Origin of the sequence: Rhizobium redzepovicii (genome assembly GCF_019793435.1) — a bacterium.
Taxonomy (GTDB): Bacteria; Pseudomonadota; Alphaproteobacteria; order Rhizobiales; family Rhizobiaceae; genus Rhizobium; species Rhizobium redzepovicii.
In genome coordinates, this window is sequence record NZ_JAILYH010000027.1 from 1 (window position 1) to 56,314 (window position 56,314).

The 56,314-nt window shown below is 58.6% G+C and carries 55 protein-coding genes and 3 pseudogenes (1 of these 58 cut by a window edge); 36 read left to right on the forward strand and 22 right to left on the reverse strand.

Going from position 1 to position 56,314, the window contains the following annotated elements:
• Positions 1-126: 126 nt before the first annotated feature.
• The 5 genes and pseudogenes from K6N12_RS30690 to K6N12_RS30710 form a co-directional block, all read right to left on the reverse strand.
• Positions 127-513 (reverse strand): annotated as a pseudogene (locus K6N12_RS30690) (pyridoxamine 5'-phosphate oxidase family protein); the annotation flags it as partial.
• A 51-nt stretch (positions 514-564) separates the two neighbouring features.
• A complete protein-coding gene (locus K6N12_RS30695; protein WP_131702434.1) occupies positions 565-1,242 on the reverse strand; it encodes an isochorismatase family protein in 678 nt (225 codons plus the stop codon).
• Between the two features lie 26 nt (positions 1,243-1,268).
• Positions 1,269-2,141: an alpha/beta fold hydrolase gene (locus K6N12_RS30700; RefSeq protein WP_222149084.1), complete on the reverse strand. Its 873-nt coding sequence runs from the start codon at positions 2,139-2,141 to the stop codon at positions 1,269-1,271.
• The gene (locus K6N12_RS30705) at positions 2,138-2,878 is read right to left on the reverse strand and encodes an alpha/beta hydrolase (protein WP_222149085.1); all 741 of its coding nucleotides are present in this window, start codon (positions 2,876-2,878) and stop codon (positions 2,138-2,140) included. Before K6N12_RS30705 ends, K6N12_RS30700 begins: the two co-directional genes overlap by 4 nt.
• A 64-nt stretch (positions 2,879-2,942) precedes the next feature.
• Positions 2,943-3,914, reverse strand: a complete 972-nt coding sequence (locus K6N12_RS30710) for an alpha/beta fold hydrolase (RefSeq protein ID WP_222149086.1) — start codon at positions 3,912-3,914, stop codon at positions 2,943-2,945.
• A 481-nt stretch (positions 3,915-4,395) separates the two neighbouring features.
• On the opposite strand from K6N12_RS30710, the gene K6N12_RS30715 reads away from it, so the two are divergent.
• Positions 4,396-5,469, forward strand: coding sequence for a PAS domain S-box protein (locus K6N12_RS30715; RefSeq protein ID WP_222149087.1), 1,074 nt, complete (start codon positions 4,396-4,398; stop codon positions 5,467-5,469).
• Here K6N12_RS30715 and K6N12_RS30720 read toward each other — a convergent pair.
• The gene (locus K6N12_RS30720; RefSeq protein WP_239621323.1) at positions 5,466-5,849 is read right to left on the reverse strand and encodes a PPC domain-containing DNA-binding protein; all 384 of its coding nucleotides are present in this window, start codon (positions 5,847-5,849) and stop codon (positions 5,466-5,468) included. The genes K6N12_RS30715 and K6N12_RS30720 overlap by 4 nt on opposite strands.
• A gap of 105 nt (positions 5,850-5,954) precedes the next feature.
• Entirely contained in the window at positions 5,955-6,275 is a 321-nt protein-coding gene (locus tag K6N12_RS30725; RefSeq protein WP_222149088.1) for a plasmid stabilization protein, read from the reverse strand.
• A 146-nt stretch (positions 6,276-6,421) separates the two neighbouring features.
• Here K6N12_RS30725 and K6N12_RS30730 point away from each other — a divergent pair, with 146 nt between their 5' ends.
• The 5 genes and pseudogenes from K6N12_RS30730 (at position 6,422) to K6N12_RS30750 (ending at position 8,776) form a co-directional block, all read left to right on the forward strand.
• Complete coding sequence (locus K6N12_RS30730) at positions 6,422-7,315, forward strand: SDR family oxidoreductase (RefSeq protein ID WP_128404303.1); 894 nt, start codon at positions 6,422-6,424, stop codon at positions 7,313-7,315.
• A 20-nt stretch (positions 7,316-7,335) separates the two neighbouring features.
• Positions 7,336-7,466 (forward strand): annotated as a pseudogene (locus K6N12_RS30735) (ATP dependent DNA ligase); the annotation flags it as partial.
• A gap of 171 nt (positions 7,467-7,637) precedes the next feature.
• The gene (locus K6N12_RS30740) at positions 7,638-8,114 is read left to right on the forward strand and encodes an Hsp20 family protein (RefSeq protein WP_128404304.1); all 477 of its coding nucleotides are present in this window, start codon (positions 7,638-7,640) and stop codon (positions 8,112-8,114) included.
• Positions 8,115-8,188: 74 nt separating this feature from the next.
• The gene (locus K6N12_RS30745) at positions 8,189-8,488 is read left to right on the forward strand and encodes a DUF982 domain-containing protein (protein WP_028734430.1); all 300 of its coding nucleotides are present in this window, start codon (positions 8,189-8,191) and stop codon (positions 8,486-8,488) included.
• A gap of 9 nt (positions 8,489-8,497) precedes the next feature.
• Positions 8,498-8,776 (forward strand): hypothetical protein, encoded by a 279-nt coding sequence (locus K6N12_RS30750; protein ID WP_222149089.1) that lies wholly within the window; start codon positions 8,498-8,500, stop codon positions 8,774-8,776.
• Between the two features lie 149 nt (positions 8,777-8,925).
• On the opposite strand, the gene dinB is transcribed toward K6N12_RS30750, so the two are convergent.
• Both dinB and K6N12_RS30760 read right to left on the reverse strand, forming a co-directional pair.
• Positions 8,926-10,026, reverse strand: coding sequence for a DNA polymerase IV (gene dinB, locus K6N12_RS30755; RefSeq protein WP_222149090.1), 1,101 nt, complete (start codon positions 10,024-10,026; stop codon positions 8,926-8,928).
• Positions 10,027-10,271: 245 nt separating this feature from the next.
• Positions 10,272-11,045: an SOS response-associated peptidase family protein gene (locus K6N12_RS30760; protein ID WP_222149128.1), complete on the reverse strand. Its 774-nt coding sequence runs from the start codon at positions 11,043-11,045 to the stop codon at positions 10,272-10,274.
• 298 nt (positions 11,046-11,343) lie between these two features.
• Here K6N12_RS30760 and K6N12_RS30765 point away from each other — a divergent pair, with 298 nt between their 5' ends.
• The 3 genes from K6N12_RS30765 to K6N12_RS30775 are packed head-to-tail and all read left to right on the forward strand — an operon-like array spanning position 11,344 to position 16,833.
• The gene (locus K6N12_RS30765) at positions 11,344-12,102 is read left to right on the forward strand and encodes an ImuA family protein (protein WP_222149129.1); all 759 of its coding nucleotides are present in this window, start codon (positions 11,344-11,346) and stop codon (positions 12,100-12,102) included.
• Positions 12,017-13,534 (forward strand): Y-family DNA polymerase, encoded by a 1,518-nt coding sequence (locus K6N12_RS30770; RefSeq protein ID WP_222149091.1) that lies wholly within the window; start codon positions 12,017-12,019, stop codon positions 13,532-13,534. The genes K6N12_RS30765 and K6N12_RS30770 overlap by 86 nt, the downstream gene beginning before the upstream one ends.
• Positions 13,531-16,833: an error-prone DNA polymerase gene (locus K6N12_RS30775; RefSeq protein ID WP_222149092.1), complete on the forward strand. Its 3,303-nt coding sequence runs from the start codon at positions 13,531-13,533 to the stop codon at positions 16,831-16,833. The genes K6N12_RS30770 and K6N12_RS30775 overlap by 4 nt, the downstream gene beginning before the upstream one ends.
• Before the next feature lie 431 nt (positions 16,834-17,264).
• Here K6N12_RS30775 and K6N12_RS30780 read toward each other — a convergent pair whose 3' ends face one another.
• The gene (locus tag K6N12_RS30780) at positions 17,265-18,611 is read right to left on the reverse strand and encodes an NAD(P)/FAD-dependent oxidoreductase (protein ID WP_222149130.1); all 1,347 of its coding nucleotides are present in this window, start codon (positions 18,609-18,611) and stop codon (positions 17,265-17,267) included.
• A 101-nt stretch (positions 18,612-18,712) separates the two neighbouring features.
• On the opposite strand from K6N12_RS30780, the gene K6N12_RS30785 reads away from it, so the two are divergent.
• Positions 18,713-19,360, forward strand: coding sequence for an acyl-CoA dehydrogenase C-terminal domain-containing protein (locus K6N12_RS30785; protein ID WP_222149093.1), 648 nt, complete (start codon positions 18,713-18,715; stop codon positions 19,358-19,360).
• Positions 19,361-19,588: 228 nt separating this feature from the next.
• Here the strand turns inward: K6N12_RS30785 and K6N12_RS30790 are convergent.
• From K6N12_RS30790 to K6N12_RS30800, 3 genes and pseudogenes are all read right to left on the reverse strand, one after another.
• Positions 19,589-20,285, reverse strand: a pseudogene (locus tag K6N12_RS30790) (IS6 family transposase); the annotation flags it as partial.
• 13 nt (positions 20,286-20,298) lie between these two features.
• A complete protein-coding gene (locus tag K6N12_RS30795; RefSeq protein ID WP_222149094.1) occupies positions 20,299-20,952 on the reverse strand; it encodes an SDR family oxidoreductase in 654 nt (217 codons plus the stop codon).
• Between the two features lie 55 nt (positions 20,953-21,007).
• Positions 21,008-22,165: an NADH:flavin oxidoreductase/NADH oxidase gene (locus tag K6N12_RS30800; protein WP_222149095.1), complete on the reverse strand. Its 1,158-nt coding sequence runs from the start codon at positions 22,163-22,165 to the stop codon at positions 21,008-21,010.
• 186 nt (positions 22,166-22,351) lie between these two features.
• Here K6N12_RS30800 and K6N12_RS30805 point away from each other — a divergent pair, with 186 nt between their 5' ends.
• The 5 genes from K6N12_RS30805 (at position 22,352) to K6N12_RS30825 (ending at position 27,422) form a co-directional block, all read left to right on the forward strand.
• On the forward strand, positions 22,352-23,245 hold the full coding sequence (locus K6N12_RS30805; protein ID WP_222149096.1) for an MBL fold metallo-hydrolase: 894 nt from the start codon (positions 22,352-22,354) through the stop codon (positions 23,243-23,245).
• Positions 23,246-23,262: 17 nt separating this feature from the next.
• Positions 23,263-24,387 (forward strand): zinc-dependent alcohol dehydrogenase family protein, encoded by a 1,125-nt coding sequence (locus tag K6N12_RS30810; protein WP_222149097.1) that lies wholly within the window; start codon positions 23,263-23,265, stop codon positions 24,385-24,387.
• Positions 24,388-24,396: 9 nt separating this feature from the next.
• Positions 24,397-25,200 carry an N-acyl homoserine lactonase family protein gene (locus K6N12_RS30815; RefSeq protein WP_246645705.1) on the forward strand — a complete coding sequence of 268 codons (804 nt, stop codon included), beginning with the start codon at positions 24,397-24,399 and terminating at the stop codon, positions 25,198-25,200.
• Between the two features lie 136 nt (positions 25,201-25,336).
• Positions 25,337-26,026, forward strand: a complete 690-nt coding sequence (locus K6N12_RS30820; RefSeq protein ID WP_221973845.1) for a GntR family transcriptional regulator — start codon at positions 25,337-25,339, stop codon at positions 26,024-26,026.
• A 166-nt stretch (positions 26,027-26,192) separates the two neighbouring features.
• Complete coding sequence (locus K6N12_RS30825; RefSeq protein WP_222149098.1) at positions 26,193-27,422, forward strand: alpha/beta fold hydrolase; 1,230 nt, start codon at positions 26,193-26,195, stop codon at positions 27,420-27,422.
• Between the two features lie 30 nt (positions 27,423-27,452).
• Here K6N12_RS30825 and K6N12_RS30830 read toward each other — a convergent pair whose 3' ends face one another.
• On the reverse strand, positions 27,453-28,220 hold the full coding sequence (locus K6N12_RS30830; RefSeq protein WP_222149099.1) for an SDR family oxidoreductase: 768 nt from the start codon (positions 28,218-28,220) through the stop codon (positions 27,453-27,455).
• Between the two features lie 134 nt (positions 28,221-28,354).
• On the opposite strand from K6N12_RS30830, the gene K6N12_RS30835 reads away from it, so the two are divergent.
• The 14 genes from K6N12_RS30835 to K6N12_RS30900 all read left to right on the forward strand — a co-directional run bounded on the left by K6N12_RS30835 (position 28,355) and on the right by K6N12_RS30900 (position 42,407).
• Positions 28,355-28,864 carry a flavin reductase family protein gene (locus K6N12_RS30835; RefSeq protein ID WP_222149100.1) on the forward strand — a complete coding sequence of 170 codons (510 nt, stop codon included), beginning with the start codon at positions 28,355-28,357 and terminating at the stop codon, positions 28,862-28,864.
• A gap of 69 nt (positions 28,865-28,933) precedes the next feature.
• Positions 28,934-29,353, forward strand: coding sequence for a carboxymuconolactone decarboxylase family protein (locus K6N12_RS30840; RefSeq protein WP_221973848.1), 420 nt, complete (start codon positions 28,934-28,936; stop codon positions 29,351-29,353).
• Between the two features lie 67 nt (positions 29,354-29,420).
• Positions 29,421-30,545, forward strand: coding sequence for an LLM class flavin-dependent oxidoreductase (locus K6N12_RS30845; protein ID WP_221973849.1), 1,125 nt, complete (start codon positions 29,421-29,423; stop codon positions 30,543-30,545).
• A 122-nt stretch (positions 30,546-30,667) separates the two neighbouring features.
• Positions 30,668-31,837: an ABC transporter substrate-binding protein gene (locus K6N12_RS30850; RefSeq protein ID WP_222149101.1), complete on the forward strand. Its 1,170-nt coding sequence runs from the start codon at positions 30,668-30,670 to the stop codon at positions 31,835-31,837.
• A gap of 10 nt (positions 31,838-31,847) precedes the next feature.
• Positions 31,848-33,164, forward strand: a complete 1,317-nt coding sequence (locus K6N12_RS30855) for an LL-diaminopimelate aminotransferase (RefSeq protein WP_343228892.1) — start codon at positions 31,848-31,850, stop codon at positions 33,162-33,164.
• 37 nt (positions 33,165-33,201) lie between these two features.
• The gene (locus tag K6N12_RS30860; RefSeq protein WP_246645711.1) at positions 33,202-33,534 is read left to right on the forward strand and encodes a GFA family protein; all 333 of its coding nucleotides are present in this window, start codon (positions 33,202-33,204) and stop codon (positions 33,532-33,534) included.
• 76 nt (positions 33,535-33,610) lie between these two features.
• Complete coding sequence (locus K6N12_RS30865; RefSeq protein ID WP_222149102.1) at positions 33,611-34,300, forward strand: GntR family transcriptional regulator; 690 nt, start codon at positions 33,611-33,613, stop codon at positions 34,298-34,300.
• A 17-nt stretch (positions 34,301-34,317) separates the two neighbouring features.
• Positions 34,318-35,220, forward strand: a complete 903-nt coding sequence (locus K6N12_RS30870; RefSeq protein WP_246645707.1) for an NAD(P)-dependent oxidoreductase — start codon at positions 34,318-34,320, stop codon at positions 35,218-35,220.
• 176 nt (positions 35,221-35,396) lie between these two features.
• The gene (locus K6N12_RS30875; RefSeq protein ID WP_222149104.1) at positions 35,397-36,956 is read left to right on the forward strand and encodes a sugar ABC transporter ATP-binding protein; all 1,560 of its coding nucleotides are present in this window, start codon (positions 35,397-35,399) and stop codon (positions 36,954-36,956) included.
• Entirely contained in the window at positions 36,956-37,927 is a 972-nt protein-coding gene (locus K6N12_RS30880) for an ABC transporter permease (protein WP_222149105.1), read from the forward strand. Before K6N12_RS30875 ends, K6N12_RS30880 begins: the two co-directional genes overlap by 1 nt.
• Before the next feature lie 16 nt (positions 37,928-37,943).
• Positions 37,944-38,963 (forward strand): ABC transporter permease, encoded by a 1,020-nt coding sequence (locus K6N12_RS30885; RefSeq protein ID WP_222149106.1) that lies wholly within the window; start codon positions 37,944-37,946, stop codon positions 38,961-38,963.
• A gap of 40 nt (positions 38,964-39,003) precedes the next feature.
• Positions 39,004-40,488, forward strand: a complete 1,485-nt coding sequence (locus K6N12_RS30890) for an NAD-dependent succinate-semialdehyde dehydrogenase (protein ID WP_222149107.1) — start codon at positions 39,004-39,006, stop codon at positions 40,486-40,488.
• Between the two features lie 103 nt (positions 40,489-40,591).
• Complete coding sequence (locus tag K6N12_RS30895) at positions 40,592-41,110, forward strand: NAD(P)H-dependent oxidoreductase (protein ID WP_222149108.1); 519 nt, start codon at positions 40,592-40,594, stop codon at positions 41,108-41,110.
• Between the two features lie 19 nt (positions 41,111-41,129).
• A complete protein-coding gene (locus K6N12_RS30900; protein WP_222149109.1) occupies positions 41,130-42,407 on the forward strand; it encodes a bifunctional 3,4-dihydroxy-2-butanone-4-phosphate synthase/GTP cyclohydrolase II in 1,278 nt (425 codons plus the stop codon).
• Positions 42,408-42,731: 324 nt separating this feature from the next.
• Here K6N12_RS30900 and K6N12_RS30905 read toward each other — a convergent pair whose 3' ends face one another.
• The 3 genes from K6N12_RS30905 to K6N12_RS30915 form a co-directional block, all read right to left on the reverse strand.
• Positions 42,732-43,712 carry a substrate-binding domain-containing protein gene (locus K6N12_RS30905; protein WP_222149110.1) on the reverse strand — a complete coding sequence of 327 codons (981 nt, stop codon included), beginning with the start codon at positions 43,710-43,712 and terminating at the stop codon, positions 42,732-42,734.
• A gap of 31 nt (positions 43,713-43,743) precedes the next feature.
• Positions 43,744-44,727 (reverse strand): ABC transporter permease, encoded by a 984-nt coding sequence (locus K6N12_RS30910; RefSeq protein ID WP_222149111.1) that lies wholly within the window; start codon positions 44,725-44,727, stop codon positions 43,744-43,746.
• A 97-nt stretch (positions 44,728-44,824) separates the two neighbouring features.
• Positions 44,825-46,351 carry a sugar ABC transporter ATP-binding protein gene (locus tag K6N12_RS30915; RefSeq protein WP_239621478.1) on the reverse strand — a complete coding sequence of 509 codons (1,527 nt, stop codon included), beginning with the start codon at positions 46,349-46,351 and terminating at the stop codon, positions 44,825-44,827.
• 322 nt (positions 46,352-46,673) lie between these two features.
• Between K6N12_RS30915 and K6N12_RS30920 the strand changes: the two genes are divergently transcribed.
• Together K6N12_RS30920 and K6N12_RS30925 are read left to right on the forward strand one after the other, a co-directional pair.
• Entirely contained in the window at positions 46,674-47,465 is a 792-nt protein-coding gene (locus K6N12_RS30920; protein WP_222149112.1) for an SDR family NAD(P)-dependent oxidoreductase, read from the forward strand.
• A gap of 148 nt (positions 47,466-47,613) precedes the next feature.
• Positions 47,614-48,069 carry a RidA family protein gene (locus K6N12_RS30925; protein WP_222149113.1) on the forward strand — a complete coding sequence of 152 codons (456 nt, stop codon included), beginning with the start codon at positions 47,614-47,616 and terminating at the stop codon, positions 48,067-48,069.
• Between the two features lie 313 nt (positions 48,070-48,382).
• Here K6N12_RS30925 and K6N12_RS30930 read toward each other — a convergent pair whose 3' ends face one another.
• Both K6N12_RS30930 and K6N12_RS30935 read right to left on the reverse strand, forming a co-directional pair.
• On the reverse strand, positions 48,383-49,012 hold the full coding sequence (locus K6N12_RS30930; RefSeq protein WP_222149114.1) for a flavin reductase family protein: 630 nt from the start codon (positions 49,010-49,012) through the stop codon (positions 48,383-48,385).
• Between the two features lie 4 nt (positions 49,013-49,016).
• Positions 49,017-49,460, reverse strand: a complete 444-nt coding sequence (locus K6N12_RS30935) for an SRPBCC family protein (RefSeq protein WP_221973866.1) — start codon at positions 49,458-49,460, stop codon at positions 49,017-49,019.
• Positions 49,461-49,771: 311 nt separating this feature from the next.
• Here K6N12_RS30935 and K6N12_RS30940 point away from each other — a divergent pair, with 311 nt between their 5' ends.
• A complete protein-coding gene (locus K6N12_RS30940) occupies positions 49,772-50,158 on the forward strand; it encodes a nuclear transport factor 2 family protein (protein WP_222149115.1) in 387 nt (128 codons plus the stop codon).
• A gap of 779 nt (positions 50,159-50,937) precedes the next feature.
• On the opposite strand, the gene K6N12_RS30945 is transcribed toward K6N12_RS30940, so the two are convergent.
• Entirely contained in the window at positions 50,938-51,894 is a 957-nt protein-coding gene (locus tag K6N12_RS30945; protein ID WP_222149116.1) for a LysR family transcriptional regulator, read from the reverse strand.
• A gap of 101 nt (positions 51,895-51,995) precedes the next feature.
• Here K6N12_RS30945 and K6N12_RS30950 point away from each other — a divergent pair, with 101 nt between their 5' ends.
• The 4 genes from K6N12_RS30950 (at position 51,996) to K6N12_RS30965 (ending at position 54,906) form a co-directional block, all read left to right on the forward strand.
• Positions 51,996-53,099, forward strand: a complete 1,104-nt coding sequence (locus K6N12_RS30950; protein ID WP_222149117.1) for an alkene reductase — start codon at positions 51,996-51,998, stop codon at positions 53,097-53,099.
• Between the two features lie 69 nt (positions 53,100-53,168).
• Positions 53,169-53,666 carry a nuclear transport factor 2 family protein gene (locus K6N12_RS30955; protein WP_222149118.1) on the forward strand — a complete coding sequence of 166 codons (498 nt, stop codon included), beginning with the start codon at positions 53,169-53,171 and terminating at the stop codon, positions 53,664-53,666.
• A gap of 64 nt (positions 53,667-53,730) precedes the next feature.
• Entirely contained in the window at positions 53,731-53,874 is a 144-nt protein-coding gene (locus K6N12_RS30960; protein WP_222149119.1) for a hypothetical protein, read from the forward strand.
• Between the two features lie 12 nt (positions 53,875-53,886).
• Entirely contained in the window at positions 53,887-54,906 is a 1,020-nt protein-coding gene (locus tag K6N12_RS30965; RefSeq protein ID WP_222149120.1) for an alpha/beta hydrolase, read from the forward strand.
• 170 nt (positions 54,907-55,076) lie between these two features.
• Here the strand turns inward: K6N12_RS30965 and K6N12_RS30970 are convergent, their stop codons facing one another.
• Together K6N12_RS30970 and K6N12_RS30975 are read right to left on the reverse strand one after the other, a co-directional pair.
• Entirely contained in the window at positions 55,077-55,964 is an 888-nt protein-coding gene (locus tag K6N12_RS30970; RefSeq protein ID WP_239621476.1) for a branched-chain amino acid ABC transporter permease, read from the reverse strand.
• Positions 55,965-55,972: 8 nt separating this feature from the next.
• Positions 55,973-56,314, reverse strand: partial view of an ABC transporter ATP-binding protein gene (locus K6N12_RS30975; RefSeq protein WP_222149121.1) — the 3' portion only. 381 nt of this gene lie beyond the right edge of the window; 342 of the gene's 723 nt are visible here — the last part of the coding sequence; its start codon lies off the right edge, out of view — the gene reads right to left on this strand; the stop codon is at positions 55,973-55,975.

A 56,314-nucleotide genomic window follows, 5' to 3' on the forward strand; every position in this document is an offset into this window, starting at 1 on the left:
AACCCGCGCCCGCAGGCCCCTGCGCTAAATGAAAAGCTCCGGGCCTACGCGCGCTGACCCTATGCAACCAGAGGCAGGGGTCACTTTTGGGAGCCGATAAGGGGTCCCGTTACCAAGCCGATTGACAAGCTTCTCGGCGCGGGCATAGATCTTCAGACGTGTGCGTGCGGGATAGTCCATCAGAAACAGGCAGGTCCGGTCGTTCTCAGCCAGATTGCCGGTGCTGATATACGGGCGATTGCCGCGGTAATCGACGAAGGCAAGCGTGCGATCATCGAGCACTTTGAGAAAGCCTGAAGGTCCGCCGCGATGCTGGACATAGGGCCAGCCTGTCTCCGAAACCGAGGCCATGTAGAAACTGTCGCGCTGTGCGATAAACGCGGTTTCTCTTACTGAGAACCTGTCGAATTCGCGGTGCCCCTTGAAGTCCGACCACAGACGATCCGCTCCCATTTCCGCTTGCGCCCTGCGAACTGATGGAGTGATCGCGATATCCATAAAGCCATAGGTCACATCGTGTCTCCTCATTGTATTGTCGGTTCGCAGGGCATCGGGAATGCGAGGCTATATTGCCTCTCGCGCGGCCTGCTGCGCGCGGGCATAGCTTTCGGCCACAGCAGCATAATTGGGAGCGACAAGACCATAGAGCTTGCCGAGTTCGGTAGCCTCGGGCCGTGCCCAGGTCCGGTGAAGCTCGGACAGCAACGCGTTGGTCGAGGTGGGCTTGACGCCGCCCTGAACGAAACGGGCGAGCGAAATACGCGATGCCATTTCACTTGGATCTCCCGATGCATCGAGAACAGCATAGACGTCGTAGCCAGCGGCGCGGGCGTCGAGCGCCGGAAACATCACGCAGACACTCGTCCAGACGCCTGCCATGATGAGGGTATTGCGGCCGGTCGCGCGAACCGTTGCGACGAAATCGTCGTTGTCCCATGCGTTCACTTCGCCCTTACGCGGCACATAGACTGCATGCGGAGCCAGTTCGTGGATCTCTGGCATCAGCGGACCATTGGTCCCGGCAGGTTCCGAGGCCGTGGTGATGACAGGGATATTCAAGAGGGTGGCGAGCTTGGAGATCACCTCCACATTTCGGCGCAGATCGGACACGGAAATGTCCTTTACTGTCTGGAACAGTCCGGACTGGTGATCGAGCAGCAGGATGAGGGCGTCGGAGGGGTCGATGAGGGCTGCGCCGCCACCGGTCGGAAGTACGCTCGGCTTGGATTTGCTATTGTACATGGTTCTTATCCTTCTTTGGGGTTGAGTTATTTGGTCAGATTTCGAGCAAGGAAGTCGCGCATCACGGGGATCATCTCGTCCGCCTTGTCTTCGAGGGCGAAATGTCCAGTGTCGAAGAAATGAAGTTCGGCTTCGGGAACGTCGCGAAGGTAAGCGCGCGCGCCGTCGGGCAGGAAGATGGGATCATTCTTGCCCCACAGAATCAGCGTCGGAGGCCGATGTTCGCGCAGATAAGCCTGAAAGGCGGGATAGAGCGCGACGTTGGTCCGATAGTCGTAGATGATGTCCAACTGAATTTCGACGCTGCCCGGACGGTCGAGGAAGATCTGGTCGTACAGCCACGACGCGGGGTCGATCCGCGCCTCGTCCTTTGACCCAGTGAGATACTGGAAGCGTGTGCCGTCGAGCGACAGAAAAGGCCGCATCGCGTCGCGGTTCGTCGGGCCGTTGTCGGCCCAGTAAGCGCGCGTCGGTGCCCAAAAGTCCCCCATGCCCTCTTCATAGGCATTGCCGTTCTGGACGATCAGGGCGGTGACCCGGTCGGGATGCGCGAGCGCCAAACGAAACCCGGTCGGCGCACCGTAATCCATGACATATAGCGCATACCGCTCGACACCCAGCTGTTCGAGAAGGTTGGCGACAACGGTTGAGAACGTGGCAAAGTCATATTCGAAGTCGCTCGACGAAGGCATTTCCGACAGACCGAACCCTGGAAGGTCTGGTGCAATCACATGATAGCGGTCAGCGAGCGCTGGAATGAGGTTGCGGTACATGTGCGAAGAGCTTGGAAAGCCGTGCAGCAACACCACCACAGGTGCGCCGCGCTCTCCCGCCTCGCGGTAGAATATGTTGACGCCGGCAATGCTGGTGGTTCGGTGGTAGGTGACAGGCTGGGTCATTGTCCGGCTCTCGGGATAGTGCTTACGACTGCTGCTGCGATGAACGCTGCGACGTCCTGCGGGTGCGACATCATCACGGCGTGACTGCTATCGATTTCAGTGATCGCGGCTGCCGCGCGCTGAGCCATGCGGCGCTGCGCACTCGGAGGTACCATCCTGTCGGCGGAAGCGACGAGATAGAAGCTGGGTTTGGTCTTCCATGCGGCATGCGTGAGGGGCGTAATGACCGCCGCAAGGCCCCAGGGTAACTGGGCGGCAGCCATGAACCGCGTGGTGGCGGGATCGACATCGGCAGCAAACGCTTCCGAAAAACGGGCCGGGTCCACAACGAGGTAACCATCCTGCGGAGGCAACAACGGCGCCTTCGCTTCGCCGGGCTCTTCCGGCGCTTCATTCAGCGCTGCGACGGACTCGCCGACATCCGGCACGAAAGCCGCGATGTAGGCCAGCGACTTGACCTTGGGATTGGCGCCGGCTTCCGTGATGACCGCTCCGCCGTAGCTGTGGCCCACCAGGAGCACCGGATGGCGAGCCGATGCGATAAGACGCTGGGTGGTCGCAACGTCACCTTCAAGTGAGGTCGTCGGGTGTTGGGCGACAAGCACTTCGAACCCGCGGTCTACAAGTTCGCTATGGACTTGTTGCCATCCGGAGCCATCGACAAAAGCGCCGTGCACGAGGACGATCGAACGGGCTGGCTCCCCAGCCGCCTGGGTGCCCGAAAGAGGATTGGTCATGATCTTTTCCTTTGAGGGGGGTGGCCGCGGCGCCGTTAGCCCCGCGGAGTGGATGAGCTCTGGATTAGTTACAAACCTTGCGGTCGAGGAAGTCGCGGATCAACGGCGCCATCACGTCGAGCTTGTCTTCCAGGGCGAAATGGCCGCTGTCGAGAATATGCATCTCGGCGTTCGGGAGATCGCGAAGATAGGGGTGCGCGCCGGGTTCGGGGAAGATCTTGTCGTTCTTGCCCCAGACGATCAGTGTTGGCGGTTGGCGCTCGCGGAAGAAGGCCTGGAACTGAGGGTAAAGCGGCACATTACTACCGTAGTCGCCCAGGAGATCCAGCTGGATATCCTTGTTGCCCGGGCGATCAAGCAATGCCTGATCGACGACCCAGTTGTCGGGGCTGATATGTGCAACATCACCCATACCGTCGGTATATTGGAACTTGGTGGTCTCGAGCGTGACCAGGCCGGCAAGTGCTTCCCGGCGTTCCGGCGTCTTTTCGGCCCAATAGGCCTTGATCGGGTCCCAGAATGCGGCGAGACCTTCGGTATAGGCGTTGCCGTTCTGCACGATTAGCGATTCAACCCGCTCGGGATGTTTGAGCTCGAGCCGATATCCAATCGGTGCGCCGTAATCCATGACGTACATGCTGTAGCGATCGGCTCCGACCTTTTCGGTCAGCTTGTCGACGATGTTGGTCAGGTTCGCGAATGTGTAGTCGAACTTGGTGTGGTCGGGCGCGTCACTCTGGCCGTAGCCGGGATAGTCAGGCGCAATCACGCGGTAGCGGTCAGCGAGCAGGGGGATGAGGTTGCGGAACATGTGTGACGAGGTCGGAAATCCGTGCAGGAGCAGGAGGACCGGCGCGTCCTTCGGGCCGGCTTCGCGATAGAAGACCTTCACGCCGTCGATCGTCGTGTTTTTGTACTGAATTACGGGAACAGCGTTCGCGACGATGACCGCGTTATTCGGCACGCAGCGGGCTTCGGCCGCAACGGGAGAGATGGCAATAAGAAGTGCGACAGTGGTGAGAAGATGTTTTTTCATGATGTTTTCCTTTTTCAAAATTGGGTGCCGATCCACATCAGCGCCTCTGGAAAAAGGACTAGCATCGCCGGTCTTCGGACCTGGGATAAATAAGGGTAAAAAGTTGGACAGTCGGCCGCGGTTAAAGGCGCAACGAGCAGCATGAACTACTCGCTCCAAACGAAAGCCGGTCCTTTAGAGCAAAGGAGGCTTTGCCCGCTTGCCCGGCTCTTTTAGCGACCGCAAACTATGTTGATTATAGAGGACATTTCCGCGGGAAATCAGCAAGATAGGTTCTTGGGTTTGCTGGTTCTGGGTTCGATTCCGTTCAAGGCGAGGGCATTTTGCCAGCGATCTCGCATTCGGATGGCGTCATACGGATTTGCGACCCCTAAAATGATTCTGACTGTTGTTGGTGGTGTTTAGCGAATATGGTCGGCGGTGCATTAGCGGTCTCGGCCGTCTCGATTTGTTGAAAAATGCGTTGATTGACGGGGCGTAAATGTCGATTTCCGATAACCAGCAACACGAGGGCCAGGCCCAGCTCGGTTTGCGACAGCTGGAGGCCGACATAGAAGCTGCGCAGCATGGACGTAATGCTGCAGCTTTTCTTGCAGCGATCGTCGAATCCTCCGACGATGCGATCGTTAGCAAGAGCCTCAGCGGAGTCATCACGACCTGGAACAAGGGCGCTGAGCGTCTTTTCGGTTATACGGCAGACGAGGCTATTGGACACCCGATCACGATCGTCATTCCACCCGATCGTCTCGATGAGGAACCAGCCATTCTCGCCCGCATCCAGGCCGGCGAGCGCGTCAATCACTTCGAGACGATACGACGACGTAAAGACGGTACCTTGGTCGATATTTCCCTTACCATTTCGCCCATTCGGGACGACAACGGAAAGATCATCGGCGCATCGAAGATCGCCCGCGACATCTCAGAGCGCAAGCGAGCCGCCGAGCATCAGGAGCTTCTGCTCCGGGAAATGCATCACCGGGTAAAAAACCTCTTCGCCATCACCGGCAGCATCATCACCCTTGCAGCGAGGACGGCAACGACGACTACCGAACTGGCCGCCGAGATGAAAGACAGGTTAATGGCTCTGTCCCGAGCGCATGAGATGACATTACCGAGTTTGAACGGTGAGGCCGCGACCGGCACTCCACAGACCACCCTATTTCAGCTTCTGTCGAATATTCTCGCGCCGTACGAGCGGGACGGTGCCAATCATTGGCAGCTGATCGGAGATGACATCGATATCGGCGGCACAAAAATTACAAACTTCGCGCTGCTGTTCCATGAACTCGCGACCAATGCCGCGAAATATGGCGCGCTGTCCGTCGAAGAGGGAAAGCTTGATATCGCAGCGACGATGAAGAGTGAGATGCTGGAGATCGTCTGGCTTGAGAGCAGCGGTCCTCCGCAGGCTGCATTAGAGCCACGTTCGATCGGTTTTGGAAGCCGGCTTGAGCAGATAATTAGTCAGAGCCTCGGGGTCGAGATCGCGCGCGACTGGATGCCAAATGGACTCTCGATCCGACTGTCCGTCCCCCGCGGCGCTATCAGCGGCTAAAACGAGGCAGCGCAGCCAGCCTCGTGTCTCAAACGGCCGGACTGAGTTGCAGGACGTTGGCGCCGATCGACGCGTCGGTGGCTCGTTCGAGGCGGTTTGGCAGGATCGTCACGTAGAGCTCCATCGAACCACGACCGACCTCGAGCGCCAACAGGTGACCACCGAACCGCCTCGAACGAAGCGTTGCCGGCGGTTGCGTGCAGATGCGGCAGCGGTTTTCCGTCCTTCCAGGCAAGCGAGCCGGTCAAATTGGTCACCTCAACGTTTTCGTAGCTCTTCGGCTTGTATTCGCGGGCTTCGAAATCGAAGAAGCCGAAGGTAATCTGGCCAGCGAACCCGAAACCAGACAGCATGGCCGACGGTATTTCTTCGCCGACCATCAGCGTTCCCAGGCGGGCAAGTACGTCGTCTCCCTGTCTCAAGACCATCAGGAATCCGCCAGGTGTTGGGATGTAGCGTTTCTGCTCAGTCACGGGACACGACAATCAATGGTGGGCGCGGTGCTCGGCGTTCCGTTTCTGGGTCGCAGCCGCCTTCTTTGCCGAAGCCGAACGGTCTGCGGCCGATCGCGACGCTGCCGCCTTGCCACCTTTTTCGCCACCTTTGTGGGCCGCGGGATGACCGGTATGCTTGCCTTGCCCGGAACCGCCGGCCTTCTTGCCGCCGCCATCATCCTTGTTGACGGTTGCCCAGGCTCGGCGCTCGGCTTCCTTCTCGGACACGCCGCGGTCTTCGTAACTTTCGGCGATGTGGTCTGCCTTGCGTTCCTGCTTGTCGGTGTACTTGGACTTGTCACCACGGGGCATGACATTTCCTCCTTCGTTGATAATCAGACGAACGACAGCGCAAAAAGTTTGTTCCGAGCCAGCGGCGTTACAGGAACAAAGGGATGAAACGGGCGTTCGCAGACAGTCATTCCGCATGCAATTCGCAAAAAACCTTGGGTGTCATTATGAGCGACAAGACCTCTTTGAACGATCCTCGCACGCTTTATCCAGCACCGCCTTTCCCAGACCAGCCGCAACAGGCGCCCGGTCTCGCTCGCAAGATGGATCCCACGCCGGATCACGGCGAGAAGAGTTATCGCGGCTCGGGCAAGCTCACTGGCCGGAAGGCACTCGTCACCGGGGGCGATTCCGGTATCGGCCGTGCTGCAGCAATCGCCTTCGCCCGTGAGGGGGCCGACGTGGCCATCGCCTATCTTCCGGACGAAGAGGCGGATGCCAAGGAGGTGATTGGCCTTATCGAAGCCGAGGGCCGTAAGGCCGTCGCGCTTCCGGGCGACATCAAGGACGAGGCATGGTGCCGGCAACTGGTCGACAAGGCGGTCACTGGTCTTGGCGGTCTCGATATCCTCGTCATCAATGCCGGTCGCCAGCAGTACCGCGAGAAAATCGAAGAGTTGTCGACGGAGGATTTCGACAAGACGATGAAGACCAATCTATATGCGCTTCATTGGATCGCACAAACCGCCGTGCCCCATATGCCGGCGGGATCCGCGGTGATCACCACCGCCTCCATCCAGGCTTACCAGCCGTCACCGATCTTGCTCGACTATGCCACGACAAAGGCCGGTATCGTCGCCTATACGAAGGCCCTTGCCAAGCAACTGATTGAGCGTGGCATTCGCGCCAATGTCGTCGCACCCGGACCGGTCTGGACGGTTCTCCAGCCGAGTGGTGGGCAGCCAGACGAGAAGGTGAAGAACTTCGGCAAGGACAGCGACTTCGGTCGTCCGGGCCAGCCGGTCGAACTGGCTCCCGTATTCGTCCTGCTTGCATCGCCAGAAGCAAGCTTCATCAACGGCGAGGTCTATGGTGTCACGGGCGGCAAGGGCGTAGCTTGATGGGATCGTCTTCACAGGTTGTCTTCGCCCAGCCGACGCTGATTGCCGAGATCGAATTCCAGGGCTGGACCGACGATGGCAATCTCCGGCACGCATACTAAAAGGCTTGCGCGAAGTTCAGGATAATGCCGCAGTTTATGCGCTTGACTGAGCCGATGGCCGGGTGAAGAAACCGCGTCAAATTTTTTCTACTGCTGCTCTTGAATCCAAATATGCCAAAAACCAAATCGATTGCCGCCAGCCGCTAAAGAAGGGCTGGCCTTGCTGGAGGCACCGTCTTTCGGCGCTTCCGTACCCATGTTGCTTCAAGGAGGATATGGCTATGGCAACATCTTACGACTACGCACCTCTGTTCCGCTCCAGCGTCGGCTTCGACCGGGTTTTCAATCTTCTGGAAAACGCCCAGCGCGCCCGGTCGATCAGCGACTGGCCGCCCTATGACATTGTCAAGACCGGTGACGACACCTATCGGATCTCGATCGCGGTCGCGGGCTTCACCCAGGACGAACTCGACATCACCTTCCAATCCAATCTACTGATGGTCACGGGCAAGAAGCAGGAAGCGGCTGCCGAGGGCTACCTACATCGCGGCATTGCCGGCCGGCCGTTCGACCACCGGTTCGAACTCGCCGACCACGTCAGAGTGAACGGGGCTGATCTGAGCAATGGCCTCCTGTCGATCGATCTGGTTCGCGAGATCCCGGAGGCACTGAAGCCGCGCAGGATCTCCATCCAGACCGAGCCCGCTCTGGTGCCTTCGGCCGCCCCGGCGCAGATCGAAGCGCAGAAGGCGGCTTGACCCGCATTGACCGCAGAACAAGGGCGCCGTGACTACGGCGCCCATCAACATTCCGGGTTGGGAAGGAGAGAGCGATGAAACCCGATATGTTTAGACAGCCTGTTTCCATTCTCGTCGGCCTTGGTTTCCCAGCAGAGGTTCGCTGCGTCATGGATGCCTACCGGCATCTTTCCGAATGGCCGACATCACTCAGGGACAGCACGCATGCGATTGCCCTGAAGGCCTGCAGTGCGGCACTGCGTGGCGAGATTGAAGCGGAAACCGCGCGTGGTCTGTTTGCGGCCTTCGCCGAGAAACATGATCTGCTGGCGCCGGAAACCAATATGATCGCGGCCTCACGCCTGCGGCGTGACCGGGATCCACAGGTACAGTGAGGTGGTTCGATGACGCACGACATGTTGCAGCAGGCGGCCAGCAACGCGAGGGCGATGGGACCAGCGGTCTTGCTTCAGGGTATGCAGCTTCAGCGGCCAATCGACGTGGTGAGAGCGCCGGCTCTTTCCGTCGATGATAAGCGAACGATCCTCGCGGCCTGGGCCTCCGACTTTTACGCTATCGATTCGAAGCCGGCCCTCCGGCAGGTGCCGGGAATGCCAGAGCCGATTTCGATCGATGAGGTACAGTCCGCGCTGAAAGAACTCGATCGGCGCTATGGTATCTGACGGACTGCGCGTTCAAGCGGCCTGCTTCGACGATTTGGCGAGCCGCTTGATCGCCTGTTCGAGGGAACGCTGTCCATCGAAATAATCCTGCCAGGCGCCGCCGCACCTCCCCCGCGGCAGACTTTTTCGTTTTCGGAGGCTTGTTCCTGCTACAGGTTGAGATCGAGTTGCGGCTTCCCCTCGGTCGCGGCGTTGGTCTGATCGTTGGTCAGCGACGAGAGCGTGACGCCCAGCAGGCGCACGGACAGCTTGAAGGGATAGACGGTTGCCAGAAGTCCGGATGCCGTGTCGAACACGTCAGTAACGCTTGCGAACGGGATTGTGCCAGTCCGACTGCGCGTCGCCTGGGTGAAGTCCGAGTATTTGACCTTCACGGTTACCGTCTTACCGCTAATTCCCTGCGCCTCGCAGTAGCGCCAGACCTTCTCGGCAAGCGGTTTTAGCTCAGCCGTTGCGTGTTCGAGATCATCGATATCCTCGGCGAATGTGTCTTCGGCTCCCACCGATTTGCGGATGCGGTCAGGCCGGACCTGGCGCTCGTCAATGCCACGGGCGATGCCGTAGAAATAGGGTCCCGACTTGCCGAAATGCTCCTGCAGGAAGATGAGCGACTTTGATTTCAGATCGAGCCCGGTCTCAATCCCGTATTTACGCATGCGCTCGGCGGTGGCCGGCCCGACGCCATGGAATTTCTTGACGGGCAGGGTCTCGACAAAGGCTGGCCCATTCTTCGGCGTGATGACGGCCTGGCCGCTGGGCTTGTTCAAATCGCTGGCCATCTTTGCGAGGAACTTGTTGTAGGAGATGCCGGCCGAAGCGTTGAGCCCGGTGACCTGCTTGATCTTGGCGCGGATCTCCTGGGCAATCTCGGTGGCGATTTCCATGCCCTTCAAATTCTCGGTGACATCGAGGTAGGCTTCGTCCAGCGATAGGGGCTCGATCAGCGGCGTATATTCGGCGAAAATTTCGCGGATTTGCCGGGAAACTTCCTTATAGACGTCGAAGCGCGGCGGCACGAAAATCAGGTCTGGACATTTCCGTTTTGCGGTGACCGACGGCATGGCCGAATGGACACCATAGGCTCGCGCCTCATAGCTTGCGGCGGCCACCACGCCCCGCGCTGCGGATCCGCCGACGGCGAGTGGCTTGCCACGAAGTTCCGGGTTATCACGCTGCTCGACCGACGCGTAAAAGGCATCCATGTCCACATGGACGATTTTTCGGATCGGCGTTGGCGTCATATCGTTCATGGCGGTTTCTGCAAAAAAGCTACAGGCTCGGTGTCCCCTTTGCAGGCCTTGCCCGAAACAAAGAGAGAACATAGCAGTCTTCGCGGCGATATCAACACGCGTTTTCCCGAAGCAGGGCTGCGAATCGATCACTTCGTCTTAAGCCCGCACTTGCTGACAATCTCAAGCAGGCCAAGGTCGACAAGTTGGACCACACAAGTGATTATGCACCGATGTGGATCGAGTTGCATTAGACCGGTCCAGATTCAGAAAAGGCTCGGCTGCGCGACCGGTTCTCCGGCCTTTGTTACGATCGTCGAGCCGTAAGGCTCCCGGGATACTACGATCAGCGCGTCGTTGGGCAACGGACGGGCAAGCGCTTTGGCCTCGTCCCATGGCGCGCGCATCCAGACATCGGTCTCTTCTTTGGTCAGCAGAAGAACCGGCATGGCTCTCCCGTGGATGGGCTTCACAAGGTCATTCGCATCCGTCGTCAGAAAACTATAGAGATCATCGGTCGTCAGCCCGTCCTTGACCTTCCGCACGCTCGTCCATTGCGGCACATGGACGCCCGCAAAGAACATCAGAGGCTTGCTTTCATCGCGTGCGAACCAGGCGTTTGGAGTCCTGCCGCCCTCTTCCTTGGCGGCTGGATCGGGCTCCGCGAAGCTGGTCACAGCGACAAGGCAGCGATGCTCGACACCAAACCAACGCTTCCAGTGCGGGAAATTGAGAGTGCGGACATTCGTGGTGCCGCCATCCACCTGATCACGCAGCAAGGCCTCGAAGTCGACGTCCTTACCCTTGGCTCGCAGTTTTTTGGCCTTCTTCTCAGCTTCTTTCTTGAGAGCGAATAGCGGGGAGGGCAGACCCCAGCGCGCATGCACCAGCTGCTTTCTTCCGTCGGCCGTATTGCGCAGGATCGGCCCGATCTGATCCGGGTTCATTTGGTACGCTGGCATGAGGTTGATCATGCTCTCGGCGTCCTGAGCCCACTTGGCAACCCAATCCTTGTCTTCCATGCGGTACAGATTGCACATGGGCAGTGGCCGCTCCCGTGAACACTGCGAGCATCGTAACCGATGGAATTGCGAAATGCCAACCGGCCGATAGTAAGTTGCGAATCCGACGAAATTTATTTCCGCTTCGACCAAATCGCCGCAATTGGCGCATGGCCATGATTCGCAAAGCGAATCTCTTGGTTTCCTAAAGTTGAGAGATAATATTCCTATTCTCGGTTGCTTGACTCTTCGAGCGCGTCGGAACAGATAGAGAACATCTGCATTTGAACGACATGAAGTCGAAACTCCAACACGGCCTTCAAGGGACGCGTGAATGATGACTGCTGCCCGCAACAGGGTAATTACCGATCTACGCGACCGTATCGCCTCGCTCGAGGGCGGATCGACGAGAAAGGTCGGCTGCCTTGCTTTTGGGGTTTCCGAAATTGACGCAGTGCTTCCAGGCGGCGGTCTGGCCTATGGCGCCCTACACGAGTTTGCCGGTGGCGGGTCCGGAACGGTCGATGGTGCGGCCGCTGCCCTCTGTGTGGCGGGGATCGCTGCGCGAACCAAGGGGCAGATCCTTTGGTGCATGACGCGTCCAGACCTGTTTTTCCCGGCCCTGGCTTTGGCGGGTCTTCATTCCGATCGCGTGGTCTTTGCCGAGGCCGATAGGGAAGAGGATGTCCTGGCGACCATGGAGGAAGGTCTTGGCTACGGTGGCCTGGGCGCCGTGGTTGGCGAGCTCGTCCGTCTTCCGATGACCGCCTCGCGCCGGCTTCAGCTTGCGGCCGAGAAGACCGGAACGATGGGGCTGGTCGTGCGACGATGGCGACGCCAGACCGAGGCATCGGATTTTGGTCAGCCGACGGCGTCGACATCAAGGTGGCGCGTCAGCGTACTGCCATCGGAAGAGCTACCGGTTCCAGGCGTCGGGCGGCCGCGATGGCTCCTGGAGCTGATGAGAGTGAAAGCGGGTGAGTGCGCAGAGTTTATTGTAGGAGCGTGCGATGCCACGGGTCGTATCCATTTATCTACCGGATCTCGCGATCGACAGGATCAGGCGGGCCGATGGCGTGGGAATGCTCACCGCTGAGCGGTCACTTGTCGTCGTCGCGAAGAGTGGTTCCAAACGCTGGATCGCGGCGGCTGATGAAACAGCCCGATCGGCGGGCCTTCATATTGGCATGCCGGCCGCGAAGGCGCAGGCCATCGTCCAGGGCCTGCAGATGGTCGACGCCGATCCGATCGCCGACACTGCGGCCCTCGAACGCCTCACGGTCTGGGCGTTGACGCAGTACACGCCGATTGTCGCAATGGATGCGCCCGACGGCATCGTCATGGACACCGAAGGCGCCGATCATCTCCAGGGCGGCGAGGATCTGATGCTATCCGGCATCGTCAATCGCTTCCGTGCCAAGGGGCTGACTGCGCGGGTCGCGATTGCCGACAGCTGGGGTGCCGCGCATGCGCTGGCACGGGTGAGCAAGCGCGATACCGTAATCGCTGCGCGCCATGAAACATCGCGTTTCGTCGAACGGCTACCGATATCATCATTACGTTTGCCTGCGGAAACCGTCATCGGCCTGCGGACCCTCGGGTTTCAGACGATCGGCGAGCTGTCGGCCACACCACGCGCGCCGCTTGCCCTTCGCTTCGGTCCCGAAATCGGCCGCCGTCTCGACCAGATGTATGGGCGGCTGCCGGAGCCGATCGATCCGATCCGTCCAATGGATGTCATCGAAGTCAGCCGCGCCTTCGCCGAGCCGATCGGCGCGCCCGAGACCATTGCCAAATATGTCTCGCGGCTTGTGGTTGAACTCTGCGAAGCGCTCCAGAAAAAGGGCCTCGGCGTTCGCCGCGCGGATCTTCTCGTCCACAAGGTCGACAACACCATGCAGGCGATCCGCGCCGGAACCGCGAAACCCGCCCGCGATGTGGCCTGGTTGACGAAGCTATTCAAGGACCGGATCGAGAAGATCGAGCCGGGCTTCGGGATCGAGAAGCTCTCGCTGGTGGCTGTCATCGCCGAACCGCTCACTGAAGTGCAGAAAGCGTCCTCCCTGATCGAGGAAGAGATCGTGGATATCGCGCCGCTGATCGACGTGATCGGCAATCGCGGGCAGCGTGTCTATCGGATAGTGCCTGTGGCGAGCGACGTGCCCGAGCGCAGCGTCACGCGCGTGAGTGCGGTTGCCGAGGAGACCGGTGCGTTATGGAGCTTGCATTGGCCTCGACCCGTTCGGCTCCTCTCCTGTCCGGAACTCATCGAGGTGATCGCGCTCCTGCCGGATCATCCACCTGTGTCGATGACCTGGCGCGGCAAGCGCCGCCGGGTGAAACGCGCAGACGGCCCGGAGCGGATTTTCGGCGAGTGGTGGACGAGAGGCTCCGAGTTTGATGCAGTACGCGACTATTTCGTGATCGAAGACGAGGGCGGCGAACGGTTCTGGATATTCAGGTCGGGTGATGGCATCGATGCGGCGACCGGCTCGCACAAATGGTTTCTGCACGGGATTTTCGCATGAGATATGCCGAGTTGCAGGTCACGACCCATTTCTCATTCCTGCGCGGGGCATCGTCGGCGGATGAGCTGTTTGCGACCGCCAAGGCGCTCGGCATCGAGGCGCTCGGCGTCGTCGACAGAAACTCGCTCGCCGGCATCGTCCGGGCGTTGGAAGCCTCTCGTGCCACAGGCGTCCGCCTGCTGGTCGGTTGCCGTCTCGATCTGCAGGACGGCATGTCGATCCTGGTCTATCCGACCGATCGCGCCGCCTATTCGCGACTGACCCGGTTGCTGACGCTCGGCAAGGGTAGGGGCGGTAAAGCCAACTGCATCCTGCATCTCGACGACGTCGCGCTCTATGCCGAAGGTCTGATCGGTATTTTGGTGCCTGACCTGCCCGACGAGACCTGCGCCGTGCAGCTCAGAAAGATGGCGGAGATGTTCGGGGACCGGGCCTATCTGGCGCTTTCCCTTCGCCGGCGGCCAAACGACCAGATGCGGCTGCACGATCTGTCGAACATGGCCACACGCTTCAAGGTGAAGACCGTTGTGACGAACGACGTTCTTTTCCATGAGCCGTCGCGCCGTCAGCTGCAGGACGTCGTCACCTGTATTCGCACCAGAACCACGATCGATGACGTCGGTTTCGAGAGGGAGCGTCATGCGGATAGATTCCTGAAGCCGCCCGAAGAGATGCAGCGGTTGTTCCCCCGTTACCCGGACGCATTGGCCCGGACGATGGAAATCGCCGATCGCTGTCGGTTCTCGCTCGAGGAGCTGACCTATCAATATCCTGAGGAGGCGATCGTCCCAGGCAAGGACGCGCAAGCGTCTCTCGAGCATTATGTCTGGGAATGCGCGCCTACGCGTTATCCGGAAGGTCTGCCGCCGAACGTTCTGAAAATCATTCGGCATGAGCTCGACCTCATCCGGGCTATGAAATACGCACCCTACTTCCTGACCGTGTTTTCGATCGTCCGATATGCCCGCAGCCAAGGCATTCTCTGTCAGGGGCGGGGCTCGGCGGCAAACTCGGCCGTCTGTTATATCCTCGGGATCACGTCGATCGATCCCGAGACGAACGATCTCCTCTTCGAGCGGTTCGTTTCCCAGGAGCGCGACGAGCCGCCGGATATTGACGTCGACTTCGAGCATGAGCGCCGCGAGGAAGTCATTCAGTGGATCTATAAGACCTACACCCATCAGAAGGCAGCTCTGTGCGCGACCGTGACCCGATATCGTGCGAAAGGGGCGATCCGCGATGTCGGCAAGGCACTCGGTCTGCCGGAGGATATGATCAAGGCTCTCTCGTCGGGCATGTGGTCCTGGTCGGCCGATATGGTCGGCGACCGGAACCTGCGCGAACTCAACCTCAATCCCGACGACCGTCGCCTCGCACTGACGCTGAAACTTGCGCAGCAGTTGATGGGCGCGCCCCGGCATCTCGGCCAGCATCCCGGTGGATTCGTGTTGACGCATGATCGGCTCGACGATCTCGTCCCCATCGAGCCCGCATCAATGGCCGACCGGCAGGTGATCGAATGGGACAAGGACGATGTCGAAGCCTTGAAGTTCATGAAGGTTGATGTTCTGGCGTTGGGGATGCTGACCTGCATGGCAAAAGCGTTCAAGCTGATTGACGAGCATAAGGGCGAAACGATCGATCTGGCGAATATCGAGCAGGAAGACTCTGCGACCTATGCGATGATCCGCAAGGCCGACACTCTCGGAACGTTCCAGATCGAAAGTCGGGCTCAGATGGCGATGTTGCCGCGGCTGAAGCCGCGGACGTTTTACGATCTTGTCATCCAGGTCGCCATCGTCCGGCCTGGACCAATACAGGGCGACATGGTGCATCCCTACCTGCGCCGCCGCGAAGGCAAGGAACCGGTCGTCTATCCGACGCCCGAACTGGAAGCGGTGCTTGGAAAGACACTCGGCGTGCCGCTCTTCCAGGAGTCGGCCATGAAGGTGGCGATGGTCTGCGCCGGCTTCACCGGCGGCGAGGCCGATCAGCTTCGCAAATCGATGGCCACGTTCAGGTTTACCGGTGGCGTCTCGAAATTCAAGGACAAGCTGGTTTCCGGCATGGTGAAGAATGGATACTCGCCGGAGTTTGCTGAAAAGACCTTTTCGCAGCTCGAAGGTTTTGGCTCCTACGGATTTCCGGAAAGCCATGCGGCGAGCTTCGCGCTCATCGCCTACGCCTCCAGCTATGTGAAATGCCATTACGCCGACGCGTTCTGCGCGGCCTTGATCAACAGCCAACCCATGGGTTTCTATGCGGTCGCCCAGATCGTCGGCGACGCCCGCAACCATGGTGTGGAGATCCGGCCGGTCTGTATCAACCGCTCTCGTTGGGACTGCACGCTTGAGCCGGTCGTGGGTGACGAGCGCCGCCATGCTGTCCGCCTGGGTATGCGGCTGGTGCGTGGCCTGGCCTCAGTCGATGCGGCACGCATCGTGGCCGCCCGTGCCGATCAGCCCTTCGACAGCGTCGATGACCTGTGGCGGCGCGCGAGCGTTCCGGCGGCATCGCTGGTCGAACTGGCGGAGGCCGATGCTTTCCTGCCATCGCTCGAACTTCAGCGACGAGAGGCGCTGTGGGCGATCAAAGCTTTGCGCGATGAGCCACTGCCCCTCTTTGTTGCCGCGGCCGAGCGCGAGATGAAGACGATCGCCGAGCAGCAGGAGCCTGATGTCCAACTCCGGCAGATGACAGATGGGCACAACGTCATCCAGGATTACAGCCATACCGGTCTGACCCTGCGCGAGCACCCGATCGCGTTCTTGCGCAAGGACCTTGCAGCTCGAAGCATCGTCACCTGCGGAGAAGCGATGTCGGCCCGTGATGGCCGCTGGCTGATGACCGCAGGCCTCGTTCTCGTCCGTCAGATGCCGGGTTCGGCCAAAGGCGTGATGTTTCTGACGATCGAGGATGAGACCGGTCCGGCGAACGTCGTCGTCTGGCCGAAGCTCTTCGAGCGGCGCCGGCGCGTCGTGCTCGGATCGAGCATGATGGCGATCAACGGACGAATCCAACGGGAAGGGGAGGTCGTGCATCTCATCGCCCAACAGCTCTTCGATCTCTCCGGCGACCTATCAGCCTTGGCGGATCGTGATGGGGAGTTCAAGCTGCCGACGGGGCGCGGTGACGAGTTCGCCCATGGATCTCCGGGAAGTTCCGATTCAAGGGACCGTGCTCCGGCGGTCAAGCCGCGGGATATTTTCGTCCCGTTATGCCGAGTTCGGCATAAGGGAACTTATCCCGAGCCGGAGCCTATGCCGAACTCGTTTCCTAAAGCCCGAGATTTCCGGTAAAGCCGCGTGGCAAGCTCGGCATAATATCCAGTCTCCGCTGTTACAATTTAGCGGACACGAGCATGACCACTTTACCAGCAAAGAACGCAGTTCTTTCGCAAACTGTCGACGACTGGCCACATCACGCCTGCGTACGCTCCGTCGTCAACTCGATGACGGATGGAGGTTACAGTGCCAAAAGCAACCAATCGACGATCCGAACGATAACGACGTTCATCGAATGGAATAGGGGGTGCCGGAACGGCGACCCGACACATCTTGCCTACGATGATATTGATCGCTTCATCGAATGTCGTGCCGCCGCGAGTACATTGCGACACGGAGAACGGCGCTCTCTCGGGCGTCTGAGAGCACAACGGCGTTTTTACACTTTCTCCGGATGCTTGATGTTGGCATCTCTGCGCCGGCAGTAGCAGACATAGTCGAACTCTTCAGATCGCTGGTCCCAAGCGAATTGCGCTTCCGTCGGTGAAGCGCGAGAGGCGGAAGCGGTGAAGATTATGGCCGATCCCGTTTCCTTGGATCAGGTCGGATGCGACCCTGCCAATTCCAGGGCCAATACCAAAACCATGGCCGCTCATTCCCGTTGCGACGAAGAGCCCGTTGATCGCGGCCACCTGATCCACGACAGGGACCACGTCCGGCATGGCGTCGATCATCCCCGCCCAAGTCGTTTTGAGACGAACCGGGCCAAATCGCGGATACAGGCTGTCGAAGCCGCGCCGTATCGAGGTCAAGTCACTCTTGCCCGGAGCGGGGTTGAGCACCCGCATTTGTTCGAAGGGACTGGGGGTTTCCGCATTCCAGTCGCGTGGGGTCGACCAGCTATCTGGAAAGCCCGAGGGCGCTGCGGGAAGATAACGGGTGCCCAAAGGGTGGGCGAGTAGCGCCGGAAGATATTTCGTCGCATGACGGAACGAGTCTGGGCCGACGTACAGAAGGTGACTACCACCGGGAGCCAAGGTGTACCCACCGTCATGCCTGCGCCTAAAGGCGATATCATCGTCCATGGCCGCACCGGCGTGGAATGCCGGCAGAGGCTCTGTCGCCGCGACCGTTGCCCTAACGCTAAGCTGCGGGATCGACACACCATGCTTTCTGAGTAACAGGGATGACCATGCACCGCCCGCCACTAGCGCGATGGAGGTCGCGATCTTACCGTGCTCGGTGCAGACCCCTGCGACCCTGCCCCCAGCTATATCGAGTGCCCGAACAGCACAATTTTCGATGATCCGTACGCCCTTGCGAGCGGCGAGCCGTGCAAAAGCCGGAACAGCCAGCCATGGCTCGGCTCGCATGTCGGACGGGGTAGTCATTGCCCCGCTGAACCTCCGACTCATACCTGAGGCCACGGACGACACATCGTCGCCGTCTACAAGGCGCGTGTCGAGATCGTGGGCAGCGGCGATCTTCATGAAGTCTTCGAACGCAGCCATGTCCTTGGCCGTCCGGGCCAGATAGGTAACGCCAGTTTGTCGGAGGCCAATGTCTTCACGACATTCGTCCGCCAACTGTCGCCAGAGGCGGCAGGCTTCGATCACTATTGGCAGCTCGTCAGCGTCTCGCCCTTGCTTTCGTATCCAGCCCCAGTTGCGCGAGGACTGTTCGGCGGCAATGCGTCCTTTCTCAAGCAATGTCACTTGCACATCTCGATTAGCAAGGAAGATGGCGGTGCACACTCCGACAATTCCGCCTCCGATGATCACCACCTCGGAGGCATTAGGGATCGGACTGGAATGCTGAACGGGATCGGCTTCGGAGAAGGGAAACATTGGAATCTTTTCTTGATTGGCTTCCGCTGATCCCTAGCTCGTAGGCAATAATCGTTCAAGTTAGATGTCCGCAAGGGCGAAAACCCGCCTTCCAGTGCTTTGAAAATATGCCGAGCTTGCCACGCGGCTTCACCGATAGGGTGACCGAGCGCGCATGCGCCACACTGCGCACTGAGACTGGCATTGAAATCGCCTCGCTTGGCTTGCAGATCCACGGTGGCATGGGATACGTCGAGGAGACCGGGGCTGCTCAACACTGGCGCGACAGCCGGATCACCACGATCTACGAGGGGACGACCGGCATACAGGCAAACACGCTTGTCAGGCGCAGTGTCCTGCGCGACAACGGTGCTGCCGTAGCCGAGTTGATCGCCGAGATCGCGGCGGAGGGTCGCGCACTCGACGGGACCGGTCTCGCGGACGAGGGCGCAGCCCTCGCAGCTGCAGCGGATGCGGCAACAGCAACGGTCGATCATCTTATCGCGGCGAACCAACGGGATACCCGGCTCGCGTTCGGTGGTGCCGTTCCGTTCCTCACCTTGATGGGAACGCTTCTCGGCGGCCAAATGCTGGCGCGTGCCGCCAAGGCAGCGCTCACCGAAATCGACCGGGGCAACAATGACCCTTGGTGGACCGCCCGTGTCGGTCTTGCCCGCTTCTATGCTGGGCACATCCTGCCACAAGTCGCCGCTCAGCGGACGGCGGTGATCAAGGGTGCAAGCACGGTTTTCGCCTTCGATGAGAGGCTTCTGTGACCGCCGTGACCGCCTGAGGACAATGGGTGTGGATAGCCTGAGCCGGTGCCGGGAGCGTTCGGCTGCAGCTTGGACCGGAATGCTGACAGCGAACGTCGCCTCAATGTTGAACGTGGTCCGTATTGATCGGCCACAAGCATCGAGAGGAAGCGGCCATGAACTAGGCATCGTAAACTTACCGGCAACGAGGGTTGACCATGGCGTCGGCCTATTTCGTCGGTCATGCCCGGCGATTTTCGCCCACAGGTTCATCGCCGCAGAACGCAATTCCGCGATACTGGTTGGAGGGGATGTCGTGGCGGGAGATGTGGAACAGGTTGGCAATCGGGTCGTGGATGGAGATGAAGCGTTGTAGATGTCGCTGTGACTTGAAGCGCTTCATGATCCGCTCTCGCCGCCGGACTGGTTGGCGAGAATCCTCCGCCCGATTGTTCAACCCTTTGTGGGAACGATACTCAACACCGGGCATGATCTCCCGCTTTGCGGCGTCATAAGATCGAAGCTTATCGGTGATCATTAACCGCGGCGCTCGGCCCTGGCTCTTCAGGAGCTTACGCATCAGGCGTTTGGCCGCCTTTGCATTGCCGCGGCTTTGCACCAACACCTCCAGAACAAACCCGTCCTGATCCACCGCCCGCCATAACCAATGCTTCTTGCCCCGGATCGAAATGACGGCCTCATCGAGGTGCCATTTGTCGCCGAGCCGACCGGATGAGCGGCGGCGGATCTCGTTGGCGAAGGTACGTCCGAATTTCTCCGCCCAAAGCCGCACCGTTTGATGCGAGACAATGATCCCACGGGCAGCCAGCCAGTCCTCGACCATGCGCAGGCTGAGAGGGAAACGGAAGTAGAGCCACACGGCGTGGGCAATGACTTCAGCGGGAAAGCGATAGCAATAAGATTGGCCGCACAAATCGCGGCCAATCTTATAAGTGCATTCAGCGTCCCAGTTTAGCCACCGCCTCGGCGACAGCATCGTCCCCGTTCGTCAACTCGACAATGGATCGCCGGACGGCAGGTTCTTCGATGAGTGCAACGATCGTTTCGGCGACATCATCGCGCGTCACGGTCCCATAGGGAATGGCGGCGTTGGCCTTGATCATCCCGGTGCCAGGTTCGTCCGACAGGGTTCCCGGCCTAAGGATGACCCAATCGAGCTCGGTGTCAGCAAGGTAGGCGTCCGCAAGTTTCTTGACGGCGATGTAGTTCTCGAAGCCTTCGCTGTTTTCCTTTTCGCGCCACGCCTCGGGAAAGGCAGAAACCAGAATGAAACGACGCACGCCCGCCAGTTTCGCCGCATCGACGGCTGTTTCAAGACCTCGGCCATCGATTGCATTCGTTTGTTCGACGCCCGCCCCGCCTGCGCCGGCCGTGAACACGACGACGTCACATCCGTCAATAATGTTTGCGAGACTCCGTGCATCGATGATCTGGATGCTGCCGAAAATCGGATTCGCGCCTGCTGCAGCAAGCGTGCTTTCCTGCTCGCGCTTTCGGTGCAATGCGTCGACCCGGTGACCGCGCACCGCCAATTTGCGGACAAGGCGGATTCCGACTTTCCCTGCAGCGCCGATAACAAAAATACTGGCCATAAAAGTATCCTTCGTCGTGCCTTTAATAGAAGTGTGGGTCTCGGGCCGCGTCACGCTATGCCGCCGCGCTGGACTGCGAAGTGTATGGTCCGAGTTGATGCAGCTTACGCTCACGATGATTCAGCCACCATCCGATCTGGGGCGGCCAGCTGCCGAATGGTGATGCAGGATCGGCCGCGTTGAGGGCCTGCTCTGCACGTAGAGCAAAATTTGGCTCACGTAGCGCCTCCCGGCCGATCGCGACGAGGTTAGCCTGGCCCGAGGCAACGATCGCTTCCGCTTGAAACGGATCGACAATGAGCCCGACCGCCATTGTGGCGAGGCCGCTTTCTGTCTGTATGCGTTCAGCGTAGGGAACTTGATGCCCGTAGCCGGTAGGATACTCATAGGGGCGTCCAATCCCGCCGGAAGAGCAGTCGATCACATCCACGCCGATCGCCGCGAGCTCCTTGGCGTAAGCTATGCTGTCATCGAGAGATACGCCTTCGCGGCTGCCGTCAACGGCAGACACTCTCACGAAAAGAGCTTTGTCTTGCGGCCAGATTTCCCGCAGCGTCTTCGCGATCTCGAGCGGAAGGCGCATACGTCCTGCAAGCGTCCCGCCATAGATATCATTTCGTTTGTTCGTCAAAGGAGACAAGAACGAGTTGAGCAGATACCCATGAGCGGTGTGAAGCTCGAGGACTTCGAAGCCCGCTTCAAGCGCGCGGCGCGCCGCGGCGGCGAAATCGTCCTTCACCTGTTGGATCCCCTTGATGTCTAGCGCGCCGGGGACTAGCCAGCCCGTATCAACGGGCAGGGGGCTAGCCGAAACGATAGGCCACGGATGATCACCGCGGGCGTGGTCGTCCCCTGTAAGCGGGCCGTCGCCGTAATAAGGTCGCTGCATGGCCGCTTTTGGTCCAGCATGAGCAATCTGGATCCCAGGGGTAGAGCCCTGCTTCTTCAGGAACGCGGCAATTTCGGCGAGGCCGGAGACCTGCCGATCATCCCAAAGTCCAACATCTCCATGTGTAATTCTGCCTTCAGGCGAGACCGCCGTCGCCTCGATCATGACCAGGCCGAAACCGCCAAGCGCAAACTTGCCGTAGTGAACGAGATGATAAGGCGTCACGAAGCCGTCGATGGCTTCGTACTGGCACATTGGGGAGAGAGCCAGCCTGTTCTTTAGCGAGACTTGTCGAATGGTGAGAGGTTGAAAGAGGGATGACATCTGAACCGAGAATCCTTTTGCGATGCTAATTGTCTGTAACGAACATTACAGACGGAAATGTGTTGTCTCAGACTTGAAACTTCAACCCCCAGGATGTGCATCCCCGCGGTGCGACGACAATCCTCATTGACAGATTAACATACAATCTGTCAAACAAAGCGCGCAACGCTTTGGGAGGAGCCGACGATGTCATTCGACGAAGCACACCGAACGAAACTGCCGTATTTCTATCCATTCAAGTTCGGGGACGGCCAGATAACGGTCCTGTCAGACGGACCGCTGGAACTGGGTGATCCGAGCGAAAATTTCCTCGGTGTCACGCCTAAGACGGTCGGGGAAATGCTTGAGCGCAGCTTCTTGCCACTGGATAACGTGGTGCTTGAGCAGAATGTGCCGCTCGTCGAAATCAACGGCAAGACCATCCTTTTTGACACCGGAATGGGCACGTCGAAGGCTTTCGGGCCGACCACTGGCCGCTTGCTGACCAGCATGCAAGAGGCTGGTCGCAGTCCTGACGAGGTAGATGCGGTCGTGCTTTCCCACGCTCACATCGACCATACGGGCGGCCTATGCAACGAAGCGGGAGAACTGAACTTTCCGAACGCGGAAATTTACATAAGCGAAAGCGATTTCAACGATTGGACCGACGGTTCCACGCTCGATCCAGTATTCAAATTCCAAGTTGAGAACGCCAGACGGAATCTCCTCCCTCACAGAGATCGGACCTTTTTCTTCCGCGATGGACAGGAGATTCTCCCCGGCGTCCAGGCGTTGCACGCGCCAGGCCACACGCTCGGCCATCATTGCTTCATGATTGAGTCCGGCAACGACAGGCTGTGCTTCCTTGGCGACCTCACCCACCATCACGTCCTTCTGATGGAGCGGCCCTGGATGGAGTTCAAGTACGATACAGACCCGACTTTGTCCGCCAGGTCGCGCACCAGGGTACTGGATATGCTCGCGACCGACCGCATTCAGGTGATGTCATATCATTTTGCCTGGCCCGGAACCGGACACGTAGCGCGCGAAGGAGACGGCTTCCGTTACTTCCAGTCGCCGATGCGGCTATTAGCTCACTGATAATCGAGGATTCTCCAATGCAAATGCGTTCCGTAATTCTTCGGGAATCGGGCTTGTCGAAGCCGTACGCCCAGTCGAAACCGCTCGTTATCGAGACAGTCGAATTAACTCCCCCAGGCCCGTTGGAAGTTCTGGTCAAAATCAAAGCCGCCGGCGTGTGCCATTCGGATCTGTCCGCTATCAACGGGGATCGTCCGCGTCCGCTTCCCGTGGCCTTAGGGCACGAGGCGTCCGGTGTCGTCGTCGAGGTGGGCCCAGGGGTCGACAACGTCAAGGAAGGCGACCATGTTGTCATGTCCTTCTTGCCGATCTGCGGTCATTGCAGCTATTGCGCAGAGGGACGGGCAAGCCTCTGCGAACCCGGCTACAAGGCGAACGCCGCTGGAACCCTGCTGTCCGGAAGCCGTCATATCAGGTTCAAGGGTTACGAGGTCAACCATCACAGCGGGGTATCGGCATTCTCCGAGTATGCGGTGGTTTCCGCGAACTCCGTGGTCAAAATCACGAAGGAAATCGACCTCGCCAAGGCTGCCCTTTTCGGGTGCGCCGTTGTTACGGGGGTAGGGGCCGTGATGAACACCTGCGGAGTCAAGCCCGGCGATTCCGTTGCGGTCATTGGCCTCGGTGGGGTCGGCCTGGCGGCGATTCTCGGAGCGGTGGCAAGCGGAGCTGGCCAAATCGTCGCTGTCGATCTTGTCCCCGCAAAGCTGGAGCTCGCCAAGGAACTCGGAGCGACACGAACCTTCCTTGCAAGCGACCCGGACGTCGCCGCCGCAATCAAAGCGTCAACCGGCGGGGGTGTCGACTACGCGATCGAAATGGCGGGATCGGCAAAGGCCTTCGATCTTGCTTACAACATCACAAAACGCGGCGGGACCACGGCGACAGCTGGCCTTGCAAACGTGAATTCGAAGTTCGAAATTTCGCCTCTTCCGCTGGTCGGCGAAGAGAGAACGATCAAGGGAAGCTACATGGGCTCGTGCGTGCCGTCCCGCGATATCCCTCGCTACATCGATCTCTTCCTGCAAGGTAAGCTACCCGTCGACAAGCTGCTGTCCAGTACGGGCTCGCTCGATGAGATCAACGAAGCGTTCGACCGGCTCGACCGCGCAGAGGTCATCCGTCATCTGATCCTTCCATGAGCATCGCGAATGGTCCTCGAACCGGAGCACGGGACATTGAGTGATTGGAAAGCGCTGGCGCTGCATTACGGGACGGCCGAAAGACCGCTATCCGACCTCCAGCTCGAGCTTCCCGATATCCACGATCGGGTCGGGCGCATCGAATACTTCGTGTGGCTACTGCGGCACCAGGGTCGCCTGATCTTGGTCGATACCGGCTTCAGCGCTGAAGAGGGGCATGCGCGGGGACGCACGATGCTGATTCATCCCGTCGCTGCCCTTGCGCGGCTGGGAATCGGAGCCTCTGACATAACGGACGTCGTGATCACCCACCTTCACTACGATCATGCAGGAAATCTCGGGGATTTTCCGAACGCCAGGTTTCACATTCAGGACAGGGAAATGGCTTACGGGACCGGACGATGCATGTGCCATCGGCATATGCGCAAACCGTTCGCAGCCGAGGCAGTTGTCGATGCCGTTCGCCTCGTCTTCAAAGACCGCATGTGTTTTCACGACGGGGATGCCGAACTCTCGCCCGGACTGAGCCTGCATTTGATCGGTGGCCACTCAAAAGGACTTCAGGTGGTCAGACTAGTCGCAGGTGGCAAAACGGTGGTTGTCGCGTCAGATGCGTTGCATTTCGAACACTATCTCGACGACCAGAATGCCTTTCCGCTCTATGCTGACTATCTGGAGGTTGTGGAAGGATACCGGAAACTGCGCGAATTGGCAGGTCCGAACGGAGTGTTGATTGCGGGTCACGATCCCAAAGTTCTTAGCGATTTTCAACCGCTTAACCCCGAGCAGCCATTTAGCCGGGTATTATTGTAACGGACCACTTTTAAGTGCGGTAGCTTAAAACGTTTGAAATTTCTGCCTCCTATCAGACAATCGGGTTGTCTTACGCGGCAAACCCACAATATAATGGACTCGAAGTATCTCGCAGAACGGTGGGCAACGAGTCTCGATGGGTGAAATAGGTCTTCAAATTTCGCGGCAAAGCGCGACGCTCAGAATTCAGGTGGAAGAGAAGCTGCGGCAGGCAATCGCGAGCGGCCGTTTCAAGCCCGGCCAGCGCCTCGTCGAGCGAGAACTCTGTGAACTCATCGGCGTGGGCCGCACGTCCATCCGGGAGGCTCTTCGGCAACTTGAGGCCGAGGGCCTGATTACAAGCTATCCACATCGCGGACCGGTGGTAAGCACGATCAGCTACGAGGAAGCTGCACAGCTTTACAGTGTGAGGGCATTGCTGGAGAGTTTCGCAGGGCAGGAATTCGCAGAAAATGGCAGCCCGGAGAATATCGCCAACCTTGAACGCGTCGTAGAGGAGTTTGCGGATGCCGCCGAATCCGGAGCCGGCAGCAGACTTATCGCGACGAAGACTGCGTTTTATGATTGCTTGATGGAGGGAAGCGGCAACGTTTTCGTCAAGCAAATGCTGACGTCGCTTCACAACCGTGTGACCCTGCTGCGAATGACTTCCATGACCCAACCAGGACGGTTGAAGCACAGCGTCGCTGAAATCCGAGATATCGCGGCGGCAATCAGGGACCGCAACGGGCCGAAGGCCGCGGCGGCCTGCAAATATCACATCGATATGGCCGCTAAGGTCGCGCTCGATTACCTCCGCAAGACTGATGTCAGCCATTCGGAATAGGGCACGTGCCTAAATAATTCCCGTAGCAAATTACGATCATTGACAGATTGTCTGATAATCTGTTTATTTGGCTTCCGATGAGGAGGCCAAGCCTGTGCCACTGCGTCTCCTCGGTCGTTCACGGCATGCATCGGCCGCTTATAAAGGGTCGGGACGGGAGCAAATTTTGGACCACTACAACGAATTAATGGCTCGCGTCGTCGAGGCTATCAAGGACGGGGAATTGCCGAGGCTCATTCCCGGCCTCGACTGCAGGGTTCGATTGACGGTTGGAGATCAGAAAGGGACGCTTTCAATCAGGAACGGCGAAGTAGCGCTGGACGGTAACGTCGACCAGGCCGATGTGACTGTGAGCGCCTCGCCGGAAGCTTGGTCCAAGGTCCTGCAGACGCCGCCGCCCGCCACATATCACTCCTTCACGGCTCTTCAAATGGCGAACGAGGAATTCGAGATTTCGGGTCTGCCTCTCGAAATCGCCAAGGCAAGGCCAGCACTGGAACGGCTCTTCGAACTCGTCGTCCGCGCTCCGACGAACGAGGCGGCTATCGTCCGTCGTGACATCACGACCGTATCGGGCCGATACCAACCCGTTAGCATCGGGGGAGCCGTTTTCGATATCTACTTCGAGGAAACGGGTACGGGCGCGCCGGTTCTCTTTCTTCATACGGCGGGTGCCGACAGCCGTCAGTTCCTTGCCCAACTTGCCGACACGGGGCTTGCGGAAAGCTACCGGCTGATAGCCGTAGATCTTCCGTTTCACGGGCGCTCCATGCCGCCGGCATCTTGGGACGGGGCACCGTACAAGCTGACGGCCGACCTTTATCAAGCCTGGTGCCGTGCGATCCTGGAACGGATTGTCGGAGAGAAGGCCATCGTTGCAGGGGGCTCTATGGGAGCTGCCATGGCGCTGGTCCTCGCTGCGGAAAGCCCGGAGCACCTGCTCGGTATAATCGGTATCGAGCCGCCGTTCAGATCGAAGGGTCGTCGTAACCCTTACCAGCATAACGTAAACGTACATGGCTCGCTGCACAACTCGGCGTATGTGCGTGGGATAATGAGTCCGATGAGCCCGGGTTCGGAGCGCAGACGCGCAAGCTGGATTTATTCTCAGGGGGCACCGGGCATTTACCCCGGCGACCTCGCCTTTTACAGCGACGAGTTCGACGGCGCGGTAACCGCACCGAAGATCGACGCGAGCCGTACCCCGACCGTCCTGCTCTCGGGGGACTACGATTATTCAGCAACGCCCGCGGACGGGGCCAAACTCGCCGACCTGATACCTGGTAGCCTGCACCTGACCATGCCCGGCCTGGGCCACTTCCCAATGTGCGAGCACCCGGATTATTTCCGTCCGTACTTGATGCGAGCGCTCGAGTTCATCCGCGCGGCGAGGTAGTTCGTGGCGGCGGCTCAAGCCGCCGCCGTTTTACTTCACGAGGTGATTGCCGATCGACGAGCCGCCGTCGACTGTCAGCACGCTTCCCGTCGCGAAGCGAGAGCGGTCCGAAGCAAGGAACAGCATCGCTTCTGCGATCTCCTCGGGCAGCCCCATACGATTCATGGCTGCGCGCGCGTTGAAGTCGCCGCGCAGTTTTGCGGGATCGTCGGACTGAGCGAAGATCTTCGTGAAATACGGGGAGTCGATGGTGCCGGGCGCGACGGCGTTAACTCTGACGCCATCCTTCGCGTGGTCGAGGGCCATTGCCCGTGTCAGGGACGAGATAGCACCCTTCGAGGCAACATAGGCGGTGCGGTCGGCGATCGCCGAAACCGCCGTGTAAGACGTCGTATTGACGATCGAGCCGCCGCCGTTCTTGGCCATCACGGGGATTACGTATTTCGAGCACAGGAATATTCCCTTGACGTTTACCGCCATGATCCGATCCCAGTCCGCCTCCTGGATCGTTACGACGTTGCCGGTGATGCCGAAACCCGCATTGTTTATCAGGACGTCGATCTTTCCAAACCGCTCGACTGTTGTCGAAACCATCGACTCCACGTCCGGCGCAGAAGAGACATCGGCGCGCAAGCCGATCGCAGATTCGCCGATCGCCTCGGCCACAGCCTCAGCCGCCTTGGCGTTCACGTCCACCACAGCGACGCTCGCGCCATGTCTGGCAAACAACTCCGCCGCTGCCCGCCCGATGCCGCTGCCCGCGCCAGTTACGATGCAGACCTTGTTCTCCAGATCCATTTTCGAAACTCCTCTCGTTGATCGCCTCACCAAACATTTAGCAGACAATCTGTCAATATCACAAAATTAAGTTGACAGATTGTCTGATAATCTGAATATTAACTCCAACAGACGGAAATGCCAGGGAGGAAGAAATGGGCGATGCCAACAGCGCAGCGCAAGCGGCGTTCCGGTCCGCTATGCGCCGGTTCACGTCTACCATCTGCTTGATAACTACCGAGCACAATGGCGTTCGCCACGGCATGGCCGCGACCGCGGTACAGTCCGTAACGGCCGATCCGCCGACGATCCTTGTGTGCATCAATCAGTCGGCGTCCATCAGCAAGCCGCTCAAGGACGCCGGGCGGTTTGCGGTCAACATGCTCCACCTCTCTCACGCGCCGTTGGTACCGCTGTTTAGCGGCAAGCTGAAAGGCGAGGAACGTTTTCACCACGGAGAGTGGATTTCCCTCGACGGAATGCCCGTACTTGCCGATGCGCAAGCCGCATTCGTGTGCGAGCTGCAGGATGCGGTGAATGTCGCCACTCACGATGTTGTCCTCGGCCATGTGCTGGAGGCGCGTTTCATCGAATCCATTGCGCCGCTCCTTTACGAGGACGGAAAACTTGTCCGGTCGTCTGCGATTATCGAGACGGTCGCCTAATCCAATCCGGTTCGTTTTTCGAGCCTGGTTTCCATCAACCTGAGCCTGAGAGCTACGAAGGAGATAAAAGTGAGCGGTGCTGCAAACGCAAAGAATGAAGTCAACGGACGCGAAGTTAGCGCGCGTTTCGAACGTGGTCTCAAGACGCGGCGTGAAGTTCTGGGCGGGCCTTACGTTGACGCAGCGGTCAACAAGGCAACCGAGTATAACTGGCCGATGCAGGAACTCGTCACCGAGTACTGCTGGGACGAAATCTGGAACCGTCCGGGCCTCGATCGCCGTTCGCGCAGCATTCTGAACCTCGGCATGATTTCGGCTCTCAACCGTCCTCACGAGCTCAGGCTGCACGTGCGCGGCGCTATCAACAACGGCCTGACCAAGGAAGAACTCCGCGAGATTTTCATGCAGGTCGCAATCTACTGCGGCGTTCCGGCTGCAATCGACAGTTTTCGCATCGCGCAGGAAGTATTCGAAGACATGGGCATCTGAGCCCTCGACATGGCGCGGGCCGCGACTACGGCTCGCCCTTTAGAAATCCAGATGGAGGAGATCCAACGTGACTAACAAGGATGATTTCCGCGCCGCCGGAAACCCGATGTTCAACGACAACAAGCTCAAGCTCGGCGTTTTCGGGACCAATTGTTCGAATGCCTGTGCCATCACCCTGGCAGAGAGCACGTTCGAGCCGACCTTCGATCACAACGTCAAGATCGCCCGTCAGCTCGAAGACGCTGGCTGGGAGTGCATGGTGCCGATCGCGCGTTGGCGCGGTTTTGGCGGACCGTCGAACTTCAACGGCGTCAACATGGATACCTTCACCTGGGCGGCTGCACTCGCGGCCGTCACGACGAAGCTCCAGTTCTTCTCGACGACCCATATCCCCACCCTCAATCCGATTGTCGCCACCAAGATGGCTACGACGATCGACCACATCTCCAAGGGTCGTTACGGCCTGAACCTCGTCACCGGTTGGTTCACGCCCGAGATGGAAATGTTCGGCGTTCCGATGATGGAACACGATACCCGCTACGAATACGCGACCGAGTGGATGGAAATCGTCGAGCGTCTCTGGAAAGAGAACGGCGTCACCTTCGAAGGCGAATTCCTCCGCGTAAAGGACGCGTTTAGCGAGCCGAAGCCATACAATAAGCAGACCAATCGACCCGTTATGATTTGCGCCGGCGCTTCCGGCAAGGGTTTGCACTTCACCGCCAAGTTCTGCGATTTCAACTTCGGTTTCATGCAGGACATGGAAGCCGGCACCGCTTGGGTAAAGAAGGTCAAGGACCTAGCGCGGACGGAATACAACCGCGAGCTCGGCACCTTTACGTCGTGCCCCGTTGTCGTCCGGGAGACCGAAAAGGAAGCCAAGGACTACTACAACTACTACGTCAACGAAAAGGGCGATTGGGAAGCTTGCGAAAACATCTGCGAGGTTCTCCAGGTTCAGTCGCAGAACCACTCGCCCGAGATGTACCAGAAGTTCAAGGAACGTTTCATTGCAGGTTGGGGCGGCTTCCCGATCGTCGGTACGCCAGAACAGGTCGCCGACAAGCTCGTCACGCTCAGCAGCACGGGTGTCGATGGCGCTCTGCTGACGATGGTGGACTACAACGAGGAACTTCCATTCTTCAACGAACGCGTCATGCCACTGCTCAAGCAGGCTGGCCTGCGCAACTAAGCTACCCGGGCGGCACGGCTGCCGCCCGGTTCTCAACGCCGATCAAAATCGGTTGGTATATCCGCGGCTCGATACGATCAGGTACTGGCTTGAGCGGATAATTGGAGGGGAGGAGACCCTATATGCTGAAGAAGGTGGTTACCACAGTCACCCTGTTGGCCGGCTTATATTCAACAACGAGTGCCGTAATGGCAGATGGGCTGGATTCGCTTCCCGCCGATCAGCAGAAACTTTACGAACTCGTCGATCCGGCAATCCCGTTGGGACCGACCGTGTTCAAGGATTTCGTCGCAAAGCGACCGCCGCCGTGGAAAATCGGTTATGCATCGACCTATGCCGGAAATACCTGGCGCGCGTCGATCCTCAGCGAAATGACCGACGTGTTGCTGCCGAAATACAAGGAAGCGGGCCTGATCTCGAAACTCGTGGTGACGCAGTCCGATCTGAAGGACTCTGTGCAGATCCAGCAGATGCGGCAGATGATCGACGACGGTGTCGACGCAATTATCATCTGCGCCTCGAACATCACCGCGCTCAACCAGACGATCGAGTACGCACACTCCAAGGGCGTTCCTGTCTTCTCGGTCTCGGGCTACGTGACTTCCCCCTATGCCATCAATGCCACGGAGAACAACACGCACGGCGGATACTCGTCGGCGAAGTGGCTGGCCGAGGAAATCGGCGGCAAGGGCAATGTTCTGATGGTGTCCGGCATTCCCGGTTTCGCCTCGTCGGATAGCTTCAACGTAGGCGCTAAGAAGGCTTTCTCCGAATTTCCGAACATCAAGGTCGTGGGTGACGTCGCGGGCAAGTGGACCGATCAGGTGGCCCAGGTCGAAGTGCAGAAGTTCCTCGCCACCAATCCTGCCGACGTCAACGGCATTCTGGTTCAATCGGCTTCTGAAAACGGCGTTCTCAATGCCGTCGAGCAGTCGGGACGCGATATGATGCCGATCGTACTCGGTGGCGAAGCATCGGCCGCTTGCTACTGGCGCAAGAATCCGGACTTCATCAGCAATAGCTTCCATTTCTGGCCGCCGAAATCCGACGCCCGGCTGGTTTGGGACGTCATGATGCGTACGCTCGAAGGTCAGGGTCCGAAGATTCAGTCCATTCTTCGCCCCGCGCTCCCCTACACGATCGACGACGTGAAGGAGGTTCTCAACGAGGACTGCGATCCGAATTCCACCGACTGGCTCGAGCCGAAGGGTGACGCTTGGTGGCCCACTTCCGTCGCGGCAAGCTACTTCGAACGGGCTGAAGACCCGCTGGCTTGGCGTCCGAAAAAATAAGACCGCCGATTTGACCTCCCAACTTCGCGCCGACTTCAACGGTCGGCGCGAATGGCAATTCAAGGAAGGAAACATTTTGTCGGAGTTTCACAGAATTCAGCGCCTGCCGCCCTATGTCTTCGAACAGGTCAACCGTTTGAAGGCGGGCGCGCGAGCGGGTGGAGCCGACATAATTGACCTCGGCATGGGAAATCCGGACCTCCCGACTCCGAAGGCAATCGTCGACAAACTCTGTGAAGTAGTCCAGGACACGCGGACCCACCGTTACTCCTCGTCCAGGGGCATTCCCGCCCTTCGCCGTGCCCAGGCCTCCTACTACGCACGACGTTTTGGCGTGAAGCTCAATCCCGAAAGTCAGATCGTAGCCACCTTGGGTTCCAAGGAAGGGTTTGCCAATATGGCGCAGGCCATCACCGCACCGGGCGATGTGATCCTGTGTCCTAATCCCACCTATCCGATCCACGCTTTCGGCTTTCTGATCGCGGGCGGCGTTATCCGGTCGATACCGGTCGAACCGGACGTTAATTTCTTCGCGCCGCTCGAACGGGCTGTACGCCACTCGATACCGAAACCGCTGGCACTCATTCTGAACTATCCGTCGAACCCGACGGCATACGTGGCAACCTTGGACTTCTACAATGATGTCATCGCGTTCGCGAAAAAGCACGAGCTCATCGTGCTGTCCGACCTTGCCTATTCGGAAATCTACTTTGACGACAACGCTCCGCCGCCCTCCGTGCTGGAGGTGCCCGGTGCTATCGACGTCTGCGTCGAATTCACTTCCATGTCGAAGTCGTTCTCGATGCCGGGGTGGCGCATCGGTTTTGCTGTCGGGAACGAGCGGCTTATAGCTGCGCTCACCCGGGTCAAATCCTATCTGGACTACGGTGCCTTCACGCCGATCCAGGTGGCGGCCCTACACGCCCTGAACGGCGATGGCTCCGACATCGCGGAAATCCGGAGCGTTTACAAGCGCCGCCGCGACGTCATGGTCGAGAGTTTCGGCAAGGCTGGCTTCGAAGTCCCGCCGCCTGCCGCGACGATGTTCGCTTGGGCAAAGATACCGGAGAAATACCGTCATTTGGGTTCGCTGGAGTTTGCCAAGCTGCTGGTCGAGAAGGCCGATGTGGCCGTTTCCCCGGGCATTGGGTTTGGCGAGATGGGGGATGGCCATGTGCGCCTGGCGCTCGTCGAGAACGAGTACCGCATCCGTCAGGCGGCCAAGAATATCAAGCGTTGGCTGGGCCAGCAGGACGAGACCGTCTTCAAGAACGAAACTTTGGATGAAAGGACAGACGATGCCAATTTTGGGATCATGCCAGTGTAAGGCAGTTCGGTACGAGGTCTCCGAGATCGATGGCCCGATGTGGAACTGCTTCTGCCAGACCTGCCGAAAGTCACACGCGGCCGACCACAATACCGCGGCAAAGGTTAAGAGCGAGCACTTCACACTCCTCGCCGGAGTGGAGGTGCTGAAAAGCTTCGAATCCACGCCAGGAAAGCTACGATGGTTCTGCTCGACGTGTGGCTCCCACGTTTACGCCGAACGCCCGTCCAACCCGGACCTAAAGGTCCTCCGGGCTGGTACCTTCGACACGGATCCGGGTTCGGTGGCCGAGTCGAACGTATGGATGTCGCACGCCCGCCCGTGGCTGAATCACGATGCCTCGAAGCCGAGCTTCGAAGAGTTTCCCTGAGAAGGTTGCGACGGTATCCGCGCTGCGTCCAGCGCTGCGCGCTTTTGGTGTTCGTCCTACTGCGGGGTGAGAAGCGATGAACGACGGTACTCTCCAGGTAGAGAGGCAAAACGCTTCGTTGAGAATACAGGTCGAGGAAAAGCTTCGGCAGGCGATCGCCGAAGGTCGGTTTCGGCCGGGCGACCGTCTCATCGAGCGCGAACTCTGTGCGTTGATCGGGGTAGGGCGCACTTCGATCAGGGAGGCCCTGCGCCAGCTCGAAGCCGAAGGGCTTGTCACGAGCTATCCGCATCGTGGGCCAGTGGTGACGCTGATAACCTACGAGGAAGCCGACCAGCTTTATAAAGTCAGGGCCATTCTGGAGGGCTTCGCCGGACAGCAATTTGCCGAGCGTGGCAGCGAGGTCGAAATACGCGCGCTCGCGAAAGCGGTGGAGGAATTCGAGAGGGCCGTGAACGCAGGCAACAGCGCGATCCTCGCAACGGCGAAAAACGCTTTTTACGACTGCCTGATGTCCGGCAGCGGAAATATCTTCGCTCGGCAGATGCTGACGAGCCTTCACAACCGCATAAACCTCTTGCGGATGACGTCAATGAACCAGCCTGGAAGGCTGCTTCACAGTCTTTCGGAAATAAAGGAAATCGCCGCCGCTATCGAAGCTCGGGATGCCCTGCGAGCGCAGGCCGCATGCAAGCTCCACATCGAGAAGGCTGCGAAAGTTGCGCTCGAGTATCTCATGCAGAACGTTGGATCACCACGCACCTAGCATTTCAGGATCAGGCTATGAATGAAGAAACTCCTCGTTTGAAGATTGCGTTCATCGGACTCGGCGCGATGGGACTGCCCATGGCGGGCCATCTCATCGGGCCAGGCCGCGAAGTGGCGGGATTCGATTTGTCGGACGAGGCAAAGAGACGTTTCTCCGAAGCTGGAGGGACCTCCTGCGCAGACATTGCTGCAGCGGTCTGGAACGCCGACGTCATCATAACGATGCTGCCGAACGGCAAAATCGTGCGCGAGGCACTTCTCGGGGGAGAAAACTGGCGCAGCCTGAAGCAAGGAGCGCTTGTAATCGACATGAGCTCTTCTGCTCCCGGCGACACCAGGAGGCTGTCGGAGCAGCTTCAGTCGAAAGGGATCCGGCTGGTCGACGCTCCCGTGTCCGGCGGCACTCGGCGGGCGATTTCGGGAACCCTGGCTATCATGGTTGGCGGAGAGGCTCGAGACGTCGACGAGGCAGAACCTCTCCTCCGTATGCTTGGAGCCAACATCTTCCGGACCGGTGCAGTCGGTTCCGGCCACGCTATGAAGGCCATCAACAATTATGTTTCCGGAGCAGGGGTCGTTGCGACGATCGAAGGCGTGTTGCTGGGTAAGGAGTTCGGTCTGGAGCCGACGGTCGTCGTGGACATCCTCAATGCCTCGTCCGGTAAAAGCAACACGTCGGAAATCAAAATGAAGCAGTTCGTCCTATCGGGGACCTTCAACAGCGGGTTCGCACTCGGGCTGATGGCAAAGGACATCGGCATTGCAAACGGCCTCGCGTCTGAACTGGGATTGAACTTCGAGAATCTGGTGCATATCGCGGGTGTCTGGGAACGGGCGGCGAACGACCTCGGAAGCGGAGTCGACCACACCGAAATCGTTAAATATCTGGCCAGCCACCGTCAGGACGGCGCGGAATAGCATCCTCCCCTATTGACAGATTATCAGACAATCTGTCATTCTACCCGCCGAGTGAGGAGGGCGATTTCGCATAAGCGAGGTCGCCGGACACGAAAACTGAGAAAATTCGCGATTTTTGCGTTCGGCGCGCTTGGTGCGCCGGCGGGCGGGTTTTGCCGCTCGATGGGAGGAGAGACATGGCGAGCGAAGTGACAGTACGCCTGGCAGGTATTGCCAAGGCATTCGGAGAGACGAAGGCCCTGAAGAAGTGTGATTTCGAAGCCTGCGCGGGTGAAGTTCACGCCATCGTCGGCGAGAACGGAAGCGGCAAGAGCACGATGGCGAAGATCATGTCGGGAGTGCTGCGTCCCGACACGGGGAAAGCAACGATCCTCGGCACAACAATCAAAACGCCGATCGACGCCAAGAGCGTCGGACTAGCCACGATATTTCAGGAGGTTCTTGTCGCCGAGGAAGCAAGCGTTCTCGACAATCTTTACGTCGGCCGCGATGGTTTCTTTGAATGGCGCAAATCTTCCGGCAAACGCAGAGCGGAAGCGCAAGCTTTGCTGGATCGGCTTGTCGGCCAGCATGTAGACCTGTCGAGGAACGTCGGCGACTTTCCGCTCAGCGTTAAGCAATGGGTTGTCATTGCACGTGCAATCTTGAAATCCCCGAAAGTACTCATTCTCGACGAATCTTCGGCAGCGCTCGATCTCGATGCGACCGTTAGACTGCACGATGAGATCGACAGGCTGCGCAAGGCCGGGGCTACGGTTATCATCGTCACTCACAGGATTGCCGAACTGGTTCGGATAGCGGACCGCGCTACGATTTTACGCGACGGCGTTACGGTCGGTGTGCTGGAAAAGGCGGACATCAACGAGAACAATCTGCTGGCCATGATGACGCCTGCCGATCGCAAACTCAGCGGTGCCGCGAAAGATGGCAAACGGAAATCCGCCGAAAACCGCCGGGTCGTTCTGGAGGCCACCAAAACCATTGCGCAACGCGGCTCCGCCCCCTTTGACTTCGCAATCAGAGAAGGCTCTATCGTGGGCGTGGCAGGTCTGGACGGCCAGGGCCAAGACGCGTTCGTTCGTGCACTAGCGAGAATCGTTGCGCCGTTCGGCGGGGACGCGAAAGCGCTGGATTCCGGGCGAAACGAACTTGTTTCGATGGGCGGACTCGAGGACGCCGCGCGCCTTGGCGTTGTTTATGTTTCCGGCGACCGGAAGCGTGAAGGTATTTTCCCCCAGCAGAGCATCTTCGAGAATCTCGCTATCGGCATCTACAAGAAGAACTTGGGCCCGCTCGGAATCATCAGACGAGGCAGGCTCAAACAGATGTTCTCCAGGGAAGTCGATCGCCTTCGGGTTAAAATCGGCCGCCCAGACAATAGGATCACGTCCCTATCGGGTGGAAATCAGCAGAAGATACTCATCGGCCGGGCTTTCGCCAATAATCCTAAGGTCATCATTCTCAACGATCCGGCGCGCGGCGTCGATCTGGGCACGAAGCGCGATCTGTATCGCGAGCTCGAGATATTCGCGGAACAGGGCGGAGCCGTGATCTACCTCTCGAGCGAAATCGAGGAATTTCTCGGTTTCGCGGACCGGGTAGATGTCTTCCACCATGGCAGAATTTACCGTTCGCTCGCGGGGGACCAGATCAATGAAGAGACAATCCTCGCAGCAATGTTCGGGCGGTCGGAAGCCGACGTCGTCGAGTTTACATCTGAAAGGAAGGTGCACTGATGTCTGCGCAACTGAAGATGCCCGCCTTGTTCCAGGACCGCTCGCTCGTCGTTCCATGCCTTCTGTTTGTGGTCCAGATTTTGCTGGCCGCTATCCTGTCCCCGCGGTTGTTCACAGTTGACGGCATAGGCGGTGCGATATTGGTGGTGACACCGCTCGTTCTTACCACGTTGGCGATAACCCCGATCGTTATAGCGGGGCGGGCGTCTGTGGACCTCGCGGTGGGACCGCTCCTGAGCTTTATCAACGTCACGCTGATCGCGTGGCTCGTTGGAAACGGCATCACCAATCCGGTCGCCGTGATATCGTGGGTGGTTGGGGTGGGTGCTGCCTATCAGCTCATCCAGGCTTTGATCATCATTTATGTCCGAGTGGCCCCGATCATCGTCACTCTTTCGGGATTTCTCGTTCTTTCGGGCGTGAACCTCATGGTTATGTCAAGTTCGGGGGGCGTCGCACCGGATTGGATGATGAGCTGGGGGGCAGGGACAAGCATTTTCTCGCCCGTGCTCGGTCTATTGATCGCGGCTTTCGCCATCTGGGCCATCATTCGCAGGACCTCGTTTTTCACCCATCTCCGGATGACCGGCGCTGACGAACGTATGGCTTACACGAGTGGAGTGAGGGTTAATCTTGTGCGGATCGCCGCCCACATGCTCGGCGGGGTTTTCGTCGGACTGGCCGCGCTGAGTTACACCGCGCTGGTTTCTTCCGGCGATCCCACGCAGGGGAGCAATTATACCCTCCAGGCGGTGACCGCTCTGGTTTTGGGCGGTGCCAATCTCGCGGGTGGCCGTGGTGGCGCTCTCGGATCAACGTTGGGCGCGCTCAACATGTTTCTAATCTCCTACCTGCTCTCCGTTTTCAGCTTTGGGAGCGTGACGGGTTTTGTAACGCAGATGGCCTTTGGCTTGGTTCTGATGACATCCCTGCTCATCAACGTCGTTATGACCAACCGCCGCGTCGTTTGATAGGAAATCCAAAGTCATGACCTCAACATTCACACATATCGACACACCTTCCACCTCCCGTGCCGGCGGCTTCCGTGTCCAGCGGGGCATAGCCATAGGCTTTGCACTGCTGGCGGTGTTAATTGTGCTTGGCGCGGTGCTCGTGCCGGGCTTCGTCTCACCCCGGAACATGCGCTCGATCCTGTTGCTGGCCGCGTTCCTCGGTCTTGCCTCGCTGGGCCAGACGCTGTGCGCGTTGGTGGGTGCTCTCGACCTTTCGATACCATATTTGATCGGCGCGGCGAACATTCTCTATCCAACGCTGCTGGTCGCCGGCGTGCCTGCATGGCTTGCAGTGGTCGTCGTCGTGGCACTGGGCGCGGCCGTGGGTTTTGGCAACGGGCTGCTAAGTTTCAAGCTGCAAGGGCAAGCCCTGATCATGTCTTTGGGAGTAGGCTTCGCGGTTGTGGGAGCGGTTCAGCTCTACACCTCCCTCGGCTCTGCATTCAGCGGAACGGTCTTCGCGCCGGTTCCCAACTGGCTCCGAAACTTCGCGGCATTCAATGGAAAGACGTTCGGGTTTGCGATGCCGCCGGTGGTTATACTCTGGCTGGTGATTACGGGCTGCACGATCTGGGCACTGTATAATACCTGGTTTGGCCGCTCCATTTACGCAATTGGCGGAAGCCGGGTCGCCGCGGCACGCCTTGGCATCTCGGAGTTCCGGGTCTGGACGGTGATCCACGCGTTAAGCGGTGGCATGTCGGCCCTCACCGGGGTGCTTCTCCTCGGTTTTTCCGGCGGCGGATATGTCGGCGTCGGCGATCCCTACCTTTTCACCACGGTGGCCGCTGTCGTCATCGGAGGCACGTCATTGCTCGGCGGAGCAGGAGGATATGGCGCGTCCGTGCTCGGCGTCCTCGTATTGACGGTCCTCACCTCTCTTCTAGTTGGCCTCGGCCTCAGCTTTGCCGCTCAGCAAGCGATCGTTGGCCTCCTCATCATCCCAATGGTAGCGATCTATGCGCGGTCACCGCACATCAGAAATCAGATCTAAACGGAAGTTCGCTGCTTCAATACATTGAAAGGAATGCTCGATGTCGATTTCGCCAACCCTTAGGTCGAAGCTCACGGACGCAACTCTCGTGCGCGAGGCAAGCTATGTCGGTGGTGAGTGGCACGACTATGACGGCACGGGTGCGACAGTAGACGTTTATAACCCTTCCAACGGAGAACTGCTTGCGAAGATCCCCAGCACGGACCTCGGCGACATCAAGCATGCCATCAAAGTGGCGAGCGTCGCGCAGAAGCGCTGGGCAAAGCGCACGGGCAAAGATCGAGCCGGCATTCTCAAGAAGCTTCACGAACTGGTCATCGCGAACGCGGAAGACCTTGCGGTTATCCTGACTTCGGAGATGGGAAAACCGCTCTCAGAAGCCCGCGGCGAAATCGCGTATGGGGCAAGCTATATCGAATGGTTCGCGGAAGAGGCGAAGCGGGTGTATGGCGACACGATACCCGCGCACCAGGAAGACAAACGAATCCTCGTCCTGAAACAGCCCGTCGGTGTCGTGGCAGGCATTTCTCCGTGGAATTTTCCGAATGCGATGGTGACTCGCAAGGTCGCTCCAGCCCTCGCTGCGGGCTGCGCAATTGTGTTCAAGCCCGCCGCGGAAACGCCGCTTTCCACTATCGCTCTCGCGGTGCTAGCAGAACGCGCGGGAGTTCCAGCAGGACTTTTCAGCGTGCTCCCAACAACCCAGTCGCGCGTTTTCGGCGAGGAAGTCTGTGCGAACCCCGCCGTCAAGAAGTTGACCTTCACGGGATCGACGGAGGTCGGGCGGGTGCTGATGGCCCAAGGCGCCCAGAAAATCATGAAGCTTAGCCTTGAACTCGGCGGCAACGCGCCGTTCATAGTATTCGATGATGCCGACCTCGACGCCGCCGTCGAGGGTGCGATGATTTCCAAATTCAGGAACGCCGGCCAGACGTGTGTATGCGCCAATCGCCTTTATGTGCAGGACGGGGTCTACGACGCATTCATTGCGAAGCTTGCCGCTCGTGTTGAAGGCCTGAAAATCGCCGACGGCTTCGAAGAAGGCACCGCCATCGGTCCCTTGATCAACCAGGCAGCCGTGGCAAAACTGAATGCTCATATCGAGGATGCCCTCATAAAGGGTGCTCGATTGGTGACGGGTGGACACGGCCACGCGAACGGAGGCACTTTTGTTCAGCCCACGGTTCTCGCCGATGTAAACGCAAGCATGACAGTCGCGCGTGAAGAAACCTTCGCTCCGCTTGCACCTGTTTTTCGGTTCAAGTCCGCCGATGAAGTCATCGAGTTGGCCAACGACACGGAATTCGGTCTTGCCGCGTACTTCTATGCCAACGATCTGAGGAACGTCTGGAAGATCACAGAAGCCCTGGAATACGGGATGGTGGGCGTCAACACCGGACTAATTTCCACCGAGGTTGCGCCATTCGGCGGCGTCAAGCAATCAGGCTTCGGTCGTGAAGGATCCAAATACGGGATGGATGATTTCCTGTCGATCAAATACGTCTGCATGGGCGGGCTGGCCTGAAAAACGCCGAAGGCCGGCCGGGCCAAAGCGCGCCTCACTTAGTATTGCAGATTGTCGGATTGTCTGCTAATGTGTGTGGTACACACGGTGGAGTTAGAGTTCGGTGAAAATCGTAGGTGTTACCGGAAACCTCACGCGGCCTTCCAAGACCCGCTCGCTTTGCGAGTACTTGCTGGATCAATTGTCGGAGGGTGGTTCAAGCGGGCATTGCTTCGACCTGATCGACGCTCTGCCGGGGTTGGGCGGCACAGTATGGCGTAGTGAGGCACCCGGTGAAGTCGAGGCCCTGCTATCGGCAATCGAACAAGCGGATATGCTCGTGGTCGGTTCTCCCGTCTATAAGGCGTCGTACACGGGAATGCTCAAACACCTGTTCGACTTGGTGGATGCCAAGGCTCTTGCTTCCAAGCCGGTGATCGCATTTGCCACCGGGAAAGCTCCCGCCCACGGTGAACACGTCGAGGCTCACATGCGTTCGCTCTTCGGGTTCTTCGAAGCCCGGATGCCAGCTCGTTTCATCTACGCCCTTGATCGGGACTTCGAAGCCGGATTGCCGAGCTCCGGTTTGAAAGCGGTCGTTCACCAGGTAGTTCAACAAGTCCGGACGGACTTGGTTGCGTAGGCTCGTCAGGGAGAAGAACATGCCCTTTTCAACCATAAGCCAAGCCATCGAAGCGATCGCGAATGGTGAGATGATCGTCGTCGTGGACGATGAAAATCGGGAGAACGAGGGCGATATTCTCGTTGCCGCGGACAAAATCACGCCCGAGCACGTTGCCTTCATGATGAGGCATGCGCGCGGCCTGATTTGCGTACCGCTGCCTGGCGAAAGGCTGGACGAGCTGGATGTACCGCTAATGGTCATCCGAAATTCCGATTCCTTGCAGACGGCCTTCACCGTATCGGTGGACTACAATATCGGAACCACTACCGGGATTTCCGCCAAGGACCGTGCGGCTACGATTCGCGCCCTCGTTGACGGCAACACCAAGCCTTCCGAACTTTCACGCCCTGGCCACATCTTCCCCCTTCGCGCAAATCCGCGCGGAGTGTTGGGCAGGCCGGGTCACACGGAGGCCGCGATCGATTTTTCGCGCCTTGCCGGCTTGTCGCCAACTGGCGTTATCTGCGAGATTGCCAACGATGACGGTAGTATGTCGCGCCTTCCGGAGTTGATGGAATTCGCCGCTTTGCACGGCCTGCATATCGTGACGATCGAAGCGCTCATCGAACACTGCAGGGCGGTCGAGCCGGCGGTCAAGCGTTACTCCAGCTCCAAGATGCCCACGCGGTTTGCCGAGTTTTCCGCCATCACCTACCGCGACGAGGTCTCTGGCTTAGAACACATTGCACTGACTTACGGAGATGTTTCCGGCGGGCATGACATTCCGACGCGTGTCCATTCTGAATGCCTCACCGGGGAGGTCTTCCGGTCTCTGCGTTGCGACTGCGGCGAGCAACTCGAGATGTCGATGCGAGCCATCCGGCAGGCGGGAGTAGGATGCATCGTCTACCTTCGTGGTCAGGAAGGTCGTGGCATCGGTTTAGGTAACAAAATCGCCGCGTATGGACTGCAGGATGCTGGATTGGATACTCTTGACGCAAATCACGCGTTGGGCTTCCCTTCGGATGCTCGGCAGTTCGGCGCAGCCGCGGATATCCTTGCGGATCTGGGCATCCAAAGCGTGAAGCTTTTGACAAACAACCCCGGAAAACTGGAAGCGTTGCGTGCCGCTGGCGTGGCGGTGACATCCCGCCAAAGTCTTATCGCGGCTGCCAACGCGACGAACATATCCTATCTTCGCGCAAAACGTGACCGGTTCGGCCACTTCTTTGAGAAAGAGCAAGCGCCGGGCCAGGAGACAGACAATGTCGTCTCGGTATGGAGTTCCAAAATATCGGCCGGCCCCCTCGGATAGAGCGTAACCGCTGTTCTGCCGCGACGTTTACTGTCATCGCTAATCTGTGATCGCCTCTCTATGGACGAGCGAAGGGAGTTTCTCCATCGAGACTACAATGGAGGTTCTCACGACCAGGAAGGAATTCTCTGTCGGCATCGTTCCAGTTGGAACGTAGTGGCGGCGTCAATCAGTGATCATCCACATCCGACCGTCAAGGTGCGAACAGGACGCCTATATTTGGCAACGGCGCGCGGCCGTTCAGCCACCTGGTCCTGCTCATTTTTTGCGGTCGTCTGACGCCAGATCGGTCGAGGCGGCTGCGACGCCGCCCCGATTTCTCATTTAGTTCTGGTACTGGGCGATGTTTTCCTTGTTAAGCGTAAGCCAAGGCACCGTGTAGTGCTTGCTCGTTCCACCAGCCCAGTCGATGTTAAGGGTTTTCCAGATTTCCGATTGGGGCTCGTAGCTCTCGCCGACGAGCTGTCGCAGAGCGAGATCCAATGCACCCTGTCCCTCGGCTTTCGCGTACTTGTAGAGGGACATGTACATCTCTCCGTCGGCGATCGCCCGCTTTCCATCGGGAATACCGTCGATACCGATGACAGGAACATCCGCCGGACTAAGACCAGCGCTCTTGATCGCCTCAATCGCACCGAGGGCCATTTCGTCGTTCTCGGAAAGTACGCCGTTAATCTGACCCGAATATGCGGACAGCCAGTTCTCCATGACGGCCTGGCCCTCGGCGCGGCTCCAATTTCCGGACTTGGAAGCAATAAGCTTCAACCCCGGATGCGCGGCCAGGGATGCGTCGATTCCCTTCCTACGTGATATCTGCGCCGACTGGCCAATCGGCCCTTCCAGCACTACGATGTTGCCCTTGCCTTTGAGCCGCTCGGCAAGAAAGTCCCCGATCATTTTGCCGCCCAGCGGATCGTCTACGATGATTTGGGAGGTAATCTTGTCGGAACTTGATTCGAGCGCCGAACCGATGACCGGAATGCCTGCGTCAATGGCCTTCTCGATCGGCGCGGACGACGCTTCGCGGTCAAACGATTCCATGATGATTGCATCAAACTTCTGGGTGATCATTGTGTCCATCGCATTCGATTGCACAAGTGGATCGAACTTTCCGTCGAATACGACGATCTTGACCTTGCCGTTGAGCACCCAGGGGTGCTGCTGGATTTCTTCCGTGAGTGTGTGCGCGTATTCGGCCGACTCGCCGAAAGAATTGACACCGATGACGAACTGCTTGTCTTTCCCGATCGCCGGCGATGCGGCCAGGGCAGTGACGACCGCGGCAAATGTCAGTTTCTGTAACATGCTCAAAATACTCCTCCGTTGTTGAGCTGGCTTACGCCTTGCGGGACCGATCGACGACGACCGCCAAAATGATGATCGCTCCCTTGAGAAACTGCTGGTAGTTCGAAGAAATTCCCAGCAGGTCCATTCCGTTATTCAGTGTGCCTATGATCAACGCCCCGAACAGCGACCCCACGAGGGTGCCGCGGCCGCCCGCAAGGCTGGTTCCGCCGATTACGACGGCGGCTATGGCGTCAAGTTCGTAGCCTACGCCGGCCTGGGGCAGGGCGGCCGTCGTCCTGGCAGTCAGGAGCAATCCGGCCAGCCCGGCCAGAACGCCGGAGACGACGTACGCTGCCGATTTAATGACATTGGTGGAAACGCCACTCGCGCGCGCCGCGCGCTCGTTCCCGCCGACTGCATGGACATACCGGCCGAATGGCGTGTGCTTCAGGCATATCCAGGCCAAAGCGAAGACTGCGAAAAGGATAAGTGCTGGAACGGGAACGCCCGCGACACTTCCGCCCCCGATCCATTTGAAGGACGGCATCAGATTGGGAATAGGACGTCCGTCCGTATAGATGAGGGTGAGACCGCGGGCCATGCTGAGCATGCCGAGGGTCGCAACGAATGACGGGAGGCGCAGGTACGCGACCAGTGACCCGCTCAGCAGGCCGCAAGCTCCTCCCACCAGAAATCCGGTCACCAAGCCGATCGGCAAGGGATAGGGAGAGGCGAGGGTCAGAAGGCTGCCCGCGACCGCCCCAGCCAGGGCCATCACTGAGCCGACCGATAGATCTATGCCGCCCGTCAGGACGACAAAGGTTACTCCGACGGCGAGTATCCCGTTAATGGAGGACTGCCTGAGAACGTTGGACAGGTTGTTCCAGGTCAGGAAGAACTCGTTGGACACCGAGAAGAACACGCACAGCAGCAGAAAGACGATGCCTATTCCGAACGTCTGAAGGGCAGTCTTCAGATGAACTGTCGGATTGTGGCTCTTTCCGCGCGTCTCCAAAATCGCTTCGTTGGACATTGCATTTCCTTTCGACGGGCACATTGGATCGCCGCTCAAAGCGATCGCTGAGCTGCTGTGTGGTGGTTCACGAAGGTTATGGTTTGGAGACCGTCGCTTAGGCTGCGAGGTCCATTATGTTCTTTTGCGTCGCAACGGATGCATCGAGGGTGTGCGAGAGCTTGCCCCGACGGAAGATCGCTATCCTATCGCTCACGTGGAGCACTTCGGGTGCTTCCGAGGATACCATCAGTACCGCGTTGCCCCGTGACGCAAACTCGCGCAGAAAACGATATATTTCCTGCTTAGCGCCTTCGTCGATGCCTCTTGTCGGCTCATCGCATATGAGAAGCTTCGGATCGCTGGTAAGGCACCGGGCAATGATGACTTTCTGCTGGTTACCTCCACTAAGGCTCTCGACCGTGAGGTTGGGAGAAGCGCATTTGACGCGTTGGGAGGCGATCATGGCGTCGACGATACTGATTTCGCTACGTCGCCTAATCCAGAAAAACCGACTGAGTTTCCGGATGATGGAAAGGGTGATGTTGTGAGCGATCGAAGCTTGGAGAACGAGGCCGGTCATCTTCCGATCCTCCGGAATCATTGTCATCCCGGCTTCGATGGATGCTCTGGGGTTACCGGGACGGACGGCTTTACCGTCTAATTTGACCTCACCGCTGCTTGGCTTGCGAACGCCGTAGACCGCTTCGAGAAACTCGGTGCGGCCCGATCCCAAAAGACCGTAGATCCCCACGATTTCGCCGGCGCGAACATCAAGCGAAATGTTGTCGAATGTTCCCGGCTCGCTCAAGTTTCGAACTTCAAGCACCTTTTTCTCGGTAATCCGGGTGTCGAAATTGCGCTCCGTCTCGACTTCGCGGCCAACGATCTGCGTCACCAGATGTCTGCGATCGATATCGGCTATTCGCCCAGTTTCGATAAACTCTCCATCCCGGAAGATCGTGTATTCGTCCGCGATCTCGAAAATCTCGGTGAGTTTGTGGGAGACATAGATTATGCCCCTACCCTTCGTCTGAAGGCGGCGGATCGCCTTGAAGAGAATGTGCGCTTCGTGCTCGCCGATAGCGGATGTCGGTTCGTCCATGATGATGATATCTGCGTCGCGGCTGAGGGCCTTCGCGATCTCCACCAGTTGGGTCTGGGCCAGCGTGAGTTCATCCATCCTCGCGTTCGCCGGGACGTCGAACTCCAGGTCCGATAGGAGCCGTCGTGCGTCTCTTTGCATCGTCTTGTGGTCCACGAATACTCTGAGCTTCCTCGGTTCATGCCCCAGGAAGAGGTTTTCGGCCACGGTCATGGCGGGAACCGGGTTTAATTCCTGCGAGATCATCACGACACCCTTTGCCATGGCCTCCGAAGGTGTGTGGAACTCGACACGGTGGCCCTTGACGAATATTTCCCCGCCATCGCGCGCAAGGGCACCCATAAGAATGTTCAGGAAGGTGGACTTCCCCGCGCCGTTCCCGCCGCACAGGGCGTGGACGCTACCGGGGCGTACCTCAAGTTTCCCGTGTTTGAGCGCAGGGACTCCGTTGAAGGACTTTGCTATTCCGGCAGCGCTGATCAGTGGTTGAGCCGTCGACCCTTGGCCGGAAACTCCCGAAACGTTCACAGGCATTATCATGATCCTCCTACAGCGGCGTCGGGCTCCAAGTCCTCCACTCAAACCTGCCGCTTCTGTCAGATTGTCTGAAAATCAGTTTGAGTCAATACGCGGGGAAATACTTTTTCTGGTTGTGCAGCGGGCAAAGATGGATCAGGAATGCCTCTAATAACGCGAATAACTCACGAGAATGGCGATTCCGTTGATGAAATGGTGGCTTTTTTGTCCCTTGTATCTTATCAGACAATCAGACCAAGTTGCGGAGGCTATGACGGCGTGAGCCATCCCCTCCCAAAATCCAACGATCTGATTGTTGGGTGGACGAGATACGGAACCAAAATGCATGGGCATTTTCGACAAACCATTCGATGACGCAAACCACCGGGCGCTTGTGACGGGAGCCGGCAACGGCATCGGTCGATCGATCGCCCAGGCACTGACAGGAGAAGGTGTCAGAACTCTTTTCGCGGATGTAAGTGCCGAGCGCGTTGAGGCAGCTCTTGCGGGCGCTCCCCGCCCTGAACTCGCCGTGCCATGGGTCGGCGATCTGTCCAAGCGGGAGCGATGCGACGCTCTCCTGTCTTTCGCTGCAAAGGAAATCGGAGTGACAACCCACTTCGTTCACAGCGCCGCCCCGCCGAGGAAAGAGAGCGATCATTCGCTCGCCGTGACGGACGAAACCTGGGAAACCATGCGCTCGGTCAATGTCGACGCCGGTTTCCACCTTTCCCGGGAACTGGCCAAACCATTGATACGTGCCGGGCGTCCCGGATCGTTTCTGTTTCTCACGTCGCTCCATGCCGGCACCCCTCGCAACCTGCCGCACTACAGCACCTCGAAAGCTGCACTCGCCATGTTGGTCAAGGAACTTGCAAAGACCCTCGGTCAGTTTCAGATAAGGGTGAACGCCCTAGTGCCCGGTATCATCGGTGCGGGCGGTTTCGTCGCCGACCCCTCTATGGTCCGCTTCATTCCGCTTGGCCGGATCGGTAGTAGCGACGACCTCGTGCCAACTGCTTTGGTCGTGCTGTCCGACAGGCTATCGGGCTACGTGACGGGGGCGTCGTTGGTGGTGGATGGAGGCGCTTCGCTGACAAACTGGTTTGACGCCCCGTCGCTTGGCAGGGACATTTAACGCAAAGTTCGGAAAGCAGGAGCCAGACAGTGAATGCCGCCTGCCTCCTCACGCCATCAATTATCGATGACATCGATATTCGCTATGCGGGCCATCGATTGGACAGATGCTTAGAAACGTGACGAACCAGCAAATGGAAGGCTAACTGATGTCGATCTCAAACCGCATTGCCGAACTCAAACTTGAGTTGCCCATCGTCAAGGCACCCGCCGCCAACTATGCCAACGCCGTTCGCTCGGGAAGCTATGTCTACTGCTCGGGAACGGTCCCGGTCACCCCCGAGGGCGAGATCCCGAAGGGCAAGGTTGGGCGCGATCTCACGACCGAACAGGGTGCCGAGCATGCTCGATACGTAGGCCTGCACCTCCTCTCCATTCTCAAGGAAGAGGTTGGAAATCTCGATCGGGTCAAACGAGTGGTCAAGATTCTAGGCATGGTCAATGCCACGCCGGATTTCGAGGAGCATTCGAAAGTCATCAATGGTTGCTCCGACCTGTTCGAGTCTGTCTTCGGCGTGAAGCACGCCCGGTCGGCCGTCGGCATGGGCAGCCTGCCCTTCGGCATCAGCGTCGAGATCGAAGCGATTTTTGAGCTTGTGGAATGATAGCGATTCCATGGGGCCCGACCTCAGCTGTCGATGGATCCGATCGTTATCGGAAGCGCCCTGATGTCCGCCCTTCAGACGGTCGCATCTCGCAGCGGTCGACGCGGTTGAGCTCGGAATAGTCGATGTTCAGGAAGTAACTCCTCGGAGTGCAGCGGCGTTGGTGCAGCACGTTATATCCCACAACTCCAAAGCCTTCGACGGCCGGTGATTGGAGAAAAAAAGGCCCGGTGTAAGCCGGGCCTGAAGGTGCGGAGCTGTGATAGTACTCCGCGGGGAAATCAATGCTCGCGTCACCGCGCGAGGTACCGCCCTAGACCGAAACGTCCACGGCGTCGCCGACCGCATAAAAATGACCGCCTGCAACATAGTGCAGGCTTCGCCATTCCGGGTCGGCATTTTCGAACTGCCAGTGCCCGTCTCGAAATATCCGGCGATCGGCCCACGCGCCGACGACTTCGGCTAGGAAGAGATCGAACCAATCTTGAATACCCTTGACGGGTATCACCTTACAAGCAAGCCAGGCGGAACAGCCCGATACGAACGGCAAGTCAAAACCGTCCATCCGGAGCAGTTCCACGCCCGACCGGGCGAGTTTGTCCGGGGTCGTCTTCAGGGAATTGCTTCCAAGCGCGAATGTAAGTGCTGCTTGGCGAGCCGTTGGCACCTGAACGACGAATTGCCCGCTCTTGTCGATCAATTCCCTTGTCGCCGTCTTAGCATCCAGAACCACCGTCAATTTCGGCGGTGAAAAGTCGAGGGGGCACGCCCAAGCGGCGGCCATTACATCGTCAACGCCTCCGCTGCGTGCGGATACGAGAACGGTAGGGCCGTGATTTATCAACCGGACGGCCTTTTCAAGCTCGACCGGAGCGATGTGCGAGCCTGCTGACAGCCAGCCCTCTCGCGGTACCGCTCCGGAAGTATGACCAGCAAGCGTCATGATGTCAGCGTGACTGACGCAAGTAGGCCTGCAGGCTATCGCTGCCGCCGATGATAAGTCCCTGCATCAGCTTCTCGTACTTGCCCTCCGGATCGGGCTCCCTGAGGTCGAACGTTGCAGACCAACGTATGAAGGAACCGCGCTCCCGGGTCAGCGGCGTGACCGCGACCGTGAGGGTGTAGTTGTCGAGCGGCAAGGGAGCCTCCTCGAAACGATACGTCAGACTGCGTCTCACATCGTCCGTGGCGAGCAGGCGTTCTACGATTACGCCGCCGTCGCCGAGGATGAGTTTGCGAACGCACCCAACCATGCCGTCCGGCAGTTCGTTGTCGATCCGGCTCTCCGCGATGTCGGAATGCCACTTGGAAATCTCACCGAATTTTTTAAGCACGTTCCATGCATGATCGGCGTCGCTGTCGATTACGTCGTTGAATTCGACCGATGGCATTTTTGAACCTCCCGATAACACTGCGAGCGTGACGGCCAGCAAGCCGCCAATGATTAGTAGTGATCCCTACAGACACTTTGTGTAATCTTTGCTACAGATGGTCAAGGGTACATTTTCAGAAACTGCGCTGCGGCTTCCGACCCCGTCAGACCCATGCCGCTCAAGCTCAAATTCGGCTTGACTACTACCGCTAAATTGTTCAGATTACCATCTGTAGCGACCACTACAGATGGACGACCAGGCGCACGAGGTTCGCTTCGTGCGAGCGATTTCGTTCGCGGGAACACCCGTCAATCCACCGGAGAAATTCTATGACCAAGAATATCAAGACCATCCCGACGTCGGACTACGAAGAGATCATCGCGACTGTTCAGCACTACGTTGACGGTCTGCGAGTCGGCAAATCCGGCGACGTCGCAAAGGCCTTCAACAAGGACGCCGTGATGTACGGCTTCACCAATGGAAAGCTGCTGGGCGGTCCCATTAAGAACCTGTACGACTTCGTCGACGAAAACGGCATGGCTCCGGAAATCAAGGTGCGTCTCGATATCCTCGGCATCACGCCGACGACCGCCGTTGTTCGCGTCGACATGGAAAAGGACGCTATTGGCGCTGACTACACCGACCTCCACACGCTAATCAAAATGGACGGCAAGTGGCAGATCATCGCGAAGGTCTACCACATGTACGAGGGCTGATTCCTCTCGCGGAAGCCCGTCACCACGTATCGGACGCCGGCCCCGGATTCGAGTCGAGGCTCTCCTCTCGATGGTTCTGCCCCAGGGTCGGCGCTCCGCGTTAAGGTAGCGCAGTGTGGCACAGCGCTACCTTAACACCTCGCTCCCGTCGGTACTCTAGCTTGATCTCTGCGCAGGCTATCTTGGAAAGCGTCATCGAAACTCTCGTGGACACTTGCGGTAGGGCCAACCACCGAGCGGTGCTGGGGCCGGAGACCGAGTCATGAAAAACCCAGCTGTCAATCGGCACCCAAGATTGGACGTCGAAGAGGGGTGAACATTCTCCGCGCCGATCGACAGATATGGCCCGCCACCGCTGCCAAAAACGTGCTGCAGGCCCTTCACAGACAAGCTCCTGGGTATCGCAGGGCCGCTGCGCCTGAGCACGACCTCCGACCAGGGGCGCGAGATGGCGCTGCTCAAGAAGCGCAGCGAGCGCGGGCATCGCCGTGTACTTCTGCGATCCTTACAGCTGATGGCGGCGGGGCTTATACGAGAACTTGAATGGTTTGGTGCGTCAGTATCTACCCAGGAGCACAAATCTCTCGGGCTGCAGCCAAGCACAGTTCGGTGCCATTGCCGATATGATCAACGACCGACCGAAAGGGTCTCGGCGTACGATCTCCGCTGGCTGTCTACCGTGAAATTCTCATCAGCAGTTCCCAGCACGTCGCCCTCGTTCATTGAAATCCAGGTGTTGCGCTTCAGGTTTGAATCCACCGCACCAATAATCAGTAAGGTTATCCTGCGCTAGCATCCAGCATGAAATCAACGAACGCGCGAAGCTTTCCCGGCATATGTTTGCGGTGTGGATAATACAGATGAAACGCATCGTCCATCCCGCTGTGCTGCTTGAGAATGTGCCGCAATTGGCCGCTGGTCAGCTCCTGTTTCGCAAACTGCTCGAATACGAAACCGATGCCTTGCCCCTGTACAGCCGCGTCCACGACAGACCTCATTTCGTCAAATAAAAGACGCCCCTGCACGTCGATTTGAATGATTTGACCCTCCGAACCGAACTTCCATTCAAACCACCGGCCTCCCACGGAATAGCGTTGCCGAATGCAGTTGTGGTCCAGCAGATCATCAATGGTCTTGGGTTCCTTTCGATTTTGAAAATAGTCTGGGGCGGCTACCACAATTCTTTTCTGTACCGGTCCCAGCTGAATGGCCACCATGTCGTTCTGCACTCGCTTGCCCATCCGAATGCCGACGTCAAAGCCGGCATTGACGATGTCGCCGAGCACGTTGTCCAACGATATCTCGACATGGATCAACGGAAAACTCGCCAGAAAGGCATCTATGTGGGGTTCGATCAACATGCGGTATGCGACGTATGAAGAATTGACGCGCACGGTGCCAGACGGCTGATCGGTTGCCAGCAAAGCTTCTGACAAGGAGTCTCTGATCAGTGCGAGCGCGGGTGCCATTTTTGAATTCAGTGACGAACCCGCCTCGGTCAGGCTGACGCTGCGCGTGGTGCGGTTGAATAGTCGGACATTCAATTGCGCTTCCATGGCTTTGATGGTGCGCGACACCGCGGTCGGCGTGACGCCCAATTCTGCTGCCGCCCGGGCAAAGTTCAAATGCCGGGCCGCCGCCTCGAACGTCAGAAGCCCCGGAAGATGCACCGGTAGCGAGGCGGGCACTCCCGCACGGCCGGCATGCGCCGCCTGGATTATGATCTTCTTGTTCATACTGTATGCCTGTTTGTGACTATATACGTCATTGTCACCGATCTCTATACTGCGGGCAACACAAATTCATCATGAAACTTGGTTGCCGCAGGGATTAAAAAATGACGCTCAGCAGTTCTTTCAGCGATCTTTTTTCGCCAATACAAATCGGTGCGCTGAGGCTCGCAAACCGCATCGTCATGGCTCCGCTCACACGTAGTCGCATGGGGACAGATGGCGTGCCTAATGAAATGCACGCCCGCTACTACGCACAGCGCGCGAGCGCGGGCTTGATCATCAGCGAGGCGACCAACATCTCCGCGCAGGGGCGTGGCTATGCGTTGACGCCGGGCATCTGGACGGAGGAACAGGTAGCAGGCTGGAAAAACGTGACCGATGCGGTGCACGCAGCCGGTGGCCTGATCGTGTGCCAGCTGTGGCATGTGGGCCGTTTCTCGCATGTGGACCTGCAGCCGGACGGTGCAGCCCCGGTGGCACCCTCCGCGATTCGGGCAGAAGGGCAGACCTATACCGAAAAGGGGATGTTGGATGTCTCGATGCCGCGTGCATTGGAAACGTCCGAGATTTCCGGCATCATCCAGCAATACCGGCATGCTGCGGAATGCGCACAACGCGCCGGTTTCGATGGCGTGGAAGTGCATTCCGCCAATAGCTATTTGCTGGACCAGTTCCTGCGCGATTCGACCAACCAGCGTGACGACGAATACGGCGGCAATATCGAGAATCGCTGCCGGCTCACGTTGGAAGTCACTGCGGCGGTGGTCGAGGTCTGGGGTCACAACCGCGTCGGCATCCGACTTTCTCCCGTGACGCCGGACGCTGGCAACACGCCGCTGGACAGCCAAGTCATGCAGACATATGGCCATTTGATCGAGCAGTTGAACCGCTTCCATTTGGCGTATATGCACTTTGTCGAGGGTGCCACGGCCACCTCGCGCTCCGTGCCCGACGGCGTGGACCTCGACGCATTGCGCGCACGGTTCAAGGGCCCCTACATCGGCAACAACAACTACGACCTCAACCTCGCGGTGAATCGCCGCGCGGAGGGCAAGGTCGATGCCGTCGCCTTCGGCCGTCCATTCATTGCCAATCCCGATTTGGTCCGTCGCTTGAAAGAGGGTGCTGAACTGGCTGTGGCCCCCCGTGAAACCTATTACGGCAACGGTGCCAAGGGCTACACCGACTGGCCTGTGCTGGCGGGCTGAGCAGGTTGATCACCGAAACGGTATCGATGTGGAATCGAAGAGTCATGGCGACTCCTTAGGAGTGATCGAGTGAAGACGACTTTCATCAAGACTTTGATTATTGCGGCAGTCGCTGTTGGCATGTTCACAACCGCCCAAGCCGCAGACTCGCCAATCCGCCCAACAGCTAACCAAGGAAAAACCATGAGCAAACCAACATACGTGCAGGATTACCAAGCCATCTCCGAAGTGCTGAACAAGTACATCGAAGGCTGCAAGCAGGCCAAGAGCAGCATTATGAAGTCCGCTTTCCACCCCCAGGCAACGATGTACAGCGTTGGCCCGGATGGCAAGCTCACCGGCGGCGCGATTCCGATCCTGTTCGAGGGGGTCGACAAGGATTTCCGCCCGTCTCCCGACGCGACGGCCGCGATAACCCGCATCGAGATTGTCGGTACGGCGGCTGGCGCCCGCATCGACGCCAATGACATGTCGGGCATCTCGTTCACCGATTTCTTCCATCTGCTGAAGGTGGATGGCCAGTGGACGGTGGTCAGCAAGATTTTCCACACGCACGTGGCGCGTTAACCAGCCATCTGCACAACTCATCCGAGACCCAAGACTGAGTCGGCCTGCCGGTTGACCTAGTCCAGTGGGAATGGTGCCCTGGATCGTGGTGCGCGCCACCGTGCCGCGCATCAAACTCGGCTTTGTCCACATCGAGGACATCGGCACCGCCACACGCGCCCGCGTCGACACCGACGCCTCAGGCTTCTGCTTTACACTCACTCACTGAAAAGAAAATATCATGAAAACCCTCACCTCCGCGGTCGCCCTGTCCGCTCTGGCCCTGGCGGTTGGTAACGCTTCTGCAGCCGACCGGCCGGGCGTCGAACACAACATAGCAAAATTCTTGCAATCTCTTGAGGGCGGCAAGACGCTCGACACCATGACGCCTGTCGAGGCCCGCGCCGCGCTGGCGGGTGCCCAGGCTGCCCCCAATGTGGCCTTGCCGGCGGCTGACGTCAGCGAGAAGACCATCCGCGTCAATGGCAGCGACCTGAAGCTGACGATCGTTCGTCCAGCCGGCAGCAAACAGAAGACCTTGCCTGCGTTCATGTACTTCCACGGCGGCGGCTGGGTGCTGGGCGACTTCCCGACCCACGAACGGCTGGTGCGTGACCTGGTGACAGGCTCGGGTGCGGTGGCGGTCTTCGTCAACTACACCCTGTCGCCTGAGGCGGGATACGGCGTCGCCATCGAACAAGGCTATGCCGCCACGAAATGGGTGGCCGAGCATGGCAACGAGATCAAGGTTGACGGCAAGCGCCTCGCCGTAGCTGGAAACAGCGCAGGCGGCAACATGGCCGCCGTGGTTGCCTTGATGGCGAGCGAAAAGGGCGCGCCTGAACTGCGTTCGCAAGTGTTGCTGTGTCCGGTGACGGATGCAAACTTCGACACGCCATCGTACAAGGAGTTCGCCAACGGCTACTTCCTGACGAAGGACTTGATGGTGTGGTTCTGGGACCATTACACGACCGATGTCGAGGCACGCAAGCAGATCTACGCTTCGCCGCTGCAGGCGGCGACCGAGCAGCTCAAGGGCTTGCCGCCGACGCTGATCCAGACCGCCGAATTCGACGTCCTGCGCGATGAAGCCGAGGCTTATGCCCGCAAGCTCGACGCTGCGGGTGTGCATGTGAAGTCCGTGCGCTACAACGGCATGATTCACGATTTTGGGCTGTCGAACGCGTTCAGCCATCTGCCGGCACCCCGCAGCGCGATCGCGCAGGCATCGCAAGAACTGAAGACCAACCTGGGCGAATAAATCAAAGGCATGTAACCCGCAGCTCATGGCAAAGGCTCGAGAGTTCATGATAAAAAATACCGACGCGCTGGAGGAAGCGCGTCGGCGAGAGATGTATGAGCATAACCAGCCGCGTGCTTTCCGTTCTCCTATGATTGAAAAATACGCGCCAGAAAACACGCCTCCTATCCTCACTTTACAGGCATCGCTGCTGCAGGAAGGAGGCCACGAGGACGGAAAAGCAGGAACCCAATCAGGATCGAAAGGATGAGGGGATCCCGGAAAACCAGGTAATCAGACGGAAGGACGATTTGTAGCGCGACTTCCATGACTCCAAGGAAAAACCCTCCTGCTACCGCGCCCGTCAAACTGCCCATACCGCCGACGATCGTTGCGACGAATGCCTTTACCAGCGGCGTGAAGCCCATATCCGGGGTTACCGACCCGCGCATTGAAACCCACAGCAGGGCGGCGACGCCAGCGAGCAAGCCGGACAGCGCGAAGGCTATGGCGTAGACCGTGTTCACCTTGATGCCCATCAATCTCGCTACGTCGAAGTCCTGGGCCGATGCAACAAGCGATAGACCGAACCGCGTGCGGTTCAGGAAAAGGTTGAGGGCGATGGCCAGAAGCGCAACGGTGAAGATTGAGATCAACTGCGCAGCGCCGATGTAAACGCCGCCCACATTGAAAGCGCCCGTCAGGAAGCCGGGCATGTTAAGGGGCTTGGGCAGCGCGCCAAACGCGACCTGGAAAATCACCTGGAGAGCTCCGGATATAGCGAAGCTCGTGACCAGAAGCGTCATGGGGTTAGCCCCGCGCAACGGCCGAAACGCGATACGTTCCATTGCGACCGCGGCGACCATGCAAGCGATCAGCGAGAGGATTACCGCCAACGGAAACGGTATGCCCGCACCCAGCGAATAGAACAACGCATAGCCGAAGAGCGTGAGAAGCTCCCCGTGGGCGAAGTTGATGAAGCCAAAGATACTGAATACGATTGCCAGTCCAAGGGCGATCAGCGCGTAGACACCGCCGAGGCTTAGGGCGTTGATGAGATATTGAATGAAGATTTCCATGGTCGCACCTATGCCGCTTCGATCGGGTCGGCGACCCCGAGGTATGAGTGCCGGACGAGATCGCTTTTAAGGATGTCATCCGAATCCCCACTCGCCACGATACGTCCGCTCTCGAGCACGTATGCCCGGTCGGAGATCGAGAGGGATTGGAAGACGTTCTGCTCCACGAGCAAGATCGTGAATCCCTCGTCCCGCAATTCGCAGATAAGATCGAAGTTTTCGGCCACGATCTTCGGCGCGATTCCAAGAGAAGGTTCATCGAGAAGAAGGACCTTGGGAGAAGACATCAACGCTCTCGCGATGGCGAGCATCTGCTGCTCTCCACCCGAAAGGGTTCCCGCAAGTTGGTT

Coding starts and splice junctions, on each gene's coding strand:
- K6N12_RS30950 (WP_222149117.1), top strand. CDS start 51,996: ATGACGCTCAGCAGTTCTTTCAGCGATCTTTTTTCGCCAATACAAATC.
- K6N12_RS30920 (WP_222149112.1), top strand. CDS start 46,674: ATGGGCATTTTCGACAAACCATTCGATGACGCAAACCACCGGGCGCTT.
- K6N12_RS30865 (WP_222149102.1), top strand. CDS start 33,611: ATGAACGACGGTACTCTCCAGGTAGAGAGGCAAAACGCTTCGTTGAGA.
- K6N12_RS30720 (WP_239621323.1), bottom strand. CDS start 5,849: ATGGTCGGCGAAGAAATACCGTCGGCCATGCTGTCTGGTTTCGGGTTC.
- K6N12_RS30745 (WP_028734430.1), top strand. CDS start 8,189: ATGAAACCCGATATGTTTAGACAGCCTGTTTCCATTCTCGTCGGCCTT.
- K6N12_RS30695 (WP_131702434.1), bottom strand. CDS start 1,242: ATGTACAATAGCAAATCCAAGCCGAGCGTACTTCCGACCGGTGGCGGC.
- K6N12_RS30715 (WP_222149087.1), top strand. CDS start 4,396: ATGTCGATTTCCGATAACCAGCAACACGAGGGCCAGGCCCAGCTCGGT.
- K6N12_RS30805 (WP_222149096.1), top strand. CDS start 22,352: ATGTCATTCGACGAAGCACACCGAACGAAACTGCCGTATTTCTATCCA.
- K6N12_RS30785 (WP_222149093.1), top strand. CDS start 18,713: ATGCCGAGCTTGCCACGCGGCTTCACCGATAGGGTGACCGAGCGCGCA.
- K6N12_RS30860 (WP_246645711.1), top strand. CDS start 33,202: ATGTGGAACTGCTTCTGCCAGACCTGCCGAAAGTCACACGCGGCCGAC.
- K6N12_RS30760 (WP_222149128.1), bottom strand. CDS start 11,045: ATGTGCAATCTGTACCGCATGGAAGACAAGGATTGGGTTGCCAAGTGG.
- K6N12_RS30915 (WP_239621478.1), bottom strand. CDS start 46,351: ATGATAATGCCTGTGAACGTTTCGGGAGTTTCCGGCCAAGGGTCGACG.
- K6N12_RS30935 (WP_221973866.1), bottom strand. CDS start 49,460: ATGCCATCGGTCGAATTCAACGACGTAATCGACAGCGACGCCGATCAT.
- K6N12_RS30765 (WP_222149129.1), top strand. CDS start 11,344: ATGACTGCTGCCCGCAACAGGGTAATTACCGATCTACGCGACCGTATC.
- K6N12_RS30795 (WP_222149094.1), bottom strand. CDS start 20,952: ATGGCCAGTATTTTTGTTATCGGCGCTGCAGGGAAAGTCGGAATCCGC.
- K6N12_RS30770 (WP_222149091.1), top strand. CDS start 12,017: ATGCCACGGGTCGTATCCATTTATCTACCGGATCTCGCGATCGACAGG.
- K6N12_RS30750 (WP_222149089.1), top strand. CDS start 8,498: ATGACGCACGACATGTTGCAGCAGGCGGCCAGCAACGCGAGGGCGATG.
- K6N12_RS30940 (WP_222149115.1), top strand. CDS start 49,772: ATGACCAAGAATATCAAGACCATCCCGACGTCGGACTACGAAGAGATC.
- K6N12_RS30705 (WP_222149085.1), bottom strand. CDS start 2,878: ATGACCAATCCTCTTTCGGGCACCCAGGCGGCTGGGGAGCCAGCCCGT.
- K6N12_RS30890 (WP_222149107.1), top strand. CDS start 39,004: ATGTCGATTTCGCCAACCCTTAGGTCGAAGCTCACGGACGCAACTCTC.
- K6N12_RS30885 (WP_222149106.1), top strand. CDS start 37,944: ATGACCTCAACATTCACACATATCGACACACCTTCCACCTCCCGTGCC.
- K6N12_RS30725 (WP_222149088.1), bottom strand. CDS start 6,275: ATGCCCCGTGGTGACAAGTCCAAGTACACCGACAAGCAGGAACGCAAG.
- K6N12_RS30965 (WP_222149120.1), top strand. CDS start 53,887: ATGAAAACCCTCACCTCCGCGGTCGCCCTGTCCGCTCTGGCCCTGGCG.
- K6N12_RS30835 (WP_222149100.1), top strand. CDS start 28,355: ATGGGCGATGCCAACAGCGCAGCGCAAGCGGCGTTCCGGTCCGCTATG.
- K6N12_RS30870 (WP_246645707.1), top strand. CDS start 34,318: ATGAATGAAGAAACTCCTCGTTTGAAGATTGCGTTCATCGGACTCGGC.
- K6N12_RS30900 (WP_222149109.1), top strand. CDS start 41,130: ATGCCCTTTTCAACCATAAGCCAAGCCATCGAAGCGATCGCGAATGGT.
- K6N12_RS30905 (WP_222149110.1), bottom strand. CDS start 43,712: ATGTTACAGAAACTGACATTTGCCGCGGTCGTCACTGCCCTGGCCGCA.
- K6N12_RS30830 (WP_222149099.1), bottom strand. CDS start 28,220: ATGGATCTGGAGAACAAGGTCTGCATCGTAACTGGCGCGGGCAGCGGC.
- K6N12_RS30820 (WP_221973845.1), top strand. CDS start 25,337: ATGGGTGAAATAGGTCTTCAAATTTCGCGGCAAAGCGCGACGCTCAGA.
- K6N12_RS30775 (WP_222149092.1), top strand. CDS start 13,531: ATGAGATATGCCGAGTTGCAGGTCACGACCCATTTCTCATTCCTGCGC.
- K6N12_RS30810 (WP_222149097.1), top strand. CDS start 23,263: ATGCAAATGCGTTCCGTAATTCTTCGGGAATCGGGCTTGTCGAAGCCG.
- K6N12_RS30875 (WP_222149104.1), top strand. CDS start 35,397: ATGGCGAGCGAAGTGACAGTACGCCTGGCAGGTATTGCCAAGGCATTC.
- K6N12_RS30710 (WP_222149086.1), bottom strand. CDS start 3,914: ATGAAAAAACATCTTCTCACCACTGTCGCACTTCTTATTGCCATCTCT.
- K6N12_RS30740 (WP_128404304.1), top strand. CDS start 7,638: ATGGCAACATCTTACGACTACGCACCTCTGTTCCGCTCCAGCGTCGGC.
- K6N12_RS30815 (WP_246645705.1), top strand. CDS start 24,397: ATGGTCCTCGAACCGGAGCACGGGACATTGAGTGATTGGAAAGCGCTG.
- K6N12_RS30945 (WP_222149116.1), bottom strand. CDS start 51,894: ATGAACAAGAAGATCATAATCCAGGCGGCGCATGCCGGCCGTGCGGGA.
- K6N12_RS30880 (WP_222149105.1), top strand. CDS start 36,956: ATGTCTGCGCAACTGAAGATGCCCGCCTTGTTCCAGGACCGCTCGCTC.
- K6N12_RS30800 (WP_222149095.1), bottom strand. CDS start 22,165: ATGTCATCCCTCTTTCAACCTCTCACCATTCGACAAGTCTCGCTAAAG.
- K6N12_RS30925 (WP_222149113.1), top strand. CDS start 47,614: ATGTCGATCTCAAACCGCATTGCCGAACTCAAACTTGAGTTGCCCATC.
- K6N12_RS30930 (WP_222149114.1), bottom strand. CDS start 49,012: ATGACGCTTGCTGGTCATACTTCCGGAGCGGTACCGCGAGAGGGCTGG.
- K6N12_RS30910 (WP_222149111.1), bottom strand. CDS start 44,727: ATGTCCAACGAAGCGATTTTGGAGACGCGCGGAAAGAGCCACAATCCG.
- K6N12_RS30850 (WP_222149101.1), top strand. CDS start 30,668: ATGCTGAAGAAGGTGGTTACCACAGTCACCCTGTTGGCCGGCTTATAT.
- K6N12_RS30730 (WP_128404303.1), top strand. CDS start 6,422: ATGAGCGACAAGACCTCTTTGAACGATCCTCGCACGCTTTATCCAGCA.
- dinB (WP_222149090.1), bottom strand. CDS start 10,026: ATGAACGATATGACGCCAACGCCGATCCGAAAAATCGTCCATGTGGAC.
- K6N12_RS30970 (WP_239621476.1), bottom strand. CDS start 55,964: ATGGAAATCTTCATTCAATATCTCATCAACGCCCTAAGCCTCGGCGGT.
- K6N12_RS30700 (WP_222149084.1), bottom strand. CDS start 2,141: ATGACCCAGCCTGTCACCTACCACCGAACCACCAGCATTGCCGGCGTC.